58 protein-coding genes and 1 pseudogene (2 of these 59 cut by a window edge) are annotated in these 57,671 nt (G+C 29.0%); 26 read left to right on the top strand and 33 right to left on the bottom strand.

Going from position 1 to position 57,671, the window contains the following annotated elements; genetic code table 11:
* The 3 genes from fabB to AC5SL0_RS06940 form a co-directional block, all read left to right on the top strand.
* Positions 1 to 1,166: the 3' portion of a beta-ketoacyl-ACP synthase I gene (fabB, locus tag AC5SL0_RS06950; protein ID WP_018413736.1), read on the top strand. 46 nt of this gene lie to the left of the window's left edge; the window shows 1,166 of its 1,212 coding nt (coding positions 47-1,212); its start codon lies off the left edge, out of view; the stop codon is at positions 1,164 to 1,166.
* Positions 1,167 to 1,952 (top strand): enoyl-ACP reductase FabI, encoded by a 786-nt coding sequence (locus tag AC5SL0_RS06945; RefSeq protein WP_006997513.1) that lies wholly within the window; start codon positions 1,167 to 1,169, stop codon positions 1,950 to 1,952.
* Positions 1,953 to 2,045: 93 nt separating this feature from the next.
* On the top strand, positions 2,046 to 2,438 hold the full coding sequence (locus AC5SL0_RS06940) for a cupin domain-containing protein (RefSeq protein WP_018413735.1): 393 nt from the start codon (positions 2,046 to 2,048) through the stop codon (positions 2,436 to 2,438).
* A 74-nt stretch (positions 2,439 to 2,512) separates the two neighbouring features.
* On the opposite strand, the gene pnp is transcribed toward AC5SL0_RS06940, so the two are convergent.
* From pnp to AC5SL0_RS06880, 12 genes are all read right to left on the bottom strand, one after another.
* Positions 2,513 to 4,585 carry a polyribonucleotide nucleotidyltransferase gene (pnp, locus tag AC5SL0_RS06935; protein ID WP_494618246.1) on the bottom strand — a complete coding sequence of 691 codons (2,073 nt, stop codon included), beginning with the start codon at positions 4,583 to 4,585 and terminating at the stop codon, positions 2,513 to 2,515.
* A 21-nt stretch (positions 4,586 to 4,606) separates the two neighbouring features.
* On the bottom strand, positions 4,607 to 4,855 hold the full coding sequence (gene rpsO / locus AC5SL0_RS06930; protein ID WP_006997516.1) for a 30S ribosomal protein S15: 249 nt from the start codon (positions 4,853 to 4,855) through the stop codon (positions 4,607 to 4,609).
* 13 nt (positions 4,856 to 4,868) lie between these two features.
* Positions 4,869 to 5,237, bottom strand: a complete 369-nt coding sequence (rbfA, locus tag AC5SL0_RS06925; RefSeq protein ID WP_006997517.1) for a 30S ribosome-binding factor RbfA — start codon at positions 5,235 to 5,237, stop codon at positions 4,869 to 4,871.
* Positions 5,237 to 7,441, bottom strand: a complete 2,205-nt coding sequence (gene infB / locus AC5SL0_RS06920) for a translation initiation factor IF-2 (protein WP_494617186.1) — start codon at positions 7,439 to 7,441, stop codon at positions 5,237 to 5,239. The genes rbfA and infB overlap by 1 nt, the downstream gene beginning before the upstream one ends.
* Before the next feature lie 10 nt (positions 7,442 to 7,451).
* Positions 7,452 to 9,005 (bottom strand): transcription termination factor NusA, encoded by a 1,554-nt coding sequence (gene nusA / locus AC5SL0_RS06915; protein WP_011281673.1) that lies wholly within the window; start codon positions 9,003 to 9,005, stop codon positions 7,452 to 7,454.
* A gap of 98 nt (positions 9,006 to 9,103) precedes the next feature.
* Positions 9,104 to 10,273 (bottom strand): methionine adenosyltransferase, encoded by a 1,170-nt coding sequence (gene metK / locus AC5SL0_RS06910; protein WP_494587325.1) that lies wholly within the window; start codon positions 10,271 to 10,273, stop codon positions 9,104 to 9,106.
* Entirely contained in the window at positions 10,266 to 11,810 is a 1,545-nt protein-coding gene (gene lnt / locus AC5SL0_RS06905; protein ID WP_494618244.1) for an apolipoprotein N-acyltransferase, read from the bottom strand. The genes metK and lnt overlap by 8 nt, the downstream gene beginning before the upstream one ends.
* Position 11,811: 1 nt before the next feature.
* Positions 11,812 to 12,273 carry an rRNA maturation RNase YbeY gene (gene ybeY, locus AC5SL0_RS06900; RefSeq protein ID WP_011281671.1) on the bottom strand — a complete coding sequence of 154 codons (462 nt, stop codon included), beginning with the start codon at positions 12,271 to 12,273 and terminating at the stop codon, positions 11,812 to 11,814.
* Complete coding sequence (locus tag AC5SL0_RS06895; RefSeq protein ID WP_011281670.1) at positions 12,266 to 13,267, bottom strand: PhoH family protein; 1,002 nt, start codon at positions 13,265 to 13,267, stop codon at positions 12,266 to 12,268. The genes ybeY and AC5SL0_RS06895 overlap by 8 nt, the downstream gene beginning before the upstream one ends.
* A gap of 2 nt (positions 13,268 to 13,269) precedes the next feature.
* On the bottom strand, positions 13,270 to 14,637 hold the full coding sequence (gene miaB / locus AC5SL0_RS06890) for a tRNA (N6-isopentenyl adenosine(37)-C2)-methylthiotransferase MiaB (protein WP_041185770.1): 1,368 nt from the start codon (positions 14,635 to 14,637) through the stop codon (positions 13,270 to 13,272).
* Positions 14,615 to 15,025, bottom strand: a complete 411-nt coding sequence (locus AC5SL0_RS06885) for a Fur family transcriptional regulator (RefSeq protein ID WP_006997525.1) — start codon at positions 15,023 to 15,025, stop codon at positions 14,615 to 14,617. The genes miaB and AC5SL0_RS06885 overlap by 23 nt, the downstream gene beginning before the upstream one ends.
* A 9-nt stretch (positions 15,026 to 15,034) precedes the next feature.
* The gene (locus AC5SL0_RS06880) at positions 15,035 to 15,421 is read right to left on the bottom strand and encodes a peptidase M22 (RefSeq protein WP_006997526.1); all 387 of its coding nucleotides are present in this window, start codon (positions 15,419 to 15,421) and stop codon (positions 15,035 to 15,037) included.
* Positions 15,422 to 15,428: 7 nt separating this feature from the next.
* On the opposite strand from AC5SL0_RS06880, the gene AC5SL0_RS06875 reads away from it, so the two are divergent.
* On the top strand, positions 15,429 to 16,427 hold the full coding sequence (locus tag AC5SL0_RS06875) for a polysaccharide deacetylase family protein (RefSeq protein ID WP_271741212.1): 999 nt from the start codon (positions 15,429 to 15,431) through the stop codon (positions 16,425 to 16,427).
* Here AC5SL0_RS06875 and AC5SL0_RS06870 read toward each other — a convergent pair.
* From AC5SL0_RS06870 to murJ, 4 genes are read right to left on the bottom strand one after another with little or no spacing between them, the layout of a single operon-like run.
* On the bottom strand, positions 16,424 to 17,539 hold the full coding sequence (locus AC5SL0_RS06870; RefSeq protein WP_494618243.1) for a glucosaminidase domain-containing protein: 1,116 nt from the start codon (positions 17,537 to 17,539) through the stop codon (positions 16,424 to 16,426). The two genes, AC5SL0_RS06875 and AC5SL0_RS06870, sit on opposite strands and share 4 nt — an antisense overlap.
* Positions 17,540 to 17,541: 2 nt before the next feature.
* Complete coding sequence (locus AC5SL0_RS06865; protein ID WP_006997529.1) at positions 17,542 to 18,084, bottom strand: NifU family protein; 543 nt, start codon at positions 18,082 to 18,084, stop codon at positions 17,542 to 17,544.
* A gap of 53 nt (positions 18,085 to 18,137) precedes the next feature.
* Entirely contained in the window at positions 18,138 to 19,139 is a 1,002-nt protein-coding gene (gene trpS, locus AC5SL0_RS06860) for a tryptophan--tRNA ligase (protein WP_494618241.1), read from the bottom strand.
* A gap of 1 nt (position 19,140) precedes the next feature.
* Positions 19,141 to 20,667, bottom strand: coding sequence for a murein biosynthesis integral membrane protein MurJ (gene murJ, locus AC5SL0_RS06855; RefSeq protein ID WP_494618239.1), 1,527 nt, complete (start codon positions 20,665 to 20,667; stop codon positions 19,141 to 19,143).
* Positions 20,668 to 20,717: 50 nt separating this feature from the next.
* Between murJ and AC5SL0_RS06850 the strand changes: the two genes are divergently transcribed.
* Complete coding sequence (locus AC5SL0_RS06850) at positions 20,718 to 23,006, top strand: NADP-dependent malic enzyme (protein ID WP_494618237.1); 2,289 nt, start codon at positions 20,718 to 20,720, stop codon at positions 23,004 to 23,006.
* On the opposite strand, the gene AC5SL0_RS06845 is transcribed toward AC5SL0_RS06850, so the two are convergent.
* Both AC5SL0_RS06845 and rsmI read right to left on the bottom strand, forming a co-directional pair.
* Positions 23,003 to 23,596 (bottom strand): BON domain-containing protein, encoded by a 594-nt coding sequence (locus tag AC5SL0_RS06845; RefSeq protein WP_271615905.1) that lies wholly within the window; start codon positions 23,594 to 23,596, stop codon positions 23,003 to 23,005. The two genes, AC5SL0_RS06850 and AC5SL0_RS06845, sit on opposite strands and share 4 nt — an antisense overlap.
* On the bottom strand, positions 23,586 to 24,449 hold the full coding sequence (gene rsmI / locus AC5SL0_RS06840; protein WP_271615904.1) for a 16S rRNA (cytidine(1402)-2'-O)-methyltransferase: 864 nt from the start codon (positions 24,447 to 24,449) through the stop codon (positions 23,586 to 23,588). The genes AC5SL0_RS06845 and rsmI overlap by 11 nt, the downstream gene beginning before the upstream one ends.
* Before the next feature lie 32 nt (positions 24,450 to 24,481).
* Here rsmI and AC5SL0_RS06835 point away from each other — a divergent pair, with 32 nt between their 5' ends.
* Complete coding sequence (locus tag AC5SL0_RS06835) at positions 24,482 to 25,633, top strand: ABC transporter substrate-binding protein (protein WP_494618235.1); 1,152 nt, start codon at positions 24,482 to 24,484, stop codon at positions 25,631 to 25,633.
* Here the strand turns inward: AC5SL0_RS06835 and rdgB are convergent.
* Positions 25,617 to 26,219 carry an RdgB/HAM1 family non-canonical purine NTP pyrophosphatase gene (rdgB, locus tag AC5SL0_RS06830; RefSeq protein ID WP_494618233.1) on the bottom strand — a complete coding sequence of 201 codons (603 nt, stop codon included), beginning with the start codon at positions 26,217 to 26,219 and terminating at the stop codon, positions 25,617 to 25,619. The two genes, AC5SL0_RS06835 and rdgB, sit on opposite strands and share 17 nt — an antisense overlap.
* Before the next feature lie 36 nt (positions 26,220 to 26,255).
* Here rdgB and AC5SL0_RS06825 point away from each other — a divergent pair, with 36 nt between their 5' ends.
* From AC5SL0_RS06825 to AC5SL0_RS06800, 6 genes are all read left to right on the top strand, one after another.
* Positions 26,256 to 26,891, top strand: a complete 636-nt coding sequence (locus AC5SL0_RS06825) for a nucleotide exchange factor GrpE (protein WP_494618232.1) — start codon at positions 26,256 to 26,258, stop codon at positions 26,889 to 26,891.
* Positions 26,892 to 26,953: 62 nt separating this feature from the next.
* Positions 26,954 to 28,897, top strand: coding sequence for a molecular chaperone DnaK (gene dnaK, locus AC5SL0_RS06820; RefSeq protein ID WP_006997539.1), 1,944 nt, complete (start codon positions 26,954 to 26,956; stop codon positions 28,895 to 28,897).
* A 32-nt stretch (positions 28,898 to 28,929) separates the two neighbouring features.
* Positions 28,930 to 30,060: a molecular chaperone DnaJ gene (gene dnaJ, locus AC5SL0_RS06815; RefSeq protein WP_494575091.1), complete on the top strand. Its 1,131-nt coding sequence runs from the start codon at positions 28,930 to 28,932 to the stop codon at positions 30,058 to 30,060.
* A gap of 36 nt (positions 30,061 to 30,096) precedes the next feature.
* Entirely contained in the window at positions 30,097 to 30,873 is a 777-nt protein-coding gene (gene dapB, locus AC5SL0_RS06810; RefSeq protein ID WP_494618230.1) for a 4-hydroxy-tetrahydrodipicolinate reductase, read from the top strand.
* The gene (gene nth / locus AC5SL0_RS06805; RefSeq protein WP_494618228.1) at positions 30,873 to 31,526 is read left to right on the top strand and encodes an endonuclease III; all 654 of its coding nucleotides are present in this window, start codon (positions 30,873 to 30,875) and stop codon (positions 31,524 to 31,526) included. Before dapB ends, nth begins: the two co-directional genes overlap by 1 nt.
* A gap of 1 nt (position 31,527) precedes the next feature.
* Entirely contained in the window at positions 31,528 to 32,457 is a 930-nt protein-coding gene (locus AC5SL0_RS06800; RefSeq protein WP_494618226.1) for an adenosine kinase, read from the top strand.
* Positions 32,458 to 32,463: 6 nt separating this feature from the next.
* On the opposite strand, the gene AC5SL0_RS06795 is transcribed toward AC5SL0_RS06800, so the two are convergent.
* Positions 32,464 to 33,045: a helix-turn-helix domain-containing protein gene (locus AC5SL0_RS06795; RefSeq protein WP_494618224.1), complete on the bottom strand. Its 582-nt coding sequence runs from the start codon at positions 33,043 to 33,045 to the stop codon at positions 32,464 to 32,466.
* 20 nt (positions 33,046 to 33,065) lie between these two features.
* On the opposite strand from AC5SL0_RS06795, the gene AC5SL0_RS06790 reads away from it, so the two are divergent.
* A complete protein-coding gene (locus AC5SL0_RS06790; RefSeq protein WP_494618223.1) occupies positions 33,066 to 33,554 on the top strand; it encodes a L,D-transpeptidase family protein in 489 nt (162 codons plus the stop codon).
* Here the strand turns inward: AC5SL0_RS06790 and AC5SL0_RS06785 are convergent.
* Positions 33,551 to 34,201 carry a YggS family pyridoxal phosphate-dependent enzyme gene (locus AC5SL0_RS06785; RefSeq protein WP_494618221.1) on the bottom strand — a complete coding sequence of 217 codons (651 nt, stop codon included), beginning with the start codon at positions 34,199 to 34,201 and terminating at the stop codon, positions 33,551 to 33,553. The genes AC5SL0_RS06790 and AC5SL0_RS06785 overlap by 4 nt on opposite strands.
* Between AC5SL0_RS06785 and AC5SL0_RS06780 the strand changes: the two genes are divergently transcribed.
* On the top strand, positions 34,196 to 34,738 hold the full coding sequence (locus AC5SL0_RS06780) for a thiamine phosphate synthase (RefSeq protein ID WP_494618220.1): 543 nt from the start codon (positions 34,196 to 34,198) through the stop codon (positions 34,736 to 34,738). The two genes, AC5SL0_RS06785 and AC5SL0_RS06780, sit on opposite strands and share 6 nt — an antisense overlap.
* A 37-nt stretch (positions 34,739 to 34,775) precedes the next feature.
* Here AC5SL0_RS06780 and AC5SL0_RS06775 read toward each other — a convergent pair whose 3' ends face one another.
* Positions 34,776 to 35,765: a porin gene (locus AC5SL0_RS06775; protein ID WP_494618218.1), complete on the bottom strand. Its 990-nt coding sequence runs from the start codon at positions 35,763 to 35,765 to the stop codon at positions 34,776 to 34,778.
* A gap of 200 nt (positions 35,766 to 35,965) precedes the next feature.
* Here AC5SL0_RS06775 and AC5SL0_RS06770 point away from each other — a divergent pair, with 200 nt between their 5' ends.
* From AC5SL0_RS06770 to holA, 4 genes are read left to right on the top strand one after another with little or no spacing between them, the layout of a single operon-like run.
* Positions 35,966 to 36,553: a DUF3576 domain-containing protein gene (locus AC5SL0_RS06770; protein WP_271616276.1), complete on the top strand. Its 588-nt coding sequence runs from the start codon at positions 35,966 to 35,968 to the stop codon at positions 36,551 to 36,553.
* Positions 36,554 to 36,583: 30 nt separating this feature from the next.
* Positions 36,584 to 39,118: a leucine--tRNA ligase gene (gene leuS / locus AC5SL0_RS06765; RefSeq protein WP_494618216.1), complete on the top strand. Its 2,535-nt coding sequence runs from the start codon at positions 36,584 to 36,586 to the stop codon at positions 39,116 to 39,118.
* Between the two features lie 3 nt (positions 39,119 to 39,121).
* Positions 39,122 to 39,586, top strand: coding sequence for a hypothetical protein (locus AC5SL0_RS06760; RefSeq protein ID WP_494618214.1), 465 nt, complete (start codon positions 39,122 to 39,124; stop codon positions 39,584 to 39,586).
* Positions 39,583 to 40,578 (top strand): DNA polymerase III subunit delta, encoded by a 996-nt coding sequence (gene holA, locus AC5SL0_RS06755; RefSeq protein WP_494618212.1) that lies wholly within the window; start codon positions 39,583 to 39,585, stop codon positions 40,576 to 40,578. The genes AC5SL0_RS06760 and holA overlap by 4 nt, the downstream gene beginning before the upstream one ends.
* On the opposite strand, the gene AC5SL0_RS06750 is transcribed toward holA, so the two are convergent.
* The 5 genes and pseudogenes from AC5SL0_RS06750 to mnmE form a co-directional block, all read right to left on the bottom strand.
* On the bottom strand, positions 40,568 to 41,416 hold the full coding sequence (locus AC5SL0_RS06750; RefSeq protein ID WP_494618210.1) for a ParB/RepB/Spo0J family partition protein: 849 nt from the start codon (positions 41,414 to 41,416) through the stop codon (positions 40,568 to 40,570). The two genes, holA and AC5SL0_RS06750, sit on opposite strands and share 11 nt — an antisense overlap.
* Complete coding sequence (locus tag AC5SL0_RS06745) at positions 41,416 to 42,210, bottom strand: ParA family protein (protein WP_494618208.1); 795 nt, start codon at positions 42,208 to 42,210, stop codon at positions 41,416 to 41,418. Before AC5SL0_RS06745 ends, AC5SL0_RS06750 begins: the two co-directional genes overlap by 1 nt.
* Positions 42,192 to 42,868, bottom strand: a pseudogene (locus AC5SL0_RS06740) (16S rRNA (guanine(527)-N(7))-methyltransferase RsmG). Before AC5SL0_RS06740 ends, AC5SL0_RS06745 begins: the two are co-directional and overlap by 19 nt.
* Positions 42,868 to 44,739 carry a tRNA uridine-5-carboxymethylaminomethyl(34) synthesis enzyme MnmG gene (gene mnmG, locus AC5SL0_RS06735; RefSeq protein WP_494618206.1) on the bottom strand — a complete coding sequence of 624 codons (1,872 nt, stop codon included), beginning with the start codon at positions 44,737 to 44,739 and terminating at the stop codon, positions 42,868 to 42,870. Before mnmG ends, AC5SL0_RS06740 begins: the two are co-directional and overlap by 1 nt.
* 165 nt (positions 44,740 to 44,904) lie before the next feature.
* On the bottom strand, positions 44,905 to 46,236 hold the full coding sequence (mnmE, locus tag AC5SL0_RS06730) for a tRNA uridine-5-carboxymethylaminomethyl(34) synthesis GTPase MnmE (protein ID WP_494618204.1): 1,332 nt from the start codon (positions 46,234 to 46,236) through the stop codon (positions 44,905 to 44,907).
* A 55-nt stretch (positions 46,237 to 46,291) separates the two neighbouring features.
* Here mnmE and AC5SL0_RS06725 point away from each other — a divergent pair, with 55 nt between their 5' ends.
* Positions 46,292 to 48,250 carry an O-linked N-acetylglucosamine transferase, SPINDLY family protein gene (locus tag AC5SL0_RS06725; protein WP_494618202.1) on the top strand — a complete coding sequence of 653 codons (1,959 nt, stop codon included), beginning with the start codon at positions 46,292 to 46,294 and terminating at the stop codon, positions 48,248 to 48,250.
* A gap of 36 nt (positions 48,251 to 48,286) precedes the next feature.
* Here AC5SL0_RS06725 and rho read toward each other — a convergent pair whose 3' ends face one another.
* The 4 genes from rho to hemE form a co-directional block, all read right to left on the bottom strand.
* Positions 48,287 to 49,555: a transcription termination factor Rho gene (rho, locus tag AC5SL0_RS06720; protein WP_494618200.1), complete on the bottom strand. Its 1,269-nt coding sequence runs from the start codon at positions 49,553 to 49,555 to the stop codon at positions 48,287 to 48,289.
* 66 nt (positions 49,556 to 49,621) lie between these two features.
* Positions 49,622 to 50,056, bottom strand: coding sequence for a protoporphyrinogen oxidase HemJ (gene hemJ / locus AC5SL0_RS06715; RefSeq protein ID WP_494618198.1), 435 nt, complete (start codon positions 50,054 to 50,056; stop codon positions 49,622 to 49,624).
* A complete protein-coding gene (gene hemH / locus AC5SL0_RS06710; protein ID WP_494618196.1) occupies positions 50,049 to 51,083 on the bottom strand; it encodes a ferrochelatase in 1,035 nt (344 codons plus the stop codon). Before hemH ends, hemJ begins: the two co-directional genes overlap by 8 nt.
* On the bottom strand, positions 51,084 to 52,085 hold the full coding sequence (gene hemE, locus AC5SL0_RS06705; protein ID WP_494618194.1) for a uroporphyrinogen decarboxylase: 1,002 nt from the start codon (positions 52,083 to 52,085) through the stop codon (positions 51,084 to 51,086).
* Between the two features lie 284 nt (positions 52,086 to 52,369).
* On the opposite strand from hemE, the gene AC5SL0_RS06700 reads away from it, so the two are divergent.
* From AC5SL0_RS06700 to dnaQ, 5 genes are read left to right on the top strand one after another with little or no spacing between them, the layout of a single operon-like run.
* The gene (locus AC5SL0_RS06700) at positions 52,370 to 53,194 is read left to right on the top strand and encodes a pyruvate, water dikinase regulatory protein (protein WP_494618192.1); all 825 of its coding nucleotides are present in this window, start codon (positions 52,370 to 52,372) and stop codon (positions 53,192 to 53,194) included.
* Positions 53,187 to 53,774 carry a Maf family protein gene (locus AC5SL0_RS06695; protein ID WP_494618190.1) on the top strand — a complete coding sequence of 196 codons (588 nt, stop codon included), beginning with the start codon at positions 53,187 to 53,189 and terminating at the stop codon, positions 53,772 to 53,774. Before AC5SL0_RS06700 ends, AC5SL0_RS06695 begins: the two co-directional genes overlap by 8 nt.
* Positions 53,771 to 54,568, top strand: a complete 798-nt coding sequence (gene aroE, locus AC5SL0_RS06690) for a shikimate dehydrogenase (protein ID WP_494618189.1) — start codon at positions 53,771 to 53,773, stop codon at positions 54,566 to 54,568. Before AC5SL0_RS06695 ends, aroE begins: the two co-directional genes overlap by 4 nt.
* A complete protein-coding gene (gene coaE / locus AC5SL0_RS06685) occupies positions 54,565 to 55,134 on the top strand; it encodes a dephospho-CoA kinase (protein ID WP_494618187.1) in 570 nt (189 codons plus the stop codon). Before aroE ends, coaE begins: the two co-directional genes overlap by 4 nt.
* A gap of 1 nt (position 55,135) precedes the next feature.
* Positions 55,136 to 55,807: a DNA polymerase III subunit epsilon gene (dnaQ, locus tag AC5SL0_RS06680; RefSeq protein WP_494618185.1), complete on the top strand. Its 672-nt coding sequence runs from the start codon at positions 55,136 to 55,138 to the stop codon at positions 55,805 to 55,807.
* On the opposite strand, the gene AC5SL0_RS06675 is transcribed toward dnaQ, so the two are convergent.
* Together AC5SL0_RS06675 and AC5SL0_RS06670 are read right to left on the bottom strand one after the other, a co-directional pair.
* Entirely contained in the window at positions 55,800 to 56,222 is a 423-nt protein-coding gene (locus AC5SL0_RS06675) for a protein-export chaperone SecB (protein WP_494618184.1), read from the bottom strand. The genes dnaQ and AC5SL0_RS06675 overlap by 8 nt on opposite strands.
* Entirely contained in the window at positions 56,206 to 56,628 is a 423-nt protein-coding gene (locus AC5SL0_RS06670; protein WP_494618182.1) for an FxsA family protein, read from the bottom strand. The genes AC5SL0_RS06675 and AC5SL0_RS06670 overlap by 17 nt, the downstream gene beginning before the upstream one ends.
* Before the next feature lie 58 nt (positions 56,629 to 56,686).
* Here AC5SL0_RS06670 and AC5SL0_RS06665 point away from each other — a divergent pair, with 58 nt between their 5' ends.
* Together AC5SL0_RS06665 and AC5SL0_RS06660 are read left to right on the top strand one after the other, a co-directional pair.
* Complete coding sequence (locus AC5SL0_RS06665) at positions 56,687 to 57,280, top strand: Tim44/TimA family putative adaptor protein (RefSeq protein ID WP_494618181.1); 594 nt, start codon at positions 56,687 to 56,689, stop codon at positions 57,278 to 57,280.
* Positions 57,281 to 57,671, top strand: partial view of a Smr/MutS family protein gene (locus tag AC5SL0_RS06660; protein ID WP_494618179.1) — the 5' portion only. It continues 128 nt past the right edge of the window; the window shows 391 of its 519 coding nt (coding positions 1-391); its start codon is at positions 57,281 to 57,283; its stop codon lies beyond the right edge, outside the window.

Here is a 57,671-nt window from a genome sequence, read left to right as displayed (position 1 = left end):
GGAATAATCAAGAAGAAGTTTATCAATCTCTTTTAAATTCAAAATCTGGAATATCTTTTTGCGAGGAATATAAAGAGCATAATTTAAGAAGCCACATTCATGGCAAACCAAATATTAAACTTGAAGATCATGTCGATAGAAAAACTATCAGATTTATGGGCTCTGGATCTGCATATAATTACATTGCAATGAAAGAAGCTATTAAGGATTCAGGATTAGAGGATAAGGATATAAGTAATTTTAAAACTGGAATAGTTATGGGTTCTGGGGGTCCTTCAATTGAAAATGTAGTTTTATCAGTTGATAAGACTAGAGCCAAAACTCCAAAATTAATGGGACCATTTATTGTTCCAAGAACTATGGCTAGTACATCTTCAGCAACTCTTGCTGTACCTTTTAAAATTAAAGGAGTTAATTATACGATGAGTTCTGCGTGTGCAACTAGCGGACACTGTATCGGTCATGCAAGTGAATTAATTCAAATGGGTAAACAAGACGTTGTGTTTGCAGGTGGTAGTGAAGAATTACACTGGGCAATGACTGCAATGTTTGATGCGATGACTGCATTATCTTCTAAATACAATGATGCGCCTGAAACTGCTTCTAGAGCTTATGATAAGACTAGAGATGGCTTTGTAATAGCAGGTGGTGGTGGAGTTTTGGTGCTTGAGGAATACGAGCATGCAAAAGCAAGAGGTGCAAACATATATGCTGAATTAACAGGCTATGGCGCGACTTCTGACGGGTATGATATGGTAGCCCCATCTGGTGAAGGTGCTGTTAGATGTATGAAAATGGCTTTAGCAACTGCTAAGAATAAAATGGACTACTTAAACACTCACGGAACTTCAACTCCTGTTGGAGATATAACAGAACTTAGAGGTGTTGGAGAAGCATTTGGTGCTGAGGTACCAAAAATAAGTTCTACTAAATCCCTTTCTGGTCACCCACTAGGTGCTGCTTCAGTTCATGAGGCAATTTATAGTTTAATCATGATGAAAAATAATTTTATCACAGCTTCAGCTAACATCACTGAAATGGATGATGAAGCAAAAAAATTCCCAATCGTTACTAAAACTGAAACAGATGTTAAATTAAACTCTGTTATGTCTAACAGCTTTGGTTTTGGTGGAACAAATGCAACTTTAATTTTTGAAAAGGTTTAAATGAGTTTAATGAAAGGCAAAAGAGGATTAATCATGGGCGTTGCCAATGAAAGGTCTATCGCTTGGGGTATTTCGCAGAAACTTGCAGAAGCTGGAGCAGAACTTGCATTCACTTATCTTGGTGATGCATTAAAGAAAAGAGTAATCCCTTTAGCAGAAAAATTAAATTCAAAAGCTACATTTAGTTGTGATGTTGAGAATAAAGAAGAAGTAATAAAACTTTTTGAAGATATTAAATCTGAATGGGGACAAATAGATTTTGTGGTTCACGCAGTTGCATTTTCAGATAAATCAGAATTATCAGGTGAGTATTTAAACACTACTAGAGAAAACTTTTTAAGAAGTATGTTAATCTCATGTTTTTCATTTACAGAAGTTGCAAAAGAAGCATCTAAAATAATGAAAGAAGGTGGAAGCATGTTAACCTTAACTTACGAATCTACTAAAGCTATTCCAAATTATAACGTAATGGGTGTTTGTAAATCAGCTCTTGAGGCAAGTGTTAAGTACCTTGCAAGAGATTTAGGTGCTAAAGGCATGAGAGTGAATGCTATAAGTGCTGGACCCATTAAGACTTTAGCAGCTTCTGCTATTGGAGATGCAAAATTCTTATACAAGTGGAATGAAGATCATTCTTTCCTTAAAAGAAACGTAGATATTCATGATGTTGGAAATTCAGCATTATATCTATTAAGCGACCTTGCAAATGGTGTTACTGGTGAAATTCATTACGTAGATGCTGGATATAACAAGGTTGGAATGCCAGATCCTAAAAATATTACCTAAAATATAGTTAAATTTAGTTAAAAAAATTTGAAAGAATTTTTTAGACTTAATAATTTATATTTAAAAAAAATAAGACATAAGCTAAGATTTTGAATGATTTTTGTAAAAAATCTTGCTTCTGTTTTGAGTCAAGAATGGTCATCAACTGAAAAGTATCCTGGAGTAAGGTGGAAATTTTTAGTTGATGCAGATTTTGATGGTAGTTCTGGTTTATCCCTTGGTTTTGCTGAAATAGTGCCTGGTGGAGATTTAACACTTCATTATCACTCACCAGCAGAAATATATGTGGTTACCAATGGTACAGGAATTTTAAATAAATCAGGTAAACTTGAAACAATTAAAAAGGGCGATGTAGTTTATATAGCTGGAAATGCTGAACATGCCTTAAAAAATAATGGAAAAGAAACCCTTGAATTTTATTGGATTTTTCCGACAGATCGCTTTTCAGAAGTAGAATACTTTCCAGCAAAACAAAAGAGTGTGTAAGGTTTTTAATAAAAGCCCCATAAAAAAAAACCCCAGAACTTTCATTCCAGGGGTTTAGAATTTTAATTTAAAAATTATTCAGCAGCTTGTTTCATAGAAAGTTTAACTTTACCTCTATCGAAACCAATCACTTTAACTTTTACTTCATCACCTTCTTTAACAATATCAGTAACTTTTTCTACTCTTTTAGTAGCAAGTTCTGAAATGTGAACAAGACCATCTTGTTTGCCTAAGAAATTTACAAATGCACCAAACTCCATAATCTTCATTACTTTACCTGAATAAATTTTATTTAGTTCAGCTTTTGCTGTGATGTCTTTGATCATTTGCATAGCAATGTTTCTAGACTCTTCATCTGGAGCAGCAACAGTTACCACACCTTCATCGTTCACATCTAGTTTAGCACCTGATTTTTCAACAATCTCTCTAATCGTTGCTCCACCTTTTCCAATTACAGCTGCAATATCTTTTTTATCAACAGTAATTTGTTCCATTTTTGGAGTGTGCTCACCAACATCAGCTCTTGATTCACTTAAAGCTTTATTCATTTCACCTAAGATATGAATTCTTCCTTCTTTTGCTTGTTTTAAAGCCTGCTCCATGATTTCAAATGTGATACCTGTAATTTTAATATCCATTTGAAGAGAAGTAATTCCATCTTTAGTTCCAGCAACTTTAAAGTCCATATCTCCAAGGTGATCTTCATCACCTAAAATATCTGACAAGACACTAAAATCATCGCCTTCTTTAATTAACCCCATTGCAATACCTGCAACTGGCTCTTTAATTGGCACTCCAGCATCCATAAGTGCAAGAGATGCACCACAAACACTCGCCATTGATGAAGAACCATTGGATTCTGTAATTTCTGATACTATTCTGAAAGTATATGGAAACTCTTCCTTTGGAGGTAATGAAGAGTTAATTGCTCTCCATGCTAATTTTCCATGACCAACTTCACGTCTTCCAGTTCCAATTCTTCCAGTTTCACCAACTGAGAAAGGAGGGAAGTTGTAATGAAGCATAAATCTTTCTCTATGCTGTCCATCTAAACTTTCCAATCTTTGTTCGTCATCAGATGTACCTAAAGTAGTAACCACAATCGCTTGTGTTTCACCTCTAGTAAATAGAGCTGATCCGTGAGTTCTTGGTAAAACACCAACTTCACACTCAATAGCTCTTACATCAGCTAAACCTCTGCCATCAATTCTTTTTTTATTTTTAAGAATGTCAGTTCTAACAATTTTCTTTTCAAGATTTTTTAATTCATCATTAACATTGAAATCAGAATAATTTCCATCCTCTGCAAAAAGTTGTTTTGCTTTGTCAGAAATTTCTGAAATTTGATTTGATCGATCTTGTTTGTCTATTGTTGCAAAAGCTTTAGTTAAATCTTCTGTAAAGTTTTCTTCAAGTTTTTTCTTAACTTCAGATAAATCTTTCTTTTCAACAGTCCATTCTGGTTTTCTGCATTCTTTTGCAAGTTCCTCTATCATTTCGATTACTGGAACAAAACCTTCGTGACCAAACTTAACTGCATCTAACATTACTTCTTCTGTTAAACCTGATGTTTCTGACTCAACCATCAGCACGGCTTCTTTAGTACCAGCTACAACTAAATCTAAAGTAGAGTTTTCTAACTCAGCTTTTGATGGGTTTAATATGTATTTTCCATCAACTAAACCAACTCTTGAAGCACCCACAGGTCCCATAAATGGCATTCCTGAAATGGCTAATGCAGCTGATGAAGCTGTAATTGCTAAAATGTCTGGTTGATTATCTTTATCATATGAAATTACAGTTGGTAACAACTGAACTTCATTTTTGAATTCACTTGGAAACAAAGGTCTGATGGGTCTATCAATTAATCTTGAAATCAATTGTTCACTTTCAGTTGGTCTTGCCTCTCTTTTAAAATATCCACCAGGAATTTTACCGCCTGCATAATATTTTTCTTGGTAATTTACAGACAGAGGAAAATAATCCATATCTGGATTTACTTTTTTGGCTCCTACTACTGTTGCTAAAATAACTGTTTCACCACATGAAGCAATGATTGCTCCGTCTGCTTGTCTTGCTACCTTACCTGTTTCTAAACTTATCTTCTTACCTGCTACTTCAATTTCCTTCTTGTATACTTTGAACATCTATTTTCCGTTTCCTTCTGTCTATTTTCTTAAATTTAATTGAGTTAATACATTTTTGTAAGAATCAAATTTATTTTTCTTTAAATATTCTAACAATTTTTTTCTTCTATTTACTGCTCTTAATAATCCAACCGAAGAGTGTTTATCTTTTTTGAATTGTTTAATGTGTGCTGAAAGAGTTTCAATTTTTCCTGTTAATAATGCAATTTGTACTTCTGAAGAACCAGTGTCCTTCTCGTGCATTTTTAATTCTTCTGCTTTTTTCGTCATACTATTTATTTTCCTATTTATTTGTTTGTTTTATTAAGTTTTCTATTTTTTCTGCGTACTCAAATGAGTCGTCTTTAGCAAAAAGTATTTTTGGTAAATATTTCATAATTATTTTTTTAGATAAAGCTTTTCTAATTAAGAAAGAATATTCTTTTAATTTTTTAATAACTAACTCCGAATCTTTACCACCTAATGGTAATACGTAAGCTTTTGCAATTTTAAGGTCTTGACTCATTTTTACTTCAGTAACCGTTATAGTATTAGTTTCTAAATTTGGGACCTTAGCTTCATTTCTGGCAAAAATCATGCCTAAAGATTGCCTAATCATCTCTCCAACACGCAATTGTCTCTGTGATACTGGTTTTCCTATTCTATCAGCCATTATACTGTTCTATCCGTTGTAGTCGTACTAAAGGCCTCTATTGTATCGTTTTTCTGGAAATCGATAAAGTCCTTAAGCGTTATTCCACACTCTTGGCCATTACTAACCTGTTTTGCCTGATCTTTTTCTCTAAAAATAGTACTTATTTTACCCGTATAAATAATTGCTCCATCTCTTACTACCCTAGCACTTGCGCCACTAGTTATTTCACCTTCAGTTACTTTTGAGCCTGCAACTTTTCCTGTACCTGAAACTTTGAAAATTTCTAAAATTTGAGCTGTACCAATAATTTTTTCCTGAACATCTGGAGCAAGAAGTCCTGACATTCTTAATTTAATATAATCCAAAACTTCATAAATAATATTATAAGAAGAGATTACAATTTTTTCATTTTCTGCTAATTTTTTTGCTTCCTTACTTGGTTTAACATTAAATGCAATTAGTGCAGCGTTAGATGCTTTTGCTAAAGTTACATCTGTTTCTGTTACCATTCCAATATCAGATAAAATTATTTTAGGTTTTACTTCATCATGGGTAATTTGATTAATCGCACTTTTGATTGCCTCTGCAGATCCATGAACATCTGATTTTACGATAATATTTAATTCTGCAGCTGACTTATCAGCAAAAGCCGAGTCTTGAGTAGCAAAAGTTAAAGGACTTCCACCAGTTTTGCTTTCTTCTGCTCTATTCTGACTTAATGTTTTTGCCTCTTTTTCTGAATCTAGTACAATAAAATCATCTCCAGATTTAGCCGCTCCATTAATTCCAAGAATTTCAACTGGCATTGATGGTGGTGCTTCATTAACATTTTCTCCTTTATCATTAATTAAAGCTCTTACTTTTCCCCATTTTAATCCACTAACAAAGAAATCACCTTTTTTAATTGTTCCAGATGTAACTACAACTGTTGCAACAGCTCCTCTGCCAATATCAATTTTAGATTCTAAAACAATTCCTGTAGCTTTAGATTCAAAGTCAGTTTTTAAGTCTAAAATTTCTGCTTGTAGAACAATCGACTCTACTAACTTATCTAAATTTTTTTTATTTTTTGCAGAAATTTCAACCATTAAAGTATCTCCCGATAGATCCTCTGCAATAAGTTCGTATTCTAAAAGTTGGTTCTTTATTTTTTGTGGATCTGCCTCAGGTAGATCACACTTGTTAATTGCTACAACTATTGGAACGTTCGCAGCTTTTGCGTGTTTTATAGATTCTATTGTTTGAGGTTTAACACCATCATCTGCAGCAACTACTAATACTACAACGTCTGTTAATTTTGATCCTCTAGCTCTCATTTCTGTAAATGCAGCATGACCTGGTGTATCAATAAAAGTCAGTTTATTAGATTCGTGTTGTATTTGGTAAGCTCCAATGTGTTGTGTTATTCCACCAAATTCACCAGAGACAACATTCGCACTTCTTAAAACATCCAATACCGAGGTCTTTCCATGATCCACGTGGCCCATCACAGTTACGATTGGTGGTCTATTCTTTAAATTTTCAGATCTAGACTCTTTTATTTTTTGAATAATTTCTTCTGCTTTTGTTTCTCTAATCGGATTGTGACCAAATTCTTTTACTAAGTATTCGGCAGTATCTGCTGCTAATGTTTGATTGATAGTAACCGTAACACCCATTCCAAATAAATGTTTAATTACATTGCTTGATTGCTCAGCCATTCTGTTAGATAGTTCTCTCACTGTTATTGCTTCAGGAATATTTACATCTCTTTTTACAGGCTTTAAACTTTCTTGAATTTCTTCTTTAGTTAGTTCTCTATTTTCTTTTAATTTTGCTCTTTTAAGCGAAGCCATACTTCTTGATCTTGCTTCGATCTCATCACTTAATGCTCTTGATACTGTTAATTTTAATTCTCTTTTTTTAGTTTCAGGTTTACCTGTATCCCCTTTCAATCTTCTAGTTGCTCTTTGTTCAGCTAACTTACGTTTTTCATAATCATTAGTTATTGGAGAAGCCGGTTTAGGTACTGATGTGGTTCTTGGAGGGAAACTACTTGTTGTTGATACTGCTGGTTTTGACCTAACACTAGCAGGTCTAGTAAAGCTACTTCTAGGTGCGAATTTGCTGGGCTTTTTTTCAATTACAACGGAATTTTTACTTTGAGTTTTTGCTAACTCTATATTCTCTATCGATTTCTTGGCTATGCCAGACAGTGTTAATTTTGTTTTTTTGTTTTCCATATTTCATTACTCAATCTTTGTAAATTATGCTTCTTGCGGACATAATTAATTCATCTGCTTCTGTTTTTGATAAAGCAAAATCTTCAAGGTATCCTTGAATCTTAATTCTTTCACCTTTTACAACATCATAACCACCTGTTAATTCATCAGAGGCAAGGTCTGCAAAATCTTCTAATTTTAAAATCTTTTGTTCTCCTAAAGTAACTAACATTCCAGGAGTCAGTCCTTTGTGATTTATAAGATCATCTTGAAGTCCCAAATCTTTAATTCTTTGAGTAATATCTTCTTGATCTTTTTGGTAAAACTCTTTTGCTCTTTCAATCAAAGCCTTGGCAGTGTCTTCCTCTATACCTTCAATTTTCATTAAATTTTCTGGTGAACTATCTTTAATATCTGAGATTGAAGAAAAACCTTCAGCAACAAGTAATTGTCCTAATGTTTCATCCAGCTCTAAATTTTTAACAAAGTTTTCAGTTTTTTCTTTAAATTCAGATTGTCTTCTTTCTGAATCTTCTGCATCAGTCATTATATTAATTTCGTAATTTAATAATTTAGTAGCAAGTCTTACGTTTTGACCTCTACGACCAATTGCTTTACTTAAATTTTCTTCTGTTAAAATTACATCTAATTTTTTTGCAACACTATCAACGTTCACTCTTTGAACTTCAGCCGGTGACAATGCATTTGAAACTACTATTGCTGGATCTTCAGACCAATTAACAATATCAATTTTTTCACCTTGTAATTCGTTAACCACTGCTTGGACTCTTGATCCTCTCATTCCAACACAAGCTCCTACTGGATCTAATGAAGTATCAACTGCTTTAACACAGATTTTTGCTCTACTTCCAGGATCTCTTGCTGATGATTTAATTTCAATTAAACCATCATAAATTTCAGGAACCTCTTGAACAAATAATTTTTCCATAAATTTTGGATGTGCTCTTGATAAAAATATTTGTTGTCCTCTAGCTTCTCTTTTAACATCATAACAGTAAGCTTTAACTCTATCTCCAGCTTTAATGTTTTCTCTAGGGATCATTTCATTTTTTTGAATAATTGCTTCAGTTCTACCTAAATCAACTATCACATTTCCAAACTCTAGACGTTTAACAATTCCACTTAGAATTGAGTCTTTTTTATCTATAAAATCATTGTATTGTCTTTCACGTTCTGCTTCTCTTACATTAAAACTAATAACTTGTTTTGCTGTTTGTGCAGCTATTCTTCCAAAATCAAAAGAGGGAAGCGGTTGTAAAATTTCGTCACCAATTTTTTTATCTTTGTTTGCTTCATTTAAAATGATTGCATCTTGAAGATTAATTTCTGTATTTGTATTTTCTGGTTTTTCTACAACAATTAATTTTCTGAAAATTCCAATATCACCACTTTCTCTGTCTATTAAAACTTTAATTTCATTGTCCTGTCCAAATTTTGATTTGGCAGCTTTTGCAATTCCCGTTTCCATGGAATCTATAATTAATTCTTTATCTATAGACTTTTCCAAAGCAACTGCTTCAGCAATTCTTAATAATTCTAATTTATCTGATCTTCTATTTAACATAAGTTTATTAGCTCCAAAAAAAAATGGGCTAAAGCCCATTCTGTAATTTCAATAATGTAAGGGCAATATATAAAGATTTTTTTTTAATTCAATAGCAACTATTTAGAAAAAACGTCTTTTTTATCAGTTTTTTCCCATGAAAATGAGCCGTTAGCTTCAGGCACTCTTCCAAAATGACCATAAGCTGCTGTTTTTTCATAAATAGGTTTATTTAGGCCAAGCATTTCTCTTATACCTCTTGGGCTTAAATCAAAATTTTCTGAGATTTTTTCTGTTACAAATTTATTTTTTTCTAAATCATTATCAAATAAATCTACATAAATTGATAAAGGTTTAGAAACTCCAATTGCGTATGCTAATTGAATTAAACATTTTTCAGCAATGTTAGATGCAACAATATTTTTAGCAATATATCTTGCTGCATAAGCAGCTGATCTATCAACTTTAGTTGGATCTTTACCAGAGAAAGCTCCTCCACCATGAGGTGCTGCTCCACCATAAGTATCTACAATAATTTTTCTACCTGTTAAGCCACAATCCCCATCTGGGCCACCAATTACAAAATTTCCGGTTGGGTTTATATATAATTCTTCTTCATTAAAATCTTTCAAAAACTTTTCTGGAATTGATTTTAATAAATAAGGTTTTAATAATTCTCTAACTTTAGCTTGATCTACATCTGCTGAGTGCTGTGAAGATATAACAACTGATTTTACTTTGGTTGGTTTTCCATCTTCATACTCAAACGTGACTTGACTTTTTGAATCTGGCTCAATATTTTTTAATTTTCCAGATTTTCGATCTTCCGCCATTAATCTCAAAATCTTATGAGAATAATGAATTGGTGCTGGCATTAATTCTTCAGTTTCGTTACAAGCATAACCAAACATTATTCCTTGGTCACCTGCTCCCTCATCTTTATTACTTGATGAGTCCACACCCATCGCTATATCAGCAGATTGTGCGTGAAGGTGGCTTTCTATTTTTGTAGCTTCTCTCCAAGTAAAACCATCTTGATCGTACCCTATATCCTTGATGCATTCTCTTACTTTTTGAATAAGATCTTCTTCTTTGATGCTTGGTCCTCTTACTTCTCCAGCTAAAACAACTTTATTTGTAGTGGTTAAAGTTTCACATGCTACTCTTGAAAAAGGATCACCTGAAAGAAAGCTATCCACAACCATATCAGAAATACGATCTGACACTTTGTCTGGATGTCCTTCAGAAACAGACTCGCTTGTAAATAAAAAATTTTTTAAATTACTCATGTGTAATTTTCTTAAATGAAAAAATTAAAAAAATATATAATAAAATAAGTATAAAAAATATCTTATCCCCATAATTCATATAAGGTGTAGATTTAAGGATTTTACTCTCTTTAAAATCAACATATCCAATAGTGCCAAACTCAACTTTTTTTTCTATAATACCTATTGGATTAACAATGGCAGATATTCCATTGTTTGCTGATCTAATTACATATTTTCCACTTTCAATTGATCTAAAGATACTGTGTGCAAAATGTTGCTTTGGGCCAATAGAATTTCCAAACCACCCATCTTCTGAAATATTGATTATATAATCAAAATTTTTGTCTTTAAATAATCTATTTGAATAAATAATTTCATAACAGATTAAGGGAAGTAATTTTAATTCTATCTTGTCATTTTTTATTAAAAGTGCTTTTTGGTTCTCACCTTTTGAAAAAGATTGGTAATCATTGGTTACTGTTTTAAGTCCTATTAAACTAAGAACTGATTCAAATGGAGTAAACTCTCCAAATGGCACTAAATTAATTTTGTTATAACTATGAATTAAATCCAATTTATTATTAAAAATCGCCATTGAATTAAAAAATAAATTTTCACTATTTTTAATTTTTACACTATTTAGACCCATGATAATTAAATCATCACTCGAAAAACTATTTGAAAATAATTCCTTATATATATCCATATCTCTTAAATAACTGTCTGGAATAATTCCTTCAGGCCATAAAAAAATCATTGGCTCTTTTTTTTCTGGACTACTCAAGGTAATTAGTTCTTGTATTATCTTTAATTCATCCTGCTTTGAATAAAATCGGTCTAAACTAATATTGGGTGATACGGCTCTTATTGTAAAATTATTTTTAATATCAGCTGTAGTATTAAATTGATTATATTTTAAATTGCCAAAAACTAAAAAACCTACAGAAATTATTATAAAGAAAAAACAGACAATAATTTCTTTTCTGGTTTTTCTTAAGATAAATACAGCTGGAACAGTAAACAAAGATATACAAATTAAATTGAAAGAATAAGTCCCAATTACTGAAAGAATTTGAATAAAATAAATACTTTCTGAAAAACTAAAAGCAATTAAATTCCATGGAAAACCAGTAAGAATGGACCCTCTAATAAATTCAATAGATCCAAATAAAATTGAAAAAATAAAAAATGTACTAACAACATCTCTAGAATAAAAAACAGAAAACAAATAAGTTATTAATCCATAAAATATTGCAAGAAAAGCAGGAAATAAAACTATAGCTATTGGTATTAAAAATTTAAAGCTTTCATCAAAAGTTAAGGAAATTGCAATCCAATATAAACTACATAAAAAATAACCAAAACCAAAAAACCATCCATATTTAAAGAAAGATTTATTATTTGGATTATTTTTTTTTTGTGTAAAAAGAAAAATAAAAAATAACGAAAAAGTAAAAAAATTAATTATAAAATAATTATAAGGTGGCAAGCTGTAAGAGCTGATAGCACCTAAAAAAAATACATATAATATGTTTAAAAAATTTTTTTTAAGCAAGTTAAGCAACTTTTGTTTTGATGAATTTATAAATTAAATCTTCTTCTTTAATCATTTTTTTAAAATCTTTTAGTTTTATATGATCGTGTCCTAATAAATGAAGAAATCCATGAATAAAAATTTTAACGACTTTTTGTTTAAACTCTAAAATGCTTATATTTTTTGGTTTATTCATAAACTCATAGCTAATTACTATATCACCAAGATAATTTGATTTTTTTGGGTTAAATTTTTTCTCAAATGGAAATGATAATACATCTGTAGGTTTATTTTTATTTCTAAAATCTTTATTAAGCTTTTTAATATTCTTATTATTTGAAAGTAAAATTGTTAGATTTATTTTTTTACCAATAAATTTATATTTTTTTGGAAAAAATTTTAGAATAGAATTAAAAAAAGTTTTATTTCTTTTGATTTTTTTGCTCCAGAGAGTGCACTCCGAAACTACATCAATTTTAATCATTTTCTTGGTCAGAGTACGCTTTTACAATCTTAGATACCAAAGGATGTCTCACCACATCTGAATGATCAAAATCTACAACAGAAATTTCTTTTAAGTGCCCAAGTAATTTCTTAGATCTACTTAGGCCTGACATGTTTTTATTTGGAAGATCTATTTGAGAAGGATCACCATTTATAACAATTTTAGAATTCTCACCTATACGTGTTAAAAACATCTTAATTTGAGTATCTGTTGCATTTTGGGCTTCATCTAAAATTGCAAAAGAATTCTTTAACGTTCTTCCTCTCATGAAAGCAAGTGGTGCTATTTCAATATCACCAATTTCAATCATTCTCTGTATTTTTTCGAAATCAAATAAATCATAGAGAGAATCATATAGAGGCCTTAAATAAGGATCTACTTTCTCCTTCATATCTCCTGGTAAAAAACCAAGTCTCTCACCAGCTTCTACTGCTGGTCTTGATAGAATAATTCTTTCAATTTTTTTATCAAGCAACATAGTTAATCCAACTGCTACTGCTAAAAAAGTTTTACCTGTCCCTGCAGGTCCTGCAGATATGACAATATCACTTTGTCTTAAAGCTCTAACATATTCTTTTTGTCTCTCTGATCTAGGGATAACAGATTTTTTTGGTGTTTTAATTATATCAGAAACATTTTGATTTTTTACTTTTTCTTCAATCATAAATTTATCTATAGATGAGATTATATCTTTTTTCTCAATACTGCCATTGTTAATAAATTGATTTGCAAGAAATTGAATAGCATTTTTTGTAATTTCATTTTGTTCTGGGGTTGATTTTATTAAAATAGAATTTCCCCTTGAATAAAGATTTGTATTAGTAATTTTTTCAAGTTCTTTTAAATTTTCATTAAACTCACCAACAACTCCCATTAATAAATCATTATCATGAAAGATAACGCTTAAAGAGTTATTATCAGAGTATACAAATTTTAATGTTGAATTAATTTTTTTTGAAACTGTATTATTCAATTTTAAGCTACCTTTTTTTTAGAGCTTTCAGTTAATTTTCCAAAAAGACTATTTTGATTACTACTTATTATTTCGACCTGCACAAGTTTTCCAATATTTTCTATATTGCCATCAAAAATTACTGATGTCATATATTCTGTTCTTCCAAATAACTTAATCCCATCTTTCATTTTATTTTCTACTAGAACATTTAAAATTTTATTTTCTAAAGATTTATTTTTTTTTATTTGGTTATTAAATAATTTCTCCTGAATTATCTCTAATCTTTGTTTAGATTTTTTTTGATCCACGAGTGTTAAATTTGCAGCAACGGTTCCTGGTCTTGGGCTAAAAATAAACGAATAAGAGTTGATAAATTTTACTTTTTCAATTAGTTCCATTGTCATTTTAAAATCTTGCTCATCTTCTTCTGGGTATCCAATAATAAAATCACTAGAAAACTCAATTTTTGGGTTAATCTTCCTTAATTTTTCATAAACTAGCAGGTATTCTTCAATGGTGTGTTTTCTATTCATTAGATTTAAAATTTTATTTGATCCACTTTGTACTGGTAAATGTACAAGGGGCATCAGTTTAGATGATGTCTTATAAACATTAATCAAATCATCTGTCATATCCTTGGGATGAGATGTTGTGTATCGAATTCTTTCAAGTTTATCAAAGCTATCAAGCTTGATTAACAAATCTGATAGTCTATATTTTTTACCTTCCTCATCATAACTGTATGCGTTTACATTTTGACCTAACAAGATAATTTCTTTTGCACCACTTTGAACCAATTCTTTTGCTTCATTTATGATTTGGTCAAAAGGTCTGGAGTATTCTGGTCCACGAGTATAAGGCACTACACAAAAATGACAGAATTTATCACAACCTTCTTGGATTGTTAAAAATGAAGAGACTTTACTGTCTTTATTTTTAATCTGACTTAAATAATTAAATTTAGAAATTGTATCAAATTCTGTTTCTTCCTCTTTTTTTTTGTTTTTTAAATGATTTAATATTGCCTCATTTATTTTATGGTAAGACTGTGGACCAATTACAATATCAATATAAGGTTCTCTTTTTAACATTTCTTGATTTTCAGCTTGAGCAACACAACCAGCAACAACTACAATTGGTTTTTTTTTCTCTCTAAAAATTTTTTTGACTCTTCCTATTTCATGGTAAACTTTTTCTTTTGCTTTATCACGAATATGACAGGTGTTTAAAAGATAACAATTTGCATCCTCATATTTTTCAGTTTTTTCAAAGCCTATTTTTTTTACAGTATCAAATATACGATTTGAATCGTATTCATTCATTTGACAACCAAAAGTTTTAATAAAAATTTTTTTTAACATTGTGTTAGGATTTTTTTTTAACCCCATATAATTCTAATTTGTGATCAACCAATCGATAACCGTATTTATCAGCAATTTTTTCTTGTAGCTTTTCTATCTCTTCATCCACAAATTCAATAATTTCTCCTGATTTAACATCAATTAAATGATCATGATGTCCTTCATTTAATTCCTCGTATCTAGCTTTGCCTCCTTTAAAATCATGTTTAGCTAAAATTCCAGACTCCTCAAAAAGTTTTACTGTTCTATATACTGTGGCAATACTTATTTTTGGATCAATCTTTGAAACTCTATTATATAGTTCATCTACATCTGGATGGTCATTAGACTCTGACATTACTTTTGCGATAATTTTTCTTTGATCCGTTAGTTTAACTCCTTTAGCTAAACATTTTTGTTCAATATTTTCTGACATTTTTTAATTTTAACTTAAATAAATAGGATTAATCAAATTCTTTTTAATTTTAAATTTTTCACATAAACTAGGGACTTCTTCATACTTAACTTCTTTAAATCCTTTAAAATCTTCAAAACTAAAACAATAATAATTGATTTTTTTTGTTAGAAATAAAGCTTTAATCGTCGCTAATGAATTTCTAATTCCTGCAAAACTGCCAGGTCCTCTGTTAACATAAATAATATCAATTTGATCTAAAGTAGAGGAATTTACCTTTAAAAAATCATTAATTAAGATCATTAATTTTTCAAAATTAATTTTACTATTTTCATGAGTACAAGTATAAATATTTTCACTAACTATGAGTGTTAAAAAAATTTTATCTCTTGTGGCATCTACTATTAAATTTTTCATTATAATAATGTTATTTGCTATCAATTCTAAAGCAGAAGAAAATAATATCAAATATTATTCTGAAGATAGTGGCATTCTTTCTTTGATGTATCACCGATTTGATGAAAATAAGTATCCTTCAACAAATATACAAATGGATATTTTCAAAGAACAAATGTCTATAATCAATACCTCAAATTATAAATTTTTTGATCCACAATATTTACAAAAAGAATTTAATTTTCCAAAAAATAAAAAAGAAATACTTATCACTGTAGATGATGCTTTCTTATCATTTTATAAAATTGCGTGGCCATATTTGAAAAGAGAGAAAATTCCTTTTATTTTATTTGTTTCAACTGAAACCGTAGGTAAAACTGGCTATATGAGTTGGCAACAAATACAAGAAGTAGAAAAAGAGCCATATGCTTACATTGGCAATCATTCACATTCTCATAATTACCTGGTTGATCTAGAAACAAAAAATTTTTTGGCTGATATTAATACTTCAATTGAAATTTTTAATCAGAACTTAGGTTATAACCCAATCTTTTTTTCATACCCATTTGGTGAATATAGCAAAACTATTAAAGATTTTATTTCCAAAAATTTTGATTTTGCTTTTGGACAACATTCTGGCGTCATTGATATTAATAAAGATCCTCATGAATTACCCAGATTCCCAATTAATGAAAAATATGGTGACTTAGAAAGGTTTAAATTTTTGATTAATCTTGGTCCACTTCCATACAAATCTTTAAACCCTAAAGATAAGTATATTATCAATAACAATCCACCAAAACTATCTGTTGAATTTTTTGAAAATCAAAAAAATATAGAAAATATTAATTGTTTCTCTGATGAGGGTAGTGGATGGGATAAGTCAAATATTACTTTTAATAAAAATATACTAAACATAAATTTTAGAGAAAAATTCACATTCAGAAGAGGTAGAGTTAATTGTTCACTTAATGATGATGGAATATGGAGATGGTTCGGCGTTCAATTTTCAGTGAATCAAAATTAAATTAAACTTTCTAAATCTTTGCTAGATGGTAATAACTTTGCATCATCAAAATCTGTTAAATCATTTTGTCTAATAATTTGTTGTAAAATTTTAACATACTCTTTTCCTGTCTCTGCATATTTATCTAAGTATTCGGTAAGAATCATACTGTCTAATTCTTTTCCTTCATCTCTCAATTCTGCTCTTGCACTTCTAAAATCTTTATAAGACGAGTGTGTGTTTAAATTTCTTTGATATGCTTTTACAGACGCCTGCAAAACCTTAAATCTCATAACTTTATGTGTACTATCATCTTCTGCATCGGCTGGTTTTATTCCTTCACCACTCCACGTCCACTGACCAAACAATGCATTTCCCTCTTGAGCAAACCTTGATGTTCCCCAACCAGTTTCCTTTGCAGCTTGAGCGATTGCCATTGAAACGGGCACTTCATCCATTCTAATTTTCAATGTAGATAAATCTTTGTTTACAACTCCATATTGTTTAAATTTTATGTTTAACCACTCTTGTTCTGTCTTTGTATTTTTGCTTTTATTTAAAATACTAAAGAGCTTTATTCTATCTAGTTTAATACTATTATTTTCATCAATGACTAAAGGCAAAATTATCTGAATGAATAATTCTTTTCTTTTTTTAGTATTTTCTATTTTTCCAATTTCTTTTGGTAATAGATCTAAATTTATAGGCTTTACTAATTTATTTTCTCTAACATCTTTTAAATTATAATTTGTTGATTTAAAAAGTTCTTCAATTGTTGCAGCACTTAATAGTATGGCATCTGAGGGCTGTTCATCGAATGTTAAAACATCTTCATATAAAAACTTTTTATTTAATTGTTCATCTAGTTTTGTTGTTTTGTTTTCTAATAATTTTTTTAAATTATTCTTTGAATTATTTTCATAATCCTTAGAAAATATCATTTTTTCTTTTGTAAGATTCATGGCTAATGGAGCTATAAAAAAAATCGATATAATGATTAAACTTGATAAAAAAGTTCTTGAAAGATTATCTAGTCCACTTTTTTGTGCTTCTAGTTTATTTTTTTTTTTTAAATCTTTTGCAGTTTCAAAAAAAGATGTAAGTTTTTTTCTAATAATTATTTTTTTTCTCATAACTATATTGCAACCACTTCTTTAACCTCAGGCAAATAGTGACATAAAAGATTTTGCACTCCTTGTTTTAAGGTCATTGTCGAGCTGGGACAGCCAGAACAGCTTCCTTGTAATTCTACCTTAACAATTCCATCTTTAAATTCTTTAAATTTAATATCACCACCATCTTTTGCAACAGCAGGTCTAATCTTTGATTCTAAGATACTTATAATTTGCTTTTCGATTTCAGTGTGTTCCTCTTTTTTTTCTCCAAGTAACTCATTGGCAATTACAAATTCTTTTCCTGTAGAATAAAAATCATTAATCAGTGAAATAGCTATATGTTTAATATCTTCCCAATTTACTTCTTCATTTTTATTTATAGATATAAAATCTTCTCCTAAAAATACGCCTGTAACCCCATTAATTGATAAAATATTTCTTACTAATTCATTGTCAGTTTCTTCTTTTTTTATCACTTCAAATGAGCCATTATTGGAAACTGTTTTTCCAGGCAGAAACTTTAGTGAATTTGGGTTTGGTGTTACTTCGGTTTGAATAAACATCTTTTTATATATAATGATTACTGAGAAAATTTAAACTAATTAATATAATCTTATTAAAAACCTACTAAATCTTTAATTTCTTTTATTTTTTTTGAAGCAATTTTATTAGCTTTATTAGAACCTTCTAAAAGAATTTTATCTAAATAACCTTCATCATTTAATAGTTTTTTTATTTCTTTTGAGATTGGGTCAATAGTTTCAATTAAAGTCTCTGATAACTTCTCCTTAAACTCTGAAAAATTTTTTCCTTTAAATTCAATAATAGATTTTTCTAAATTTTGATTTTTTAAACTTGAATAGATCCCTAATAAATTTTCAGCTTCTGGTCTTTCGTTTAAATCTTTAATATCTGAAGGAAGTGGCAAAGGATCCGTTTTTGCTTTTTTAATTTTATTTAATATCTCTTCGCTATTATCTGTAAGATTAATTCTGCTCAAATCTGAAGGATCTGATTTGCTCATTTTTTTTAAACCATCTTTAAGACTCATTATTCTAGAAAACTCTTTCTGTATTAAGGGCTCTGGAACTTTTAAAAAATCTGTTGCATTAAAATCGTTATTAAATTTTTGTGCTATATCTCTACAAAGTTCTAAGTGTTGTTTTTGATCATCACCAACAGGAACATGGGTTGCGTCATACAGCAGAATATCAGCAGCCATTAATACAGGATAGGAGTAAAGACCAATACTAGCTTTTTCCTTATCTTTTCCAGCTTTTTCCTTAAACTGAGTCATTCTATTAAGCCAACCAATTCTTGAAACACAACTCAATATCCATGCGGCTTCAGAGTGAGCCGGAACCATTGATTGATTAAAAATTATACTTTTGTTGGGATCTATTCCACTTGCAATAAATGTTGCTGCGGTTTCTCTTATATTCTTTTTTAGTTCCTTAGGATCTTGTTTTACTGTAATTGCATGAAGGTCAACTACACAAAAAATACAGTCATTTTCTTTTTCATTTTGGAGTTTTACAAAATTTTTAATTGCTCCAAGATAGTTTCCTAAATGTAGGTTACCAGTAGGTTGTACTCCAGAAAAAATTTTTTTAATCATATCAATAGTTTAAATTAATATCTGTTCTTTTAAAAGCCTTGATTAAAACTGCAATGAAAAAATAAAATATAAGACCAGTAATAACAGCACCCACTAAATAGATCGCTTTAAAATTTTCTTGATAGGATAATTCATTATTAAAAAAATAAATTATATAGTTAAAAAATATTCCCATAATCACTGATGTTGTTAAAATTTTAATTAATCTATCTATAAAGATATGATTAAAATTGAAAAAACTTTCTTTTTTTAAAAAGATAAACAATAGCAATGCATTAAACCAAGATGAAATGGTAGTTGCGATTGGTATGATTATAAAACCAATTTGTTTAAAAAAGATAACACTTATAAATATATTTAATAAAACAGATAATAATGAAATATAAAACGGTATTTTTGTATTATGTCTTGCGAAAAAAAATGTCGAAAAAACTTTTATTAATGAAAAAGCAGGCAAACCAATTGCAAAATAAAATAGAGCTTTTGCTGAATTCTTAACACTTAACTCATCAAAAGAACCATAGCCAAATAATGAAGAAATAATTTCTTCTGAGGCAATTAATAATGCAACTGTTGCTGGGATACTCAAGAATAGACTAAGTTCTAAAGCTTTATTTTGAATTAAGTTTATTTTATCTTTATTTTGACTTTTAACATATTTGGATAGTTGGGGTAAAATAACTGTACCAATTGCAATTCCAGCAATGGCTAAATTTATTTGATAAACTCTATCAGCATAATAAAGGTAAGAAACCGCGCCAGCTTGAAAAGATGCAATAATTGTTCCTACTAAAATATTTATTTGAGTAACACCTGATGAAAAAATACTAGGTAATAATTTTTTAAAAAAGTTTTTAATTTTTTTATCAATGTTAATTTTAAATTTAATCTTAGGTGAAAAATTTTTTTTTACAAAAAAATATAGAAAAATAAATTGTACACCACCTGAAATGGTTACAGCATAAGATAAATAATAAACAAGATTATCGTCTAATATTTTTGCAAATAACAAAACTCCAATTAAAAGTATATTTAAAATAATTGGAGCAGCGGACGCTATTGCAAATTTATTATGTGAATTTAAAATTGCAGAAAAAAATGATGCTAAACTTATAAAAATTAAAAATGGGAAGGTAATTCTTGTTAAGGTTATAGCTAGTTCCATTTTATCATAATCGCCTTCAAAACCTGGTGCAATTAGATAAACAAATAAAGGCATCCATATCTCTACAATCAAAACTAAAACTATTAGGCCTAGGGAGAGTAGATTAAAAATACTATTAGCAAAGTTTTGTGCTTTTTTTTTATTATTCAATAATGATGAGTAGCTTGGAACAAAAGCTGCATTAAATGTTCCTTCAGAAAATAATCTTCTAAAAGTATTAGGAATTCTAAATGCCACAAAGAAAGCATCTGCCAAAATTCCAGTTCCAAGGAATACTGCTATTAAAATATCTCTTAAATAGCCCAGTAACCTACTAATTATTGTGAAAAAGCTAAACGTGCTTGTTGACTTAATAAGGTTCATAAATCATATTAGTCTTAAATTTGCTCCATTTGTATATCTAATTAACATAAATGAAAAAAACTAAAATAGATCATTATACTGATAAAGAAGCTCTAGAATTCCACAGCTTAAATAAGCCAGGAAAATTAGAAATAAATTCTTCAAAACCAATGACAACTAAGAGGGATTTGGCATTAGCTTATTCTCCTGGTGTTGCAGTTCCAGTTCAAGCAATCGCTGACGATCCAGAAACAGCATACGATTATACATCTAAAGGAAATTTAGTTGCAGTGATAAGTAATGGCTCAGCTATTTTAGGAATGGGTAATTTAGGAGCACTTGCATCTAAACCTGTTATGGAGGGAAAGGCAGTTTTATTTAAAAGATTTGCCGATATAGATTCTATTGACTTAGAAATTGACTCACAAGATTCTGATGAAATTATTAATAGTATTAAAAACTTTGCATGCAGTTTTGGTGGTATTAACTTAGAAGATATCGCAGCTCCCGATTGTTTTATAATTGAAGAAAAATTAAAAGAAATTTTAGATATTCCAGTTTTTCATGACGATCAACATGGAACAGCAATAATAACTACAGCTGCATTAATTAATGCCCTAGATATTAGTGGCAAATCAATAAAAGACATTAAAGTTGTTGTAAATGGAGCAGGTGCATCAGCAATTGCTTGTACAAATTTATTTAAAAATAGTGGTGTACCTAGTGAAAATGTAATCATGCTTGATCGTAAAGGAGTGGTCTATAGAGGCAGAACTGAGGGAATGGACCAGTGGAAATCTGCCCATGCAGTAGAAACTAAAAAAAGAACTTTAGAAGAAGCTATAAATGGAGCTGACGTATTTTTAGGATTATCTGCCAAAGGAGCTTTGAAAAAAGAGTTAGTAAAAACTATGGCCAAGAACCCAATAATTTTTGCCTGCGCAAATCCTGATCCTGAAATAACACCTGAAGAAATAATGGAAGTTAGAGATGATGCCATTATTGCAACTGGAAGATCTGATTATCCCAATCAAGTAAACAATTTAATTGGTTTTCCTTATATTTTTAGAGGAGCATTAGACGTAAGAGCTACAACTATTAATGAAGAAATGAAGGTTGCAGCTGCAAACGCAATTGCAAAATTAGCAAGAGAAGATGTTCCAGATGAAGTTGTTGCCGCAATGGGAGGAGATCGTCCTAAATATGGAAAGGATTATATAATTCCATCCACGTTTGATCCAAGACTGATTAGTGTAATTCCTGCAGCTGTTGCAAAAGCTGCTATGGATAGTGGTGTTGCAAAAAAACCTATAAAAGATTTTGAGGCTTATAGAGACCAACTCAAACAAAGGCTAGATCCCTCAGTAACTATTATGCAAGGTATTAACTCTCATATCAAAAAAAATCAAAAGAGAATTGTTTTTGCAGATGGAGAAGACGAAAACACTCTTAAGGCGGCAATTGCATTTAAAAATTCTAAATTAGGTACACCAATTTTAATTGGTAAAAAAAATAAAATTAAAGAAAGAATAAAAGAAATTGGCTACAATGAAAATTTTGATATCGAAATAGTTAATTCTGAAGACACAACAAAAAGAGAGAAGTACGTAAACTTTTTATTTGAAAAATTGCAAAGAGAGAAAGGTCTTTTGGAAAGAGATTGTGATAGATTAGTTAGAAATGATAGGGTTATATGGGCATCTTGTATGGTTGCTTGTGGTGATGCAGATGGTGCTGTCACTGGAAATACTAGAAGATTTGGAGCTTCTTTTGATAAAGTTACACAAGTTGTAGATGCTAGACCAGGTGAAATCATGTTTGGATTAAATATGGTTGTTGCTAAAGGAAAAACTATTTTTGTTGGAGACACGAGTGTAAATGAATATCCAAGTTCAGAGGAGCTTGCAGAAATTGCAATTTCATCAGCTAGAGTAGTTAAAATGTTTGGCTTTGTTCCAAAAGTTGCTTTTGTTTCTCACTCTACTTTTGGTCAACCTCTAACAAGTAGAACTAAACATATAAAAAAAGCTGTTGAAATTTTAAAAGATAAAAATGTAGATTTTGATTTTGATGGGGACATGCAGCCAGATGTTGCCTTAAATGAAGAATACAAAGAATTATATCCTTTCTCAAGTATTGTGGGAAATGCAAATATATTAATAATGCCAGGTCAGCACAGTGCTGCTATTTCTTATAAAATGATGAAAAGCTTAGGTGATACAAAAGTTATTGGCCCTCTTTTAATTGGATTGGGTCAACCCATTGAAATAGCTCCTTTAAGGTCATCTACTTCAGAAATCATAAATTTAGCTTCAGTTGCTGCCTACTCTGCTGATGTAATTGATTATAAAAAAAGTTAATTTTTTTGAATTCTTAAATCTTCAACCAAGACAATACTTGCAATAACATCTTCTACATCTAGTATTTCTTTTGCTTCATTTATTACTTCTTTTCTTTCTTCTGTGGTTAAAGAAATCCCATAAATAAATATTTTTTTCTTATAAGTATCAATTTGATAATTGGTTGCTTTAATTTTTTTGTTAAATATTAAAGCAGTACGAAGTTGGGATGTAATTAACAAATCTTTAGCTGATTGTTTGAAATTAAAATCTTCTTTTAATTTAATATCATTTTTAACTGATCTGGCACCTTTTGTTTCCCATGCAAGTTTAGTAATTTGAAGTTTTTCTTCAGGATCATCGACTTTTCCTGTTACAAAAATTTTTCCATCTAAAACTTTTGTGCTAACAGCTAAGATATAGTTCTTATCTCTTAGGGCTAATCTTGCAGCTAAATTTTTTTGCATTACAGAGTCGTCTATTTGGGTCCCTAAAGATCTTGGATCAAACGCAACACTAACACCTGTTCCAAAAACTCCTTTTGAGCTAATCCCAACACATCCTGTTAAGATTAAAAAAATTAAACTTATTAAAAATATTTTATTTTTCATTTTTTATTTTTAGACAATAATTGTAAATTTCTTTTTTTGAGACATTCGTATTTTGACTAATTAAATCTGTAATATCTTTTATGCTTAGTTTTTTAATTAATTTTTGAATAATTACTTTATCAGATTCTTTTAATATTATCGATGAATTTTTTTCTTTTACCTTTTCAGAAATAACAATTGTTAACTCTCCTTTGGGATCAGATTTAAATGGTTCAAGTGTCTCCACATCTGTTCTTATATATTCCTCATAAAATTTGGTCATTTCTCTACAAACCAAAATTTTTCTATTTGAAAAGTAACGTTTTAAATCTTTTATCGATCTATTAAATTTTCGTGGAGAAATAAAAAAAACAATACAGCACTCTAAATTTGCAAGCCTTTCGAAATCTTCACTTAATTTGCTATTTTTCTCTGGAAAAAAACCATAAAAAAAATATTTTTCATTAAATCCACTTATGGAAACTGCAGAAGAAACAGCAGACGCACCCGGAATTGGAAAGATATCTATTTCGTTAACAACACATTCGTTGACCAATATAGCTCCTGGATCTGAGATCGATGGAGTTCCAGCGTCAGAAATCAAAGAAACGACCGATCCTGATTTTAAAATATCAATTACTTTCGATAAATTTTTTTTTTCATTAAATTTATGATTTGCAATAAGTTTTGATTTAATTTCATATCGTTCTAATAAATTTTTTGAAATACGTGTATCCTCACACAGTACATAATCTGATTTTTTTAATACTTCTAGGGCTCTTAAAGTGATGTCGCTTAAGTTCCCAATAGGAGTAGATACAATATAAAGACCACTTTTAACTTTATTATTTATATTTTCAGTATGTAGAATCATCAAATTATAATAGTTATAATAATAACATTAAAATGAACAAAATTATTAAAATTATACTTTTTTTAGCTTTTGGTTTCTCAATTACTCCAGTAGCACTCTTGGCAAATGAGAAAATTAGGATTGGTCTTCTTGTCCCTTTAACTGGAAAGAACTCTGAAATAGGACAATCTATAATTAAATCTACACGTCTTGCAATTAATACAATTAACAATGCATCAATTGAGATTATACCAAAAGATACGCAGTCAAACCCTGAGGTCACTTTAAAGGCAGCTAAAGAGTTGGCTAATTCAGGAATAAAAATTGTAATTGGTCCAGTTTTTAACGAAAGTCTAATTTACCTAAGTGAGTTAAGTGAATTAACATTCTTGGCTCTAACGAATAAGAATGATAATTTTTCCAAAAACATTATTAACGCTGGAATTAATGCAACTTCACAACTAAATGCAATTAAGAAGTTTATAGAATTAAACGAAATAAAAAAAACTATCTTTCTTACTCCAGATGTAGGTTTTAAAAATGAAATTGAAAAAGCTATTTCTAATTCTAAAATAAAAATATTAGAAAATTATATTTATAATACTGACCCGACTAAACTTACCAAACAAATTGAAAAAATTACACGTTATGAAATTAGAAAACAAAACCTTGAAGATGAAATAAATAGACTAGAGAAATCGGAACAAAGCAATAAAGAGCTCTTAATTGAAAGGTTAAAAAAGAGAGATACTCTTGGTAGTGTAAAATTTGATTCAGTGGTAATTTCTGATTTTGATGAAAGTTTAAAAAGCGTAACAACTTCCCTGCTTTATACGGATATAACTCCTAAAGAAAAATATTTTATTACTCTTAATCAATGGTTTGATGAGTCTCTTTTAAAAGAGACAAGCTCACAACCCTTGTATTTTCCCTCTGCAAATAAAGATAATTATGATGAATTTTCTAATGAATATTTTGAAAAATATAATCAGTACCCTAATCAATTATCATTTTTAAGTTATGACTTGGTTGGGCTTGTGTATTATTTAATTCTTCAAAACGAATCTGTTATTGATAAAAAAATGTTTACTAAAAAAACTTTGTTTAAAGGAAAGGTTGGAGTTTTTGAAATTAAAAACAATAAAATTAATCATATTTTAAATTTTTATAAAGCTGAAGATGGAGAATTTAAAAAAATTTTTTAATTTTTTTAAAAGCTTTAAATCTATGATCTATTTTATATTTCTGTGATGCTCTCATTTCACCAAATGTAATTTTTTTTCCAAAAGGTATGAAAATAGGATCATAACCAAAACCATTTTTACCTTTTATAACTGGTGAAATAAAACCCTCAACCTTTCCAATAGAATTTATTATTTCTTTATTTTTATTATAAATGGTTAAGGCACAAATAAACCTGGCCTTAATTTTTTTCTCTCGCCAATTTTTGTCTTTTTTATCTAACTCCTTAAAAACTCTATACATTGCTTTTTTAAAGTCGCCTTTTTTACCCCCCCATCTAGCTGAATAAATTCCAGGGTCTCCATCTAGAACATCTATTTCTAAACCTGAGTCATCAGATAGACATGTCATTTTTGATTTTTTAGAAAAAAATTTAGCTTTGATTAAGGAGTTTTCCTTAAATGTTTTGCCATTTTCAGGAGGGCTTTTTATTTTAAAGTCCTGTGGAGAGTATATTTCAACATTTTTAGGTAATAAATCCTTAATTTCTCTTAATTTTCCTTTATTATTAGTGCCTACCAACAATTTTATAATTTTATTCTTTAACATCTAGCAATTATCAAATTTCATACCATATAAGTTGTCATGGAAAAAGATCAAAACATTAATTCTGAAAACCAAAATGAAGAAATTAAAGAGAGTGAAGCTGAGGAGCAAAACCAAGTAGAACAAGAAATTTCAGCCGATAAAACAGAAGAGGTAAAAGAGGTTACGCCTGAAGAAAAAATTAAGGAGTTAGAAGATAAGCTTACTAGAACTTTTGCTGAAATGGAAAATCAAAGAAGAAGATTTGAAAAAGAAAAAGATGATGCTTTTGATTATGGTGGATTTTCTTTTGCAAAAGAAGCTTTAAATTTAATTGATAATCTTGAAAGGTCAAAACAAATTTTAGAAAGTGATGAAGTATTAAAAGATACTGAAGCTTTAAAAAAAACTTTAGAGCATTTTGAAATTATTAGTAAAGATATGGTGTCAATTTTTTCAAAAAATGGAATTACACCTGTTGTTTCTATTGGTAAAAAATTGGATCCCAATCAACATCAAGCTATGATGGAAATTGATGATGATCAAAAAGAACCTGGAACAATAGTTCAAGAAATTCAAAAAGGTTTTATGATGAAAGATAGACTTTTAAGACCAGCATTAGTCGGAGTTTCAAAAAAAACTAAAACTCTAGATGATCAAAAAAGCGAGGAAAATAAAGAAAATTCAGACAATTAATTATAATTGTAAGAACTTGTAGATTGAAAATTAACACTTATATGAAGGAAAGGGATTAAATTATGAGCAAAATTATAGGAATAGATTTAGGAACAACAAATTCATGCGTGTCTATCATGGAAGGAAGTCAGCCAAAAGTTTTAGAAAATGCTGAGGGTGCAAGAACAACTCCTTCGGTTGTAGCTTTTACTGAGGATGGGGAAAAACTTGTAGGTCAACCTGCAAAAAGACAAGCTGTAACTAACCCTGAAAATACTATTTTTGCTGTAAAAAGATTAATTGGAAGAAGTTTTGAAGACCCTACTGTAAAAAAAGATATTGCAGCTGCACCTTTTAAAATTGTGAATTCAGAAAAGGGAGATGCTTGGATTGAAGCTAAAGGGGAAAAATATTCACCCTCTCAAATTTCAGCTTTTATTCTTCAAAAGATGAAAGAAACAGCTGAAAAATATTTAGGCCAAGAAGTAACGAAAGCTGTAATTACAGTTCCTGCATATTTTAATGATGCTCAAAGACAAGCAACAAAAGATGCTGGTAAAATTGCTGGCCTTGAAGTTTTAAGAATTATTAATGAACCAACAGCTGCTTCTCTTGCTTACGGTTTAGATAAAAAACAAAATAAAAAAATTGCTGTTTATGACCTTGGTGGTGGAACTTTTGATGTCTCTATCCTTGAGTTGGGTGATGGTGTATTTGAAGTTAAATCTACAAATGGTGATACATTTTTAGGTGGTGAAGACTTTGACAATACAATCGTTGATTATTTAATTGGTGAATTTAAAAAAGATTCTGGAATTGATTTAAGATCAGATAAATTGGCTCTTCAAAGATTAAAAGAAGCTGCTGAAAAAGCAAAAATTGAATTATCTTCTGCAGAGCAAACAGACGTTAATTTACCTTTTATAACAGCTGATAAAACTGGTCCAAAACATATCAATCTAAAAATGACTAGAGCAAAATTAGAAGCTTTGGTTGAAGATTTAATCTCAAGAACATTACCTCCATGTAAAACTGCTCTTAAAGATGCAGGGCTTACTGCAAGTGAAATTGATGAAATTGTAATGGTTGGTGGAATGACAAGAATGCCTAAAGTTCTATCTGAAGTTAAAAACTTTTTTGGTAAAGAACCTAATAAAAGTGTAAACCCTGATGAAGTTGTTGCAATGGGTGCTGCAATCCAAGCTGGTGTTCTTCAAGGAGACGTTAAAGATGTGCTTCTTTTAGATGTAACACCTTTATCGCTTGGAATTGAAACATTAGGTGGGGTTTCAACAAAATTAATTGAAAAAAATACAACAATACCAACAAAAAAAAGCCAGGTATTTTCTACAGCTGATGACAATCAACCTGCTGTATCAATCAGAGTGCTTCAAGGTGAAAGGGAAATGGCATCTGACAATAAAATGTTAGGAAATTTTGAGCTAGTTGGAATTGCGCCTGCTCCAAGAGGAGTGCCTCAAATAGAAGTAACTTTTGATATTGATGCAAATGGAATTGTGAGTGTTTCTGCTAAAGATAAAGGAACTGGGAAAGAACAAAAAATTCAAATCCAGGCCTCAGGTGGCTTAAGTGATGAAGAGATTGAAAAAATGGTAAAAGATGCTGAAGCAAATAAAGAAGAGGATAAAAAGAAAAGAGAATCTGTTGATGTTAGAAATCAAGCAGACACTCTTTTACACTCTACTGAAAAAAATCTAAAAGAGCATGGTGCCAAAGTTTCTGATGCTGATAAAAAAGCAATTGAAGATGCCTCAACTGACTTAAAAGAAGCTATTAAAGGAACTGATACCGAAGAAATTAAAAAGAAAACTGAAACTTTAGTTCAAGCCTCTATGAAGTTAGGTGAAGCAATTTATAAATCTCAAGAGAAAAAAGAAGGCTCACCAAAAGAAGGTGATAAAAATGATGAAGGAAAAAAAGACGATAATGTAGTTGATGCTGACTTTGAAGAAGTTAAAGAGGAAAGCAAAGAAGGCAAAGAAGAAGATAAAGAAAAAAGCGCCTAAGACTTACAGCAACTATCATCTTAAAGTAACTTATGGCTAAAAGAGATTTTTATGACGTCTTAGGAGTTAGCAAAAGTGCAAGCCCTGAAGAATTAAAATCTGCTTACCGTAAATTAGCTGTAAAATATCACCCAGACAAAAACCCAGGTGATAAAGCCTCAGAAGATAAATTTAAAGAAGCCGGTGAAGCTTACGGCATCCTTTCAGATAAAGAAAAGAAACAAAACTACGATAACTTTGGCCACGCTGCTTTTGAGGGTGGTGGAGGCAGACAAGGAGGAGGCTTTGGTGGTGGTTTTGGTGGAGCTGATTTTTCAGATATATTTGAAGATTTTTTTGGAGATTTTGGCGGTGGACAATCAAGAGGAAGACGAAAAACTAATAATAGAGGTTCTGATCTTCGATATGATTTATCTATTACCCTCGAAGAAGCATATGAGGGTAAAAAACAAGATATAAAATTCTCAACTACAGAAAAATGTAATACTTGTAGAGGTAATGGCTCTAAACCTGGTCATTCTCCAGATAGATGTACGGTTTGTGGTGGAAATGGAAAAGTAAGATCTAACCAAGGTTTTTTTACAGTTCAACAAACTTGTCCTCAATGTGCAGGCTCTGGTGAAGAAATAACAAATCCATGTACAGATTGTAATGGTCAAGGAAACAAACAAGCCTCCAAAAAAATATCAGTTACGATACCTAAGGGTGTCGATGATGGAACTAGGATTAGATTAGCTGGAAAAGGTGAAGCAGGTTCTAAAGGTGGAGCAAGTGGTGATCTTTATCTATTTGTAAATGTTCATTCACATGATTTATTTAAAAGGTCTGATGAAAACTTATTCTTTGAATTTCCTATATCCATTGCTGATGCAGCTTTAGGAACCACAATAGAGATACCAACAATTGATGGTGGAAAAGCTAAAATTAAAATACCTGATGGAACTCAAAATGGAAAACAATTTAGGCTAAAAGGTAAAGGCATGCCTTATATGAGAGGTAGTGGAAATGGAGACCTTTATGTCCAAGTAAATACTGAAGTTCCTATTTCTTTAAATAAAGAACAAAAAGAGTTACTTGAAAAATTTAGAGAAATTGAAAATGAAAAGTCCAATCCAAGTATCAAACAATTCTTTCAAAAAGCAAAAAGTTTTTGGAAAAACTAAAGACTAATTAACTAAAAAAGGTTAATATTTTCCTAGATGAAAAAAATTAATTTAGCTATTTCTGGCTGTCTAGGAAGAATGGGTCAACAGCTTATTAAATCTTCAAAAAATAACAATAACTTTAAACTAACTGCTCTAACAGAAAATAAAGCTATCAGTAAAAAAATTGCTGGTATCAAGCTTGATGTAAACACCGAACAAGCTTTTAAAAAAACTGATGTAATAATAGATTTTACAGTCCCAAACTGTACTTTAGATATTTTAAAAATTGCATCTAAATTAAAAAAAAGAGTAGTAATTGGAACAACGGGATTTAATCAAAAAGAAGAGGCCTTGATTAAAAAATTTTCAAAAACCATTCCAATTTTAAAAGCTGGGAATATGAGCCTTGGTGTTAATTTATTAATGTATTTAACTGAAATTGCCTCAAAGTCACTAAATGAAGAATATTTAAGCAAGGTATTTGAAGTTCATCACAAACACAAAAAAGATTACCCATCAGGAACAGCCTTAATGCTGGGAAAAGGAATTGCAGATGGAAAAAATAAAAACCTTTATAACTTAATGGGTAAAAAATTTTTAAATAAAAAATCTTTTCCTTATGGAAAAAAAATTAATTTCAATTCAATTAGAAAAGGTGAAATTATTGGTGAACATGAGGTTACATTTTCTAGTGGAAAAGAAATAATAAAATTAAATCATGAAGCTTTTGATAGAGCACTTTATTCAGATGGAGCTCTAACTGCTGCAAAATGGTTGATTAATAAAAAACCAGGACTTTATTCGATGAGAGATTTATTGAACTTTAGATAATGGATGAAAAAGATAAAGCAAAAAAAATACTAAAAATTTTAAATAAACTTTATCCAACAACCCCTATCCCGCTAGATCATACTAGTAACTTTACTCTCTTAATGTCAGTTCTTTTATCAGCACAATGTACTGATCTAAATGTTAATAATGTAACTAAAAATATATATCCAAAATATAATAAGCCTGAGCATTTTGTAAAATTAGGAAAAAAACGAATAGAAAAATTGATTAAAAGTATTGGTCTCTTTCGAGTTAAGGCTAAAAGCATTTATTTAATGTCTAAACAGCTTCTTGAAAAACATGGGGGCAAAGTGCCTAAGAGCTTTGAAGAGCTCGAAAAACTGCCAGGTGTAGGCCATAAAACTGCAAGTGTGGTTATGTCTCAAGGTTTTGGGGTTCCAGCTTTTGCAGTTGATACCCACATCCATAGATTGGCTCAAAGATGGGGTTTAACAAATGGCAAAAATGTAATTCAAACTGAAAAAGATTTAAAAAGAATATTCCCAGAAGAAACATGGAGCAAATTGCATTTACAAATAATTTATTATGGAAGAGAATTTTGTAAGGCGAGGGAATGTTATGGTTTGACTTGTAAAATTTGCACGACTTGTTATCCTAATCGAAAAAAACCAGTTAAAATAAAAAAAGCTTAATATGAAAATACTAGGAATTGGTAATGCAATTGTTGACGTCATTTGTAAAGTTGATGACCAATATTTAATAAATAATCAATTAACAAAAAGCACCATGAAACTGGTTGACGAGACAGAATTCCAAAAACTTTTATCAACTCTTAAAATAAAACAAACTATATCTGGTGGGTCAGTTGCAAATTCTATTGTTGGCTTATCACAATTAGGAAATGATGTTGGGTTCATAGGCAAGGTTAATGATGATGATTTAGGAAAAAAATATGAAGAGGGTCTAACCAAAGAAAAAGTTCAATATTTTTATAATAAAAAAAAAGAAATCTCACCAACAGGGACTTGTTTAATCTTAATCACACCTGATGCAGAAAGAACTATGGTCACATTTTTAGGAATTGCTGGAAAAATTAACCAAAATGATATTAATAAAAAAGCTATACAAGAAAGTGAAATGATATTTTTAGAGGGATATTTGTGGGATAAGGGAGAACCAAAGTCGGCATTTGATAAAGCCATGTTATTCTCTAACACTAAAGCAATGTCCTTATCAGATCAATTTTGTGTCGAAAGACATAAAAGTGATTTTTTAGACTTAGTACAAAATAAACTTGATATTACTTTTGCTAACGAACAAGAAATCAAATCATTAATTGATGCTAAAAGCTTTGAAGATGTTATTGAATTTGGTAAACAACTAGGGAAACTTTTGATTGTTACACGTGGCAAAAAAGGAAGTATTGCTATTAAAAATCAAGAAATTGTAGAATGTCAAAGTAAACCAAATTTAAAAATTGTAGACTTAACAGGTGCTGGAGATCTATTTGCAGCTGGATTTCTTCATGGACTAATTAATAATATCTCAACAAAAGAATGTCTCGAAAAAGGAACTGAAATGTCTTCAAAGATAATCCAAAAAGTTGGTGCTAGACTAGATTGAGCTATTTTAGTCAATAAAATAACCATTTTTATGGCTTAATATAAATTGTTCGTCTTTAAATAAATCACTTATTTTTTTTCGCAATCTATAAACATGTGTTTCTACCGTATGAGTCTCCATGTCTGCTGAGTAATCCCATATATTTTTTTGTAAATCTGCAACACTGTGTTTAATTTTTTTATCATTTAAATATAAAATAATTTCAATTTCTTTCTCTGTTAACTTTAATTTTAAATTTCCTTTAGAAAAAAATTTAGAATTTAAATTTAATTCATAGCCCTTAATTGTAATCTTAGACTGTTGGTTAAATTTTAATTTGATTAATTTAATATTTATTAATTCTAATAATTTTTTAAATGATAAAGGCAAATCATTAATGTCTAAAAAATTTTTATCAGTTATATTAATATTTCTTAACAATTTATGACTAGTTTTTGAAATTACTAAATAATCTAATTTATTTAAATCAAGTTTCTTTTCTAAATCTTCATCATTTTTAAGATTTATAATTTTAAAAGATAAATTTTCTTTCATCTCATCTAAAATTTCATATAGTGAATTAAAGTTTATAATAAAAACATTTTGCATAATTATAATTAATATTACTTATGATAATTCATGTACCAAATAAAAACACTCTTATAATTGACGACTTTAAATTTAAATGCTGCATTGGAAAAGGTGGCATAAATTCTAATAAAAAAGAGGGTGATCATTCAACCCCAAAAGGGTCATTTAATTTAAGAAAATTATATTTTAGAAAAGATCGTGTTGGTATTCCAAAATGCAAAATCAATAAAAAAATTATTAAACAAGATATGGCTTGGTGTGATGACCCGAAACATAAAAAATATAATGAAGAAATTAATACAAGCAATAAAAAGCTTAAAGAAAATCTACACAGAAAAGATCATAAATATGATTATATAATTTCAATTAGTCACAATGAAAAAAAAACTCCAGGTAAAGGGAGTGCAGTATTTATTCATTTAACAGATGATTATAAACCAACAGCAGGATGTATTGCTTTAAAAAAGATAGATTTTGAAATTTTACTAAAACTAATTGATAAAAAAACTAAAATTAAAATAGGTTAATTTCTATTACCAAATATTTTTGAACCTACCCTGACATATGTTGCATTATTTTTAATTGCGTCTTGATAATCTCCTGACATGCCCATACTTAATTCTTTAAAATTTAATTCTTGGTTTATTTTATTCATCTCAGAAAAATATTTCTCAACATTGCCATCATTCGGCGGAATACACATTGTACCAATAATATCTAAATTCAAATTTTTACAAAAGTTAAAGAAATCACTTAATTTTTCTTTATTTATTCCTGACTTTTGTTGTTCATTTCCAATATTTACCTGTATAAATATTCTAGGTTTTTTTTCTTGTTTCACTTGTTCTTCTGCAATTTTAATTGCTAATTTTTCACTATCTACAGAGTGGATATAGTCAAATATTTGTATTGCAAATTTAACTTTGTTCGTTTGAAGTCTACCAATTAAATGAAGCTTAATGTTTTTATTTTGGTTTTTTATGTCAGTCCATTTATCTAGGGCTTCTTGAACCTTATTTTCTCCATAATGAAGATGGCCATGCTCTATTAATGGTAAAATATTTTCAATAGGAAAAGTTTTTGATACCGCTATAATTGTAGGTAATTTGTCATGATTTGCTTTTGATTTAATGCACTCTTCTATATAAATTAAATTTTTAACAGTGTTATGCATAATAAAATTTTAAATAGATATTACTTTATTAATAAATTTGACAAAAGTCACATAGATAAACAAGATAAAAAAACTACAATAATTTATAGAAATTATAATCAAAAAGTAGATGAAAAATTAATTATAAAAATTAAAAATTATTGTAAAAAAAAAGGTAATAAATTTTTATTAGCAAATAATATAAAGTTATCTGTTAAACTTAATTTGGACGGGGCTTATATCCCTTCATTTAATAAAAGTAATAAACACCTCTCATATTCTTTAACAAAAAAATTTATTATTTTAGGTTCTGCTCATAATATTTATGAGATTAACACTAAAAAATTACAAAATGTTAATACTATTTTTTTATCTTCAATTTTTAAAAAAAATAAAAATTACCTGGGTATTAACAGATTTAAACTATTATCTGTTTTAAATAAAAAACCATTTGTAGCTCTTGGTGGTATTAAAAAAGATAATTTGAAAAAATTAAGCTTAATTAATTGCTCAGGCTTTGCGGGTATTTCTTTTTTTGAACAAAAAAAAGGCCCCTAGAAAGGGGCCCTTTTAATAATTTGTGTTCTAAATTAAATTAGAATGCAAATGATGCAACTAGGTGCCACATACTTCTATCTTCAGTAGCAGTAGTTGTATGAGACATGTTGTCTGCATCACCCATCATAGCTGAAACAGTCATTCCACCAGCTGTGTATGAAGCTGTAATAGCTGATACTTTGATGTCTTCATCAGAAGTAGCATTTGGTAGAGCTATTTCTTCCTCACCGTAAGCTATAGAGATGTTTTCTGATACAGTGTAAGATACATTGTAAGATGTAACATCTTGGTCTACAGTAGTTACAGTTGACTCTCCATCATACTCAGTATCACTGTAACCTACAGAAATTGGTCCATAAGCATATGATAATTTCATAGTAGTTACATCAACTGATGCAGCAGCAGTAGAGTTATCCTCACCTTGTGCATAGTTTAATGATAAACCTTCAACACCTGCGTATGAAAGTCCAAAAGCAGTACTTGAATCTGCATTTGCACCTTGTGGCGTATATGAAGCTGTTACAGTTAAATCATCAACCATTGATGGTAATGTGTAAAAGATCATATTGTCTGAAGTTGCTGATGCTTTAGGGTCATCGGCTAAACTTATACCATAACCGTTATCCCAAAGATCACCTGCTGCAGTAGTATCCATTGCTGATTGAGCAGAAGATCCACCTTCACCATGGAACGCTAAAGTTCCAAGAGCGTCAGAGCTGATTGTTACTGAGTGACTATCAAATGGCGCACCATCGTTAGTTGACTTAGCTGTACCACCTGTAGTCGAGTCATCATTTTGGTCTAGTACGAAAGATAATGAAACATTTAATCCATTGTCTAATTCTCCAGAACCAGCAAACTCAAGTTGGTTTCCCATTGAGAATGCTTTTCCTGCGTTAGCAGCACCGCCGTCAACGTGTCTTACTTTCATGCTTGCTGAACCAGTAACTGCCATTTCGCCAGCAACTAATGATGTAGCAACAAGTGAACCAGCTAATGCTGTTAAACCTATTTTTTTTAAGTTCATATTTTTCCTTTGTTTGTTGTTATTTATACTTTGTTTTTTATTATTAATAATAAACACAGAATATGTATCAATTTAAGTCTAATTCATTAGATAAAATATACCTTTATCGTAAAAATTCTGATAAGTGTTGTATTTATACATCACTTTAAAAATGGCTATTTTCTTATATTTTTAGCATTTTTTAAAATATATTGTATAAAATGACCAAATTAACAATTAAATTATTTATGATTTCCTCTAAAAACTTAAAAATTATTTTTATTCTTTTTATTTCTTCTATTTTTTTAAATTCATGTGGTGGCAAACTTCCTGGGGCTGACGCAAGAAAATATGATCCAGATCCAAAAAAGAGAGTGGCAAAAAATTTAGAGGAAGGTCGGGGCTTTAGACTTTCAGAAACTTTTAGTAATTCTGGAGGTGGAGTTTTTGAATTTGCAAGCTCTAATGAATTGTGGAGATCTTCGCTAGATACGATCGATTTTATGCCCTTGGTGTCAGTGAACTATAGTGGTGGATTAATAATTACAGATTGGTATTCAACAGATCAAGCTTCAAATGAAAGCATTAAAATATCAATAAGATTTTTAACTAATGAAATAAGATCTGATGCACTAGATATTAAAGTTTTTAATAAAAAATGTTTACCTCAATTAAATTGCGTGATTTCAGAAAAAAAAGGGAATCTAGTTACTGAATTAAAAGAGAAAATTTTAAAAACAGCAGCGCTTTATGAGATACAAAAAAAAGCAAAGAATTCCAAAGAGTATAAAGGCAAACAAAAATATTAAGCTTTAAATTTAAAATAAAAATTAAATTTTGTGGATAGATATAATTTCAAAACAGTAGAAGATAAATGGCAGAAATATTGGGATCAAGAAAATACGTTTTCTTCTAAAATTGAAAAAACAAAAAAAAAGTTTTATTGTCTAGAAATGTTTCCTTACCCGTCTGGTAAAATCCATATGGGTCATGTTAGAAATTATACGATAGGTGACGTACTTGCCAGATTTAAAGCCCTACAAGGATATAATGTTCTACACCCTATGGGTTGGGACTCATTTGGAATGCCAGCTGAAAATGCAGCAAGACAAAATAATTTAGATCCAAAAACATGGACTGAGTCAAATATTAAAACCATGAGGTCTCAACTTAAAAAACTTGGGCTCTCGATTGACTGGAGTAAAGAAATATCAACCTGCTCACCTGAATACTACAAACATCAACAGGAATTCTTTTTAGAACTGTATGATAAAGGATTAGTCTATAGAAAAGAAAATTATGTTAACTGGGATCCAGTTGATCAAACAGTTCTTGCAAATGAACAGGTTGTAGATGGCAAAGGATGGAGGTCTGGCGCCACAGTGGAAAGAAAGAAACTAAATCAATGGTTTTTTAACATCTCAAAATTTTCTGAGGAACTCTTAGAAGGTCTAGATGATTTAAATAACTGGCCTAATAAAGTTAAGGTAATGCAAAAAAATTGGATTGGAAAATCCTTTGGTTGTGAAATAGAGTTTAAAATAGAAAGCAACAAACCTATTGATAATATAAAGTGTTATACAACAAGACCAGATACCTTATTTGGTTTTTCTTTTCTAGCTCTTTCAGTTGATCACCCTTTAGCTAAATATTATGAAACAGATAAAAAGTTTCAAGAATTTAAAAAGGAATGTTCTAAGACAGGTACTACAGAAGAATCTATTGCCTCTGCAGAAAAGCTTGGTTTTAAAACAGATCTGATTGCAATTAACCCACTGGATAAGAGTATTAAAGTTCCTGTTTATTTTGCAAATTTTGTATTGATGGATTATGGACTTGGTGCAGTTTTTGGTTGTCCAGCTCATGATCAAAGAGATTTAGATTTTGCAATAAAATATAACTTAGGAATTACACCTGTTGTTAAACCTGAAAAGGAAAATGATTTTAAGATAGATAAAGAAGCTTACACAGGCGAAGGCTATCTTTATAACTCTAAATTCCTTGATGGTCTAAAGGTTCCAAGTGAATCTATAGTTAAAACTATTGAGTTTCTTGAAAAGAATAATTTGGGGACAAAAAAAACTAATTATCGATTAAAAGATTGGGGTATATCAAGACAGAGGTATTGGGGTTGTCCCATTCCAATAGCTTATGATGAAAATGATCAACCTGTTAAAATTCCAAGAAATATGCTTCCAGTTAAACTTCCAGAAATTAAAAAATTAAATAATACAGGAAACCCTTTAGACTCTGAGGATAGCTGGAAATTTTTTATCTTAGATGGCAAAAAATATAGAAGAGAAACCGATACATTAGATACTTTTGTAGATTCTTCTTGGTATTTTTTAAGGTTTTGTTCACCAAATAATTTAGATCGTGGATTTACTCAAGAAGAGGCTAACTATTGGATGCCAGTTGACCAATATATCGGAGGTGTTGAACATGCCATTTTACATTTATTATACTCAAGGTTTTTTATGCAAGCACTCTCTTATAAAAATGATGATTTTAAATTAAAAGAACCATTTGATGGATTATTTACACAAGGAATGGTTTGTCACGAAACTTACAAAGACCAAAACAATAAATGGTTAAGTCCTGATGAGGTAATTTCAGAAGATGGTAAAAAATTTTTCAAAAAGGACAGCTCATCAGAGCAGGTGGTTGTTGGACCGACAGAGTCTATGTCAAAATCTAAAAAAAATACTATTGATCCAGAGAATATAATAAAAAATTATGGGGCAGACTCTGTTAGATTATTTATTTTATCAGACAGTCCTCCAGAAAAAGATGTGCAATGGTCTGATCAGGGAATGTTAGCGTCATTTAAATTTGTTCAAAAACTATGGACATTAAATTCTAAAATTTTAGATAAAATAAAAGATAATGACCAAGACGATGAAGGTAAAGATTTAACTAAATTTACTAATCAACTAATTAATAAAATAACCCAAAACCTAGAAAAATTTCATTATAACGTAATAGTTGCTAACCTTTATGAAATGTATAATTTTTTAATTAAAGAAATAGACAAACCTATAAAAAAAGAAATTTTAATTGATAACTATAAAAAAATTTTGATTCTAATGAATCCATTTATTCCCCATTTTTCAAATGAATGTTTAAGTACCATTAATGAAAATAAAATAAATTGGCCAAAAATTTCAAAGGTAGATTTGATAGAAGAAGATATTAACTTTGTTGTTCAGATAAATGGCAAAAAAAGAGCTGTTTTAAAAGTAAAAAGAGATGTGATTGAAAAAGAAATTTTAGAGATCGTAAAAACAAACCTGGAAATTAAAAAATTTTTAAAAGACCAAGTAATAAAAAAATCAATATTTGTACCCAACAGACTTATAAATATTATACTATAAGATATGCTTCAAAAAAAAATTATATTTCTTCTTTTATTGTTACTATCATCTTGTGGGTATGAAGCAATATACTCCAAAAAAAATTCAGTAAATTATGATTTTACAGTGAGTGATTTAAGCTTTGTCGGAGATAAAACAATTAACCTAAAGATCAAAGAAAAACTGAATAACTATGCTCAGGATAAAAAAGAGAAAGATTTTATACTAAGAATTTCTAGCACTTCAGAAAAAATAATTTTGTCAAAAAATACTGCCGGTGATGCCACATCCTTTAAAAATTCAATTTCTATTAATGTAGAAGTTTTGATGAATAATAAATTTAAAAGCAATTTTATAATTTTGGAAAGTTTTAATTACAATAATACTTCTAATAAATTTGAATTGAGACAGCATGAAAAAGATATTAAAAATAATTTGGCTGAAGCAGCTTCTGATAAATTAATTTTTAAACTATCTAATATTCAATGATACTAAAGTCGTTTGAATTAAACAAAATAAAACTAAATAATTATAAATTTTATCTATTCTATGGTGATAATGAAGGTCTAAAAGAAGAGAATATTAAAAATTTATTTGAAAAAAACTATCAAGATAAAATTCATAGATATGAAGAAAAAGAGATACTAGATGATATTAATATCTTTTTTAATAGCGTTCTTACTAAATCCTTTTTTGATAATGAAAAACTCATAATTATTAATAGAGCTACAGATAAAATTAAAACAATCATAGAAGAGTTGATGGGAAAAAACCCTGAAGATATACAAATTATCTTAAATTCAAAAAATTTAGAAAAAAAATCTACTTTACGAAAACTATTCGAAAAAGAAAAATCAATTGTATGCATCCCATTTTATGAAGATAATAATCAAACTTTAAATTCAATTATTAGTCTTTTTTTTAGAAATAAAAAAATCCCAATATCTCAGCAATTAATTAATGTCTTAGTAGAAAGAAGTAGGGGTGATAGAAAAAATCTGAATAACGAATTAGAAAAGATTGAAAATTTTTCATTAAATAAAAAAAATTTGAACATTCTAGAAATAATTAAGTTAACTAACCTTGCAGACAATTATAGCGCCTCGGAACTCGTGGATCACTCACTTGCTAAAAATACTAGGAAAACTGTCACTATTTTAGGTGAAAATAACTATTCAGACGAAGATAATATCATAATTATTAGAACATTATTAGCTAAACTAAAAAGACTAGTTAAAATTCATGAATTGGTTGATGAAAAAAACAATATTGATCAAGCAATTTCTGCTTGTAAACCACCAATTTTTTGGAAAGACAAACCTCTTGTTGCTCAGCAAATAAGGTCTTGGAAAAAAGATGGATTAGAGCAGTTAATTTATAAAACTAATGAAATTGAACTTTTAGCTAAAAAAAACTCAGTGCTTGCTAAAAATATATTGGCAGATTTTATAATTAATAATTCAAAAAAAACTAATAATTAGATTTAATAATCTCAATTATTTTATTCAACTGATCTAAATCTTTATATTCTAATAATAAAGATCCTGAATTATTTTTTTTATTTTTAATTAAAACATTGAGACCAATTTTTTCTCTAATTGAGTTCTCTAAGACTTGTAAGTTAATATCCTTAGATGCTTTAAGAGAGTGCTTTTTAGTTTTAAATATTTTAACAAAATTTTCTGACTGTCTAACCGAGAGATTTTTTTCAATTATTTTATTTGCAACAAACTCTGCATTATCCAGACCTACTAAAATTTTTGCATGTCCTGCTGATAGTTTTTGAGTTTCAATTAACTTTAAAACTGCTTGTGGAAGGTTAAGTAATCTCAAACAATTAGCAATATGGCTTCTACTTTTTCCAATAAATTGGGCTACTTTTTCTTGATCATATGAAAACTCTTCAATAAGACGCTGATAACCTTGCGCCTCTTCTATTGCATTTAAATCATTTCTTTGAACATTCTCAATAATTGCAAATTCTAAAGATTTTAAATCATCTATGTTCGTTATAACCACTGGAACTTCGTGTAGTCCTGCTTTTTGTGCTGACAACCACCTTCTCTCACCTGCAATTATCTCATACTTTGAGTTATCTTCACTAAATTTTCTGACCATAATTGGCTGAATAATGCCTCTTTCTTTTATTGAGTTAGTTAAATCTTGTAAACTTTCCTCATCAAATGTTTTTCTTGGTTGAAATTTATTACTTACGAGATCAGATATCGAAACTGTATTGACATTTATTTCTGCTTTTGTTTCACCTATTAAAGATGACAAACCTCTACCTAGGCCTTTTTTTATTTTATTTGCATCCATTATGCGGCGCTCCCTATTTTTTGTTCTTGATTAATAAACTCATCTGTAAAGTTAAAATATGATTTACTACCAGGACAAGATTTATCATACATTAAAACTGGCATGCCATGAGATGGTGCCTCAGACAGTCTAACATTTCTTGGGATCACTGTTAGATAAACTTTTTCATTAAAATAGTCTCTTGCTTCTTTTTCAACTTGTGTGGATAGCTTATTTCTTTTATCAAACATTGTTAAAAGTATGCCTCTAATTTTTAATTCAGGATTTAAATTAACTTTTATCCGTTCTATGGTTTTCATTAGCTGGGTTAAACCCTCTAAAGCAAAAAATTCGGTCTGCAGTGGAACTAATAGTGAGTGAGAAGACACAAGAGCCATAACCGTAAGCAAGCTTAGTGATGGCGGACAGTCTATAAGCACATAATCATAGGTTGCTCTAGAATCATTTAAATAAGCGGTTAATTCGCGTTTTAAAATAAATGCTCTCATGCTATCATCAGCTGTCTCAACCTCAAGTCCAGATAAATCTACATTCGAAGTGATAATATCCAAATTTTTAATCTCAGTTTTTCTAATCACATCAGATATGACTCTTGTTCCATTCAGCACACCATAAATAGTATCCGTCGAGCCTTCCAAATTGGAAAGGCCAAGACCCGTAGTAGCGTTTCCTTGTGGATCTAGATCAATAACCAAAACTTTTTTCTCTTGTTGTGCTAAACCTGCTGCAAGATTAATTACTGTTGTTGTTTTTCCAACTCCACCCTTTTGATTTATTACAGAAATAATTTGCATTTAGTTTTATAATTGTTTTTAATTTTTTTTTTTATATTTTTTATATTTAATAAAAATGAATCTTCGCTCGTAATACTTTTTTTTTTTCAAAATCAAAATCCCAATTCATTAAAGTTTCTTCTAAAACTTTTTCTCCGTTTTTTCCCATGAATACAATTAAATTTTTATAACTGTTAAAATTTTTATAAACTAAATCTAAAATTATTGGTAAAGGTTTAAAGGCTCTTGCCATTATTGTACCCGAGTCTAAATTTTCTGCTTCAAAAATATTTTCTTGCATAACTTCAGTATTTAATTTTAAATCTCTAGATACTTTTCTTAAAAAAGAACTTTTATGGTGACTTTTTTCATACAAGTGAACTTTAATCGAATTTTTCTGATTTTTAATCATAATTGATATAATTATACCTGGCATACCACCACCTGAACCTAAATCTGTTATTCTACTACTATTTAAATCAACAAATTCAATAATTTGCGCTGAATCAATTATATGACGTGCTCTAATAACTTCATTTTTCGCTGTTTCTTTACTTATTATATTAATTTTATCATTTCCATGCTGTAGCATGGATATAAATAGCTCAAACTCAATTAATGTTTCACGTGGAACATTTTGATCTTTTAGCAGTGAATATTTTTTAAAAATTTCTTCCATTAAGCTAATAGCTTAATAGACTTTCTTTTTACATGTGACAACAAAATATATACGGCAGCTGGAGTTATTCCATCAATTCTCAGTGCCTGTCCCATAGTTTTTGGTTTTATTTTTTTAAATTTGGCTTTTACCTCATTTGATAGTCCAGAAAGATCATCATAATTAACTTTTTCAGGTATAACTAAATTTTCGTCTCTTTTAAATGCTAGTATATCTGCTTTTTGTTTTTTAAGATAGCCTCTGTAATGAGCATTTATTTCAATTTGCTCATCTATTTTTTTATCAAAATAAGGAATTTCAGGCCAAATTTCTCTAATTTTTTTCATATCAACACCTTTTTGAGTTAATATTTCATTAGATTTCCTTAAAATGCCATCTTTTGCAATTTTAATATCAAAGTTCTTTATTTTTGTTGGAGATATTGATGATTCAGACATTATTTTAGATATTATTCCTAATTTATGTTCTTTATCTTTAAAAATATTCTCTCTTTCTTTTGATATTAATCCAATTTTAATTCCTTTATTTGTTAACCTTTGGTCTGCATTATCTGCTCTCAAACTTAGTCTATATTCTGCCCTTGATGTGAACATTCTATAAGGCTCTGCAACACCTTTTGTTACCAAATCATCTATCATAACTCCTATATATGCATCTGATCTATCCAAAATAAATGGCTCTTCTTTTTTAAAAGATAACGCAGCATTAATTCCTGCGATTAATCCCTGGGCCGCAGCTTCTTCATATCCTGTTGTTCCATTTATTTGACCAGCAAGGTATAAATTTTGAATTTTCTTAGTTTCAAGAGTTAAAAATAGTTCTCTTGGGTCGATATAGTCATATTCTATGGCATAACCGGGTCTAATTATCTTTACATTTTCTAAACCACTGATATTGTTACATATTTCTTGTTGAACATCCTCAGGTAGTGAAGTAGATATTCCATTTGGGTATATTGTGTGGTCATTTAACCCCTCAGGCTCTAAATATATCTGATGACGGTCCTTATCTGCAAACTTTACTATCTTATCTTCTATTGAAGGGCAATATCTTGGACCAACCCCCTGTATGCTTCCTGAGTACATGGCACTTCTTTTTAGATTTTTTTGAATTATATTATGAACCTTTTCATTTGTATATGTCATCCGACATGAAACTTGTTTGTTTAAATTTTTTTTAGTTAAGAAAGAAAAAAAATAAGGATCCTCATCTGCAAACTGTTCTTCTAAATTATCATACTTAATTGTTCTAGCATCAAGCCTGGGTGGTGTTCCTGTCTTAAGTCTTCCTATTTTGAAATCATATTTTTCAAGTTGTTCGCTTAATCCTGTTGAAGGCTTCTCATCAAACCTTCCAGCTGGTGTTCTTTCATCACCAATATGAATCAAACCATTCAAAAATGTGCCCGTTGTTAAGATTAACTTACCACATAAAATTTTTTTACCTGACTTTGTTTCAAAACCACTTATAGAGTTTTTATTAAAAATAAATTTTATCACTGGATCAGAAAAAATGCTTAAATTACAATAGTTTATCAATTTTTCTTGCATATATTTACGGTATAATGATCTATCTGATTGCGTTCTAGGCCCCTGTACCGCTGGCCCTCTACTTCTATTTAATAATCTAAATTGTATACCTGATTTATCTGCAACATCTCCCATCACACCGTCTAAAGCATCTATCTCTCTAACAAGATGACCTTTGCCAAGACCACCTATCGCTGGGTTACAAGACATCTCTCCTATAGTCTCAATTTTGTGTGTAAATAGGGCAGTGTTAATTCCAAGACGAGCAGACGCTGCAGCAGCTTCACAGCCAGCATGTCCTCCTCCAATAACTACTACCTCAAATGATAAATCATTTTTCATAAGTTAAATTTATAACTGATATAAATATTTACAAGCAGACAGTATTTTTTTAATAAATATTTCTTAAGTTAATTAAGGCTACGTTTTTATGATTAAAATTGAAGAATTAGTTATGGTTATCTACTAAAATAGAGAAAATAGGCTAAAAAACCCCTTAAATGTTGATTATTTGCCAATGCAAAAATCATTGAAAATACTACCTAATATCTCTTCGACATCTACTTTTCCAACAATCATTCCTAAATGTCGTGTTGCTAAACGAAGATCTTCTGCAGCTTTATCAAAGTCTTCAGCTTCATTTTTTTCTTCAAAGTTTTTCAAATAATTTAAACTTTGTTCAAGATGTTGCCTGTGTCTTGCACGGGTAATTAAAATATCTTCACTTGTGATAAATTTATTTTTTAATTTATCTTTAATTTTTAAAATTAAATCTTCTACGTTGAGATTGTTTTTTACTGAAATTAAAACATGTTCATAATTTTTTATTTCAGAGTTTAAATCTTCTTTTAAAAGATCAGATTTATTGACTACAAGAATTGCATTTTCATCCATCAATTCCTTCAAAACTCCTTTAAAATCAATACTTTTAGCGTCTATAACGATCAACTTTAAGTCTGCATTTTCTGCTTTATCAAGTGCTAATTTTATTCCTTTTTTTTCTATTTCATTTTTAGAGTCTCTAATTCCTGCAGTGTCAGAAACTACAACTGGAAAACCATCAATATTTAAGTGTGTCTCGATTACATCTCTTGTTGTTCCAGCTATTTCTGAAACGATTGCTGCATCTCGATTAGAGAGGTGATTGAGTAAACTAGATTTTCCAGCATTGGTTGGTCCTATGATTGCAATCTTAAAACCTTCTCTAATTCTTTCACCAGCTTTCTGATCATCTAAAATTTTTTTTATATTTAAAATTACTTCATTAGAAATTTTTTTTATATTTTTCAAAATATCTTCAGGCAGGTCTTCATCTGGAAAATCTATTTTTGCTTCAACGTGAGATAAAATTTTTAAAAGTTTTTCTCTTAAACTATTAAATTTATCTGCAGATTTTCCATTCATAATTTTTATTGCTTGTTGTCTTTGAATTTCAGTTTCTGCCGAAATTAAATCTGCAATACTTTCTGCTTTCAGCAAATTTATTTTTCCATTTTGAAATGCAAGTTTTGTAAACTCACCGGGATCAGCTAAACGACAATTTTCAATTTTTGAAATAGAGTGGTGCAGGGCGTCAATTACTGCTTTGCTACCATGTATATGAAATTCAGCCATATCCTCGCCTGTGTAGCTCTCAGGGCCAGGAAACCATAATATTATACCCTCATCAATAAGCTCTGAAGTGTTGATTTTATTGATTTTTCTGACAGTTGCTACTCTTGGTTTTGGTAATTTTTTGCTAGTTAGCAATTCTATAGTTCTTCTAGTTTCTTTGCCCGAAATTCTAATAACAGCAATTCCAGAAATTCCAGGACCAGTAGATAAAGCATAAATTGTCATTTAATAAAATATATCTACTATATCTTAAATTTAACATCTTTTTAAAATTTTATTTATGAATAATTATGAAGAAAAATTTAACATAGCGAAACAACTTCATTCGTCTGGAAAAATTAAAGAATCACAAAAAATATATCTTGATCTAGTGAAAATTTATAAAAATAATTATATATTATTTTATTTGATAGGTACTACATTTTTGCAGCTTAAAAAGTTTGATGAGGCCATTAACCATTTTGATACCTCAATAAAACTAAATTCAAATTTTCCAGAAGCATACAATAATCTTGGTATTGCTTTGGCTGAAAAAGAAAAATATTCAAAAGCTTTGGTAAATTACAATAAAGCAATTAAACTTAAAGATGACTATATTGATGCTCATATAAATAGAGGAATATCTTTAAGTAAGTTAGAAAAGTTTAATGATGCAGTTAACGACTTTAATTTTGTTATTAGAACTCAACCTCTAAACCCAAAAGCACATAACAATCTGGGAAATGTTTTTAAAAAATTAAAAAATTATGATGAGGCTATAAATTCTTATAACAAAGCTATAAATATCAATCAAAACTACTTCGAGGCAATAAGTAATAAAGCGTACATTTTAAATCTTCAAAAAAAATATGAAAATTCCTTAATAGAATTAAATAAAATCTATAATGAAAATCCTGAATTTCATAATTTGCTTGAAAATATTATTGAAAACAAAATGTCTATATTTGATTGGGAAGATTTGGATAATTTAACAAAATTAATTAAAAAAAAAATTTTAGATAATAAAATTTTTATAGATCCATTATTTATTTACTATCTATTTGACAATCCAGAATTACAAAAAAAAAACTCAAATAATTTTATAAATGATAAATTTAAAAATTATTCTAAAATTATTTTAAAAAGAAATAAAACTAAAAATAATAAAATTAAAGTAGGTTATTTCTCAGGAGATTTTTATGATCACCCTGTACTACATACCATGAGAAATATTTTTAAAAATCATAATAAATCTATTTTTGAAATTTATGCATTTTCCCACACACCAAGTGAAAAAAAAAATATTTGGAAAGATTCAGTGGTTGGATATTTTACAAAATTTTATGAAATTAGTGATATGTCTGATGAGAATATACTTAGACTGGTTGATAGAGAAAAAATTGACATAGCTGTAAACCTAAGTGGTTTAACAAAATACTCACGTACAAGTATATTTTATAATAGAGTTGCACCAATACAAATTAACTACTTGGGTTATCCTGGAACTATGGGACTAAAATCTATAGATTATATTATTGCTGATAGCACAGTTATACCAAAAATTGACCAAAAGCACTATTTAGAAAAAGTATCCTATTTACCTACATGTTATATTCCAAATTCTAACAATTTATTTTTAAAAAAATCAAAAAAACAATTTTCCAGATCAGAATTAAATTTACCTAAAAAAGAAATTGTATTTTGTGCTTTTCATAATCCTCACAAGATTAATCCTGAAATTTTTGATGTATGGATAAAAATTTTAAAAAGAACTAAAAAAAGTGTGCTTTGGATTAAATCAAATAATGAAACAGCAAAAAAAAACTTGAAGCATCAAGCAAAAAAAAGAGGTTTGAATCCAGAAAGAATAATCTTTGCAGACCATATTAACAATATAAGTGATCATGTTGAAAGACTAAAATTAGCAGATATATTTCTTGATACTTATCCATACAATTCACACTCGACTATTTATGATTATTTAAAAGCACACTTACCAATGATAATAAGGAAGGGCGCATCTTTTCCCTCAAGAGTTGGAGCCAGTGTTTATTCTTCTATTGATTTAAAAGAACTTGTTGCAACAAATAATTTAGATTACGAAAATATTGCTGTAAATTTAGCTAACAATAAGTCAAAATTAGTTAAATTAAAAAATAAAATTCAAACTCAAATAAAAGATAGCTACTTATTCAACAGTGAAAGATTCACTGAAAATTTGGAAAAGTCATATTTGGAAATTTTTAATAAAAAAACCTAAATTAACTTATTTATTATCTAAATCAAACATTAGAACTTAGGCTGGTTTGTTCATTGAACTAAAGAAATCTGAATTACTTTTTGTTTCTTTAAGTTTTGAATTGATAAATTCAATAGCATCCATTGTTCCCATAGGACTGATAATTCTTCTTAGTACATTCATTTTTGAAAGGTCATCTTTATCAAACAATAATTCTTCTCTTCTTGTTCCAGACTTAGTTATATCAATTGCTGGATAAATTCTTCTTTCGGCAATTTTTCTATCCAAAACTGTTTCACTATTTCCGGTTCCTTTAAATTCTTCAAAAATTACTTCGTCCATTCTTGATCCAGTATCAATCAATGCTGTTGAGATGATTGTTAAAGATCCACCTTCTTCAATATTTCTTGCAGCACCAAAAAATCTTTTTGGTCTTTGAAGAGCATTCGCGTCAACTCCACCTGTTAATACTTTACCAGAACTTGGAATTACTGCATTATAAGCTCTACCCAACCTTGTGATCGAATCTAATAAAATTACTACATCTTTTTTATGCTCGGTTAATCGTTTTGCTTTTTCAATTACCATTTCTGCAACAGCTACGTGTCTTGATGCAGGCTCATCAAAAGTAGAACTGATAACCTCACCCTTAACTGTTCTTTTCATATCCGTTACTTCTTCTGGTCTTTCATCAATCAATAAAACCATCAAGTAACTTTCTGGATAGTTTTTTGCAATTGAATTTGCAATACTTTGTAAAATCATTGTCTTACCTGCCTTGGGAGGAGATATAATTATTGATCTTTGGCCCTTTCCAATTGGACTTACAAGATCGATTAATCTTGGAGTTAAATCTGGTTTTTTTTCAATCTTGGTTGTCTCAACTTCCATCACCATTTGTTTGTTTGGGTAGAGTGGAGTTAAATTGTCAAACGCAATTTTGTGACGAGCTTTTTCTGGTTCTTCAAAATTTATTTTTTCTACTTGTAATAATGCAAAATATCTTTCTCCCTCTTTGGGCGCTCTAACAGGACCCTCAACTGTGTCTCCTGTTCTTAAACCAAATTTTCTAATCTGACTTGGGCTAACATAGATGTCATCTGGTCCAGCTAAATAATTTGATTCCATTGCCCTCAAAAAACCAAATCCATCTTGTAATAATTGTAAAACTCCAGCTCCAGTTATCTCTTCTTTTTCTGCAACCTTTTTTAATATAGCAAATAAAATTTCTTGTTTTCTAAGCGTGCTAGCATTTTCAATCCCAAGCTTTTCTGCTTGGGCTATTAACTGTTCAGACGATTTTAGTTTGAGTTCTTGAATATTCATGTTGAGGGATTGTGATTAAGGTTGTTAGATAATTTGAATATATATACTCTAACGAGTATTTCAAGTCTAGATCGGTTTAAATATAACAATAAAAACAACCAAAATAAGCAATATTGTTGGCACTTCATTAATTATTCTAAAAAATTTAGAGCATTTAGTATTTTGATCTAGTTTAAAATCATTGAGTAATTTACCTAAATAGAAATGATAAATTGTCAACAAAGTTATTAATATTAATTTTAGTTTTAACCAAAGTGTTAAAATAACCTCAAGGCCAACAACAGAGATTAATATTAATCCAAAGATCCAAGATAAAATCATTGCTGGCATCATGATGAAATAAAATAATTTTCTTTCCATTGTTTTAAATATTGAGGATGAAATTTTATGATCAATATTTTCAACATGATAAACAAAAATTCTTGGAAGATACAAAAGGCCAGCCATCCAAGAAATTACGGCGATCAAATGGAGACTTTTAAATAAAAGATAACTATTCATAATTTAAACAAGGACACTTTTTGAAATTTGAAGGACACTGAATTTTCGGAGGATAAAGATTTTCACTAAACTTATATTCATTTTTTTTTATTATCAACTCCGACATTGCTTTAATAAAATCCTCATTAGTGCCAAGAGCCGGAACACGTGTATAATTTTTACATCCATTAGTTTCTGCTATCTCCTTATATTCTATATCTAGTTCAACCAATGTTTCTGAGTGTTCAGAAACAAATGCGATAGGGACCAAAACAATGTGCTTACCAAATTTAGAATTTTCAATAATTATATCTTCTGTGGATGGTCCTATCCATTTCAGTGGACCAACTCTACTTTGATAACTTAATATCCAATCTAAGTTTTCAATGTTCAAATTCTCAACTATTTTTTTAACAGATTGTTCTACTTGCCATTGATATGGATCTCCCTTTTTAATATTTTTTTCTGGCAGGCCATGAGCAGAAAATATTAGTTTAAAGTTTTTAAGATTCTTAATTTTTTTTACTATTTCTTTTGTGTGTGCGTTGATAAAATTTTGATCTGTTGGATAACAGCAAATTGTGCTTGTTTTAACTTTGTAGTTATTTTTTTTACAGACATCTTTCCATTCTTTAATTGAAGACCCGGAAGTTGCGGCAGAATATTGTGGATAAAGGGGCATTAAAATAACTTCTTTGGGATTAAATAATTGAACATCTTTGATCACATCATTTGCTCTAGGGTTCCAACACCTCATTACAATAAAACATTTATATTCGCTATCGGTTTCAGTTTGGTTTAGTTTTATTTCAAGTGCTTCTGATTGTTCTTTGGTTAATTTTAGTATCGGTGAGGAACCACCAAGCTCTTCATAGATCTTTTTAGCAACGGGTGCTCTTCTGTTAGATATTAGTTTTGCCAAAGGGTATCTTAATATAGTTGGTAAATTTAAAATTGCAGGGTCATTAAATAAGTTAAATAAAAACGGCTCTACATTTTCAATTTTATCAGGACCACCAAGGTTAAATAAAATTACTGCTTTTTTCATTTAATAATCTTTCACTGTTTTAACCAAATACTCTACCATATCTGGATTGGTTTCAGGCAACACCCCATGACCCAAATTAAATATATAGGGATGATCTTTAAAGGTGTTTAAATACTTCAAAGTCTCTTTTTTCAAATTTTCTTTATCCGTTAATAAAACTTTAGGATCAAGACCTCCTTGAACTGGTATTTTTATTTCTCTACATATTGAAACAGGATCAACATCATAGTCAATATTAACTGCATCAGGTTTAACAATATCACAATAATTTTTATAATTTTTTATTCCTCTTGGAAAACAAATTACAGGAATATTTAATGATTTAATATAATTCACTAAATTTAGTGTTGGCACATATACATAGTTTGGTAGGTCTTTTTCTTCTAAGAGACCAGCCCAACTGTCAAAAATTTGAATTACTGTAGCACCATTTTTAATTTGTTGGTCAATATGTAATTTCAAAAATTTTTCTAAAATTATTAAAATTCTATTTATTAAAAATTCATCTTTAAAAAAATCTTTTACTAATTCTTTTTTTGGGGAATGTTTATTAATCATATAAACTAACAGTGTCCATGGTGCACCCACAAATCCTATTAAATTTTTATTTTTTATTAAATTGTCTTCACTAACTTTTTTGATTGATTTATAAACTGGATATAATTTTTCTATAAAATCAATTTCATCAATCTTAGATATTTTTTTTAAATCTAATGAACCCAGTTTTGGACCAAAATTTTTTTTAAATTTTACCTCTTGGTTTAATCCATATGGAATCATTAAAATATCTGAAAAAATTATAGCAGCATCTAGATCGAATCTTTTAAGAGGTTGTAAGGTTATTTCTGAAGATAGGTTTTCATTTAAACATAAATTTATAAAATCTGGATTTAATTTTCTAATTTCCCTAAACTCTGGTAAATATCTACCTGCTTGTCTCATTAACCATATTGGAGAATTATTAGTTTTTTTGTTTATTATGGTTTCTTGGATGGGTGTCATAATAATAAGTAGATATTTAATTATAGTATTAGTTATATAGTATGTGAATAATGGTAATTAATTGTTTTTCAGTTTTTATACACGATTTATCAACAATTAATAATTTATAGAACTGTTATATAATCTTAAATTTACGGGTTTATTTAATATTGTTAGATAAAATGTATATTAATGCTTCACATGTTTATTAATGTTTATAAAAATGGGTTTTTACAAAGAAAAATAACAAACAAGATTATTTTAAAGAATGATAAAAATAATACTTAATTATCAACATTTTATTCATGAGTAATACATATCAAATATACCTTATTTCTGACTCTACAGGTGAGACACTAGATAGAGTTTTTCTAGCGATTAAAGCTCAATTTAAAAACATAGAGTATGATGTTAAATCTTATTTTTTTACTAGAACAGAAAATCAAGCTACTAAAATAATTGATGAAGCAACAAAAAATGATAATGCAATAATTTTATATACGATTGTTGACACTTCACTTGCAAAATTTTTAGCAAACAAGGGAAATGAAAAGAAAATTCCATGCTTTAGTGTTTTGGGAAATTTAATAATGAATTTTTCTAAACTTTTAAATCAAAAAGCATCCCACGTTCCAAGCGGGCAACATGCTTTAAACGAGGAGTATTATGAAAGAATAGAGGCAATCCAGTTTACCATGGCTCATGATGACGGAAACCTTGTTGAAGATGTAGATAAAGCAGATTTGATATTATTGGGGGTAAGCAGAACAAGCAAAACACCAACTTCAATTTATCTTGCTAACAGAGGTTATAGAACTTTAAATATTCCTTTAGTAAATGAGCAATCAATACCAGAAAGCTTAAAAAAGAATCCTAATCTCTCTTGTGTAGTTGGTTTAACAACTGAACCTCAGCGATTAGTTGATATTAGAAAAAATAGGATGAATGCACTTAAAGAAAAAGAAAACACAAATTATACAAATATCAATAAGATAGAAAAAGAAATTAATGAAGCTAAGAAAACATTTATCAAATACAAATGGCCAACAATTGATGTTACTAGAAAATCAGTTGAAGAAACTGCAGCATCAATAATTAAAATATATGAAATAAAAAAAAATAATGGTTAAAGAAATAATACTTGCATCAAAAAGTGGTGTGAGAAAAAAGATTTTAGAGGCAAATAACATTAAGTGTAAAACAGAACCATCCAATGTGGATGAGGATAGTGTTAAAGAAAGTTTACAAAAAGAAAAGGCAACTCCAACAATTATTTCAAAAAAGTTAGCAGAATTAAAAGCTAATAAAATTAGCCAAAAATTTATAGAAGAAATAGTTCTTGGAGCAGATAGTGTAATAGATTTAGAAGGTGAAATAATATCAAAGCCAAACGATAGAGTAGAGGCCCTAGGAATACTTAAAAAGATGAATGGAAAAACTCATCAATTGATAAGTTCAGTTTGTATATCAAGGGGTGGATCGATGATATGGAATTACACTGATAAAGCCTCATTAACCATGAAAAATATGACTTTTTTAGAATTAGAGAACTACCTGAAAAAAATTTCTGATAAGGATCTCTATGCTTATAATGTTTATCAAATTGAAGGAGAAGGAAGAAATTTATTTTCAAAGATAGAAGGAGATGAAGATACAATCATGGGCCTTCCAGTTAAAAAAATTAAAGAATATTTTAAAATTATAAAATGAAAAAAAATTTTTTAGTTATAGGAAATCCAATTGATCATAGCTTGTCACCAAAACTACATAATTATTGGATCAAAAAATATAAAATTAATGCAGTTTATGAAAAAAAACTTTTAAATAATAATGAGATAGATGATTTAATTTTTAATATTAGGGAAGAAAAAACTCATGGGTTAAACGTAACAGTCCCTTTTAAAAAGATGATTATACCTTTTTTAGATGAGCTAAGTGAAGAAGCAGAAATTTCTCAATCGGTAAACACAATTTATAAAAGAGATAATAAAATTATAGGTGATAATACTGATATTGAAGGCTTTAAACTTAGTTTAGAAAAAATAGAGCAAAAGATTAAAAATAAAAAAGCTCTAATACTTGGGGCGGGTGGGGTTGTTCCTTCAATTATTATTGCGCTTAAAAAAATGCAAATTGAAAAAATTTATTTAAGTAATCGAACAGAATTAAAGGCAATAGAGTTGAAGAAAAATTTTCCAGAAATTGAAATAATTAAATGGGGAGAAATTTTAGATTTTGATATAATCATAAACGCAACAAGCATTGGATTAAAAGAAGAAGATGAAATTAATATTAATTATCAACAAATAAGCAAAGATAAATTTTTTTATGATGTAATTTATAATCCACCAGAAACAAACTTTTTAAAAAATGCAAAAAAATATGGTGGAATAACAAAAAATGGTAAAATGATGTTTATTTATCAAGCTCAAAAAGCCTTTTTTATCTGGCATAAAGTTGTTCCAGAAGTAGACAATGAAACAATTAATCTTTTAGATGTATGATTAAAATTGCAGTTGTAGGAGATATTGGTTCTGGAAAAAGTCATATTGCTAAACTTTTTGGTTATCCAGTTTTTAATGCAGATCAAGAAGTAGCAAACATATATAAAAAAAACAAAAATTGTTTTCGAAAATTAAAAAAAAATTTACCTAAATATTTTTCAGTATTTCCAGCAAACAAAATACAAATTATAAAAGCAATAGAGGGCAGTAAAAAAAATTTAAAAAAAATTACTAAAATTATTCATCCAGAAGTTAGAAAGAAATTAACTGTTTTTTTAAAAAAAAATAAAAAAAGAAAAGCTATAATTTTAGACATTCCTCTTTTATTAGAAAATAAATTAAATAAAAAAAGTGATATAATAGTTTTTGTTCAGTCAAAAAAAAGTGAGATTATAAAAAGACTCAAAAAAAGAGATAATTTTAATTTAAATTTATATAATCAATTTAAAAAAATACAGTTACCACTAAGTTATAAAAAGAAAAAAGCCAATCATGTTATTAAAAATAATTTTACTAATAAGCTTGTTAAGAAAAGTGTAAAAAAAATACTAAAAGAAATTATATAAAATGAAAGAAGTCATACTAGACACTGAAACGACAGGACTATCTGTTAGAGATGGACATAGAATTGTAGAAATTGGATGCATCGAGTTAGAAAATTTGATACCAACTAAAAATAGATTTCACTGCTATCTTAATCCTGAAAGAAAAGTTTCTGAAAAAGCCCTAGAAGTTCATGGTTATACAGATGAATTTTTATCTACCCATAAAAAGTTTGGAGATATAGTTGATGAGTTTTTGGGTTTTATAGAAAATAAGAGACTTGTAATACACAATGCTGAATTTGACCTATCTCACTTAAACAACGAATTATCATTGCTAGGTAAGCCAAAATTAAATAGTGAAAATGTTGTGGATACACTTGCTTTAGCCAGGGATAAATTTCCAGGCTCTCCAATAAGTCTTGATGCGTTGTGCAAAAGATACAGAATAGATAACTCAAAAAGAACACAACATACTGCTCTTATTGACTGTGATCTATTAGCTAAAGTTTATATTAATCTTCTTGATCAAAAAGAACCAACTTTAAATTTTAAAAATGAAGATAATGAAAAAATAATAATAAACTCCAATGACACAAATCAGTATTATAAAAAAGTAGTTAAACCATCAGAAACAGAACTTAAACTTCATAAAGAATATTTAAAAAATAGTTTAAAGAAGAATTTTTTTAATTAGCTCTTTGTTTGTATAATTCAGTAAAATCAATTTTTTTTTCAAATTTTATTCCAGGATAACCTGACTCAGTTAATAAGTTTAAAAATATTCTCTCTAAGTCAGGATAAATTTTATTAGGCACATCACATAGAATAATTTTTTCCATTTCTTTTTTATCAGAAACCTTTTCATCTACTTTAACTATAGATGTATAAGTTATCTCAAAATGTGCTTTTTTTAAAACTTCAGGCTGATCTGAAAATTTTAAGATTGTGTTGACTTCAATAATTCCATTTTTCACTGCCTTTGAATTAATATCAATGTTTAATTTGTATTTAGAAATTTTATCTCTTACAAATACGTATGTTGGAGTGTCAGGGGTTTCACTCGACATATCTTTAATAAAACTTCCAATAATTTTATAATTTTCTGTCATTTTCATCCTCTATATCTTCAAATTCACCATTTATAAAATCTTGTTTTTTATTTATGGGCTTTTGTTTAATTGATACTTTTTTAAATATCAATTTTCTTGTTGGTGGAAATATTATTAATAAACCCAACAAGTCTGTAGCAAAACCAGGTAAAATCAAAAGTAATGCTGCAAATGCTAAAGCTGCACCAGAAATAATTTCATAAACTGGCAATTCATTTTTTACCATTTGAGACATCCCGGACTTAAGAGTGTTAAAGCCCTCATATCTGGCGTAGATAACCCCAAAAAAGGCCGTAATAAAGATAAGTAAAATAGTGTTAAAGGCTCCAATTTGAGAACCTAGCTTGATAAACAAATAAATCTCAAGGATTGGAATACCAACTAATAATAATAAAAATGTGTTCATTTGTCCTTAGTCTAAATTGCTAGTTGTAATTAATCAACATAGTAAATATTATTAAATTATGAGTTATAGTTTTGAGTACATAGATATTATTCTTTTAGCAATGATTGCTGGTTTTATTTTTCTTCGTCTAAGAGGAATACTTGGTAAAAAAACTGGTTTCGAAGGGAAAATGCCAACACAATTTGAAAAAGAATTTCAAAAAACAAATATAACTCCAAAACCAATTAGTGAAAATTTTGATGAAGTGTCACAAAAGGAATTTTTAAAAGGTGCAAAAATTGCTTATGAAACAATTATTACAGATTTTAGTGATAGTGATAATAAGCTGATAGCAAGTAAACCGCTTTTAAGTAAAAAAATTTATGGTCAGTTTAAAGAGGCGCTTGAAGATAGAGCTAACAAAGGTCATTTTGCTGAAATAACTTTTATAGGGATTAAGTCAGCTGTAATTAAAACGCATAAAAAAATTGAAGACAATTTAGAAGTTACAGTGGATTTTGTTAGTGAAATTATAACATGCATAAAAGACAAAGATAAAAAGATTGTGTCAGGAGATAGTGAGAAAATCAAAACCGTTTATGACACTTGGGTTTTCTCAAAAAATATTAAATCATCAAATCCAAATTGGTTATTAATTAATACTATTACCTAATTGATTAAGAAGATAACAGACAAAGATAAAGAAGATTGGGAAAACTTCCTAAACAATAAAAAAAAAACTTTTAATAAAAATTCTGTAAAACAAAAAGATATAAATAACCCAGATAAAAACAAACAGGACTGGGAAAATTTTCTAAACACCAAAGGTAAAATTCCCAATAAAGATTTTATTCTTAAAAAAAATATAAGATACGAGAAGATAAAGAAAATAGATTTGCATGGTTACACTATTGAAGAAGCAAATAAGGCCATAGAACAATTTATTCAAAAATGTTTTGATGAAAATGTTACTAAAATAATAGTGATTACAGGTAAAGGACTAAGATCTAAAAATATAGAAAATCCTTATCTCTCAAAAGATTTGAGCATACTAAAATATTCAG

The sequence above is a fragment of the Candidatus Pelagibacter sp. PS_16 genome, assembly GCF_059417965.1.
Note: the sequence above shows the minus strand (reverse complement) of the source record. Positions and strands in the feature narration are given on the sequence as shown.

Excerpts from the sequence above, each read along its gene's own strand:
- rho (WP_494618200.1), bottom strand. The coding sequence starts at position 49,555 with ATGAATATTCAAGAACTCAAACTAAAATCGTCTGAACAGTTAATAGCC.
- hemE (WP_494618194.1), bottom strand. The coding sequence starts at position 52,085 with ATGACACCCATCCAAGAAACCATAATAAACAAAAAAACTAATAATTCT.
- AC5SL0_RS06795 (WP_494618224.1), bottom strand. The coding sequence starts at position 33,045 with ATGCAAAATGTTTTTATTATAAACTTTAATTCACTATATGAAATTTTA.
- nusA (WP_011281673.1), bottom strand. The coding sequence starts at position 9,005 with ATGTTAAATAGAAGATCAGATAAATTAGAATTATTAAGAATTGCTGAA.
- AC5SL0_RS06785 (WP_494618221.1), bottom strand. The coding sequence starts at position 34,201 with ATGCATAACACTGTTAAAAATTTAATTTATATAGAAGAGTGCATTAAA.
- AC5SL0_RS06870 (WP_494618243.1), bottom strand. The coding sequence starts at position 17,539 with ATGAGAAAAAAAATAATTATTAGAAAAAAACTTACATCTTTTTTTGAA.
- AC5SL0_RS06780 (WP_494618220.1), top strand. The coding sequence starts at position 34,196 with ATGCATAATAAAATTTTAAATAGATATTACTTTATTAATAAATTTGAC.
- AC5SL0_RS06885 (WP_006997525.1), bottom strand. The coding sequence starts at position 15,025 with ATGTCAGAAAATATTGAACAAAAATGTTTAGCTAAAGGAGTTAAACTA.
- AC5SL0_RS06695 (WP_494618190.1), top strand. The coding sequence starts at position 53,187 with ATGGTTAAAGAAATAATACTTGCATCAAAAAGTGGTGTGAGAAAAAAG.
- rsmI (WP_271615904.1), bottom strand. The coding sequence starts at position 24,449 with ATGATTCTACATACTGAAAATATAAATAATAAAGTTAAAAGTGGTCTT.
- AC5SL0_RS06800 (WP_494618226.1), top strand. The coding sequence starts at position 31,528 with ATGAAAATACTAGGAATTGGTAATGCAATTGTTGACGTCATTTGTAAA.
- dnaK (WP_006997539.1), top strand. The coding sequence starts at position 26,954 with ATGAGCAAAATTATAGGAATAGATTTAGGAACAACAAATTCATGCGTG.
- AC5SL0_RS06670 (WP_494618182.1), bottom strand. The coding sequence starts at position 56,628 with ATGAACACATTTTTATTATTATTAGTTGGTATTCCAATCCTTGAGATT.
- AC5SL0_RS06675 (WP_494618184.1), bottom strand. The coding sequence starts at position 56,222 with ATGACAGAAAATTATAAAATTATTGGAAGTTTTATTAAAGATATGTCG.
- dnaQ (WP_494618185.1), top strand. The coding sequence starts at position 55,136 with ATGAAAGAAGTCATACTAGACACTGAAACGACAGGACTATCTGTTAGA.
- AC5SL0_RS06790 (WP_494618223.1), top strand. The coding sequence starts at position 33,066 with ATGATAATTCATGTACCAAATAAAAACACTCTTATAATTGACGACTTT.
- AC5SL0_RS06865 (WP_006997529.1), bottom strand. The coding sequence starts at position 18,084 with ATGTTTATTCAAACCGAAGTAACACCAAACCCAAATTCACTAAAGTTT.
- hemH (WP_494618196.1), bottom strand. The coding sequence starts at position 51,083 with ATGAAAAAAGCAGTAATTTTATTTAACCTTGGTGGTCCTGATAAAATT.
- metK (WP_494587325.1), bottom strand. The coding sequence starts at position 10,273 with ATGAGTAATTTAAAAAATTTTTTATTTACAAGCGAGTCTGTTTCTGAA.
- mnmE (WP_494618204.1), bottom strand. The coding sequence starts at position 46,236 with ATGACAATTTATGCTTTATCTACTGGTCCTGGAATTTCTGGAATTGCT.
- aroE (WP_494618189.1), top strand. The coding sequence starts at position 53,771 with ATGAAAAAAAATTTTTTAGTTATAGGAAATCCAATTGATCATAGCTTG.
- mnmG (WP_494618206.1), bottom strand. The coding sequence starts at position 44,739 with ATGAAAAATGATTTATCATTTGAGGTAGTAGTTATTGGAGGAGGACAT.
- AC5SL0_RS06850 (WP_494618237.1), top strand. The coding sequence starts at position 20,718 with ATGAAAAAAACTAAAATAGATCATTATACTGATAAAGAAGCTCTAGAA.
- murJ (WP_494618239.1), bottom strand. The coding sequence starts at position 20,667 with ATGAACCTTATTAAGTCAACAAGCACGTTTAGCTTTTTCACAATAATT.
- miaB (WP_041185770.1), bottom strand. The coding sequence starts at position 14,637 with ATGGGGTTAAAAAAAAATCCTAACACAATGTTAAAAAAAATTTTTATT.
- AC5SL0_RS06880 (WP_006997526.1), bottom strand. The coding sequence starts at position 15,421 with ATGAAAAATTTAATAGTAGATGCCACAAGAGATAAAATTTTTTTAACA.
- AC5SL0_RS06940 (WP_018413735.1), top strand. The coding sequence starts at position 2,046 with ATGATTTTTGTAAAAAATCTTGCTTCTGTTTTGAGTCAAGAATGGTCA.
- AC5SL0_RS06700 (WP_494618192.1), top strand. The coding sequence starts at position 52,370 with ATGAGTAATACATATCAAATATACCTTATTTCTGACTCTACAGGTGAG.
- rbfA (WP_006997517.1), bottom strand. The coding sequence starts at position 5,237 with ATGGCTGATAGAATAGGAAAACCAGTATCACAGAGACAATTGCGTGTT.
- dnaJ (WP_494575091.1), top strand. The coding sequence starts at position 28,930 with ATGGCTAAAAGAGATTTTTATGACGTCTTAGGAGTTAGCAAAAGTGCA.
- AC5SL0_RS06845 (WP_271615905.1), bottom strand. The coding sequence starts at position 23,596 with ATGAAAAATAAAATATTTTTAATAAGTTTAATTTTTTTAATCTTAACA.
- AC5SL0_RS06665 (WP_494618181.1), top strand. The coding sequence starts at position 56,687 with ATGAGTTATAGTTTTGAGTACATAGATATTATTCTTTTAGCAATGATT.
- rdgB (WP_494618233.1), bottom strand. The coding sequence starts at position 26,219 with ATGTTAAAGAATAAAATTATAAAATTGTTGGTAGGCACTAATAATAAA.
- ybeY (WP_011281671.1), bottom strand. The coding sequence starts at position 12,273 with ATGATTAAAATTGATGTAGTTTCGGAGTGCACTCTCTGGAGCAAAAAA.
- AC5SL0_RS06745 (WP_494618208.1), bottom strand. The coding sequence starts at position 42,210 with ATGCAAATTATTTCTGTAATAAATCAAAAGGGTGGAGTTGGAAAAACA.
- AC5SL0_RS06825 (WP_494618232.1), top strand. The coding sequence starts at position 26,256 with ATGGAAAAAGATCAAAACATTAATTCTGAAAACCAAAATGAAGAAATT.
- holA (WP_494618212.1), top strand. The coding sequence starts at position 39,583 with ATGATACTAAAGTCGTTTGAATTAAACAAAATAAAACTAAATAATTAT.
- AC5SL0_RS06835 (WP_494618235.1), top strand. The coding sequence starts at position 24,482 with ATGAACAAAATTATTAAAATTATACTTTTTTTAGCTTTTGGTTTCTCA.
- AC5SL0_RS06750 (WP_494618210.1), bottom strand. The coding sequence starts at position 41,416 with ATGGATGCAAATAAAATAAAAAAAGGCCTAGGTAGAGGTTTGTCATCT.
- rpsO (WP_006997516.1), bottom strand. The coding sequence starts at position 4,855 with ATGACGAAAAAAGCAGAAGAATTAAAAATGCACGAGAAGGACACTGGT.
- trpS (WP_494618241.1), bottom strand. The coding sequence starts at position 19,139 with ATGATTAAAAAAATTTTTTCTGGAGTACAACCTACTGGTAACCTACAT.
- AC5SL0_RS06775 (WP_494618218.1), bottom strand. The coding sequence starts at position 35,765 with ATGAACTTAAAAAAAATAGGTTTAACAGCATTAGCTGGTTCACTTGTT.
- AC5SL0_RS06875 (WP_271741212.1), top strand. The coding sequence starts at position 15,429 with ATGTTATTTGCTATCAATTCTAAAGCAGAAGAAAATAATATCAAATAT.
- AC5SL0_RS06725 (WP_494618202.1), top strand. The coding sequence starts at position 46,292 with ATGAATAATTATGAAGAAAAATTTAACATAGCGAAACAACTTCATTCG.
- coaE (WP_494618187.1), top strand. The coding sequence starts at position 54,565 with ATGATTAAAATTGCAGTTGTAGGAGATATTGGTTCTGGAAAAAGTCAT.
- hemJ (WP_494618198.1), bottom strand. The coding sequence starts at position 50,056 with ATGAATAGTTATCTTTTATTTAAAAGTCTCCATTTGATCGCCGTAATT.
- pnp (WP_494618246.1), bottom strand. The coding sequence starts at position 4,585 with ATGTTCAAAGTATACAAGAAGGAAATTGAAGTAGCAGGTAAGAAGATA.
- dapB (WP_494618230.1), top strand. The coding sequence starts at position 30,097 with ATGAAAAAAATTAATTTAGCTATTTCTGGCTGTCTAGGAAGAATGGGT.
- AC5SL0_RS06770 (WP_271616276.1), top strand. The coding sequence starts at position 35,966 with ATGACCAAATTAACAATTAAATTATTTATGATTTCCTCTAAAAACTTA.
- AC5SL0_RS06760 (WP_494618214.1), top strand. The coding sequence starts at position 39,122 with ATGCTTCAAAAAAAAATTATATTTCTTCTTTTATTGTTACTATCATCT.
- nth (WP_494618228.1), top strand. The coding sequence starts at position 30,873 with ATGGATGAAAAAGATAAAGCAAAAAAAATACTAAAAATTTTAAATAAA.
- AC5SL0_RS06945 (WP_006997513.1), top strand. The coding sequence starts at position 1,167 with ATGAGTTTAATGAAAGGCAAAAGAGGATTAATCATGGGCGTTGCCAAT.
- infB (WP_494617186.1), bottom strand. The coding sequence starts at position 7,441 with ATGGAAAACAAAAAAACAAAATTAACACTGTCTGGCATAGCCAAGAAA.